The organism is Streptomyces sp. SM10 (assembly GCF_002910915.1).
In the GTDB taxonomy this organism is placed as follows: domain Bacteria; phylum Actinomycetota; class Actinomycetes; order Streptomycetales; family Streptomycetaceae; genus Streptomyces.
Genome location: NZ_NEUF01000092.1, coordinates 113,619 through 158,809, shown reverse-complemented (window position 1 = coordinate 158,809; position 45,191 = coordinate 113,619). Strand labels below are relative to the sequence as shown.

42 protein-coding genes, 1 tRNA gene and 1 pseudogene are annotated in these 45,191 nt (G+C 70.9%); 13 read left to right on the top strand and 31 right to left on the bottom strand.

Features of this window, described 5'->3' with window-relative positions; all coding sequences use genetic code 11:
• Positions 1 to 393, top strand: a pseudogene (locus B9S57_RS13670) (NUDIX hydrolase); the annotation flags it as partial.
• A gap of 77 nt (positions 394 to 470) precedes the next feature.
• Here the strand turns inward: B9S57_RS13670 and B9S57_RS13665 are convergent.
• Positions 471 to 1,754, bottom strand: coding sequence for an adenylosuccinate synthase (locus B9S57_RS13665; RefSeq protein WP_103515832.1), 1,284 nt, complete (start codon positions 1,752 to 1,754; stop codon positions 471 to 473).
• Positions 1,755 to 1,940: 186 nt separating this feature from the next.
• Between B9S57_RS13665 and B9S57_RS13660 the strand changes: the two genes are divergently transcribed.
• On the top strand, positions 1,941 to 2,780 hold the full coding sequence (locus tag B9S57_RS13660; RefSeq protein ID WP_103515831.1) for a diacylglycerol kinase: 840 nt from the start codon (positions 1,941 to 1,943) through the stop codon (positions 2,778 to 2,780).
• Between the two features lie 84 nt (positions 2,781 to 2,864).
• Here B9S57_RS13660 and B9S57_RS13655 read toward each other — a convergent pair whose 3' ends face one another.
• Positions 2,865 to 3,377 carry a GbsR/MarR family transcriptional regulator gene (locus B9S57_RS13655; RefSeq protein WP_103515842.1) on the bottom strand — a complete coding sequence of 171 codons (513 nt, stop codon included), beginning with the start codon at positions 3,375 to 3,377 and terminating at the stop codon, positions 2,865 to 2,867.
• A 92-nt stretch (positions 3,378 to 3,469) separates the two neighbouring features.
• Between B9S57_RS13655 and B9S57_RS13650 the strand changes: the two genes are divergently transcribed.
• Genes B9S57_RS13650 through B9S57_RS34455 form a run of 3 tightly spaced genes read left to right on the top strand, consistent with a single transcriptional unit; the run spans position 3,470 to position 6,507 of the window.
• Entirely contained in the window at positions 3,470 to 4,420 is a 951-nt protein-coding gene (locus B9S57_RS13650) for an ABC transporter ATP-binding protein (protein ID WP_103515830.1), read from the top strand.
• Positions 4,417 to 6,075: an ABC transporter permease gene (locus B9S57_RS13645; protein ID WP_103515829.1), complete on the top strand. Its 1,659-nt coding sequence runs from the start codon at positions 4,417 to 4,419 to the stop codon at positions 6,073 to 6,075. The genes B9S57_RS13650 and B9S57_RS13645 overlap by 4 nt, the downstream gene beginning before the upstream one ends.
• 36 nt (positions 6,076 to 6,111) lie before the next feature.
• On the top strand, positions 6,112 to 6,507 hold the full coding sequence (locus tag B9S57_RS34455) for a hypothetical protein (RefSeq protein ID WP_181011335.1): 396 nt from the start codon (positions 6,112 to 6,114) through the stop codon (positions 6,505 to 6,507).
• Here B9S57_RS34455 and B9S57_RS13635 read toward each other — a convergent pair.
• The 16 genes from B9S57_RS13635 to B9S57_RS13560 form a co-directional block, all read right to left on the bottom strand.
• Positions 6,490 to 7,695, bottom strand: coding sequence for a cytochrome P450 (locus B9S57_RS13635; protein WP_103515828.1), 1,206 nt, complete (start codon positions 7,693 to 7,695; stop codon positions 6,490 to 6,492). The two genes, B9S57_RS34455 and B9S57_RS13635, sit on opposite strands and share 18 nt — an antisense overlap.
• 9 nt (positions 7,696 to 7,704) lie before the next feature.
• The gene (locus B9S57_RS13630; protein WP_103515827.1) at positions 7,705 to 8,373 is read right to left on the bottom strand and encodes a response regulator transcription factor; all 669 of its coding nucleotides are present in this window, start codon (positions 8,371 to 8,373) and stop codon (positions 7,705 to 7,707) included.
• Entirely contained in the window at positions 8,370 to 9,674 is a 1,305-nt protein-coding gene (locus B9S57_RS13625; RefSeq protein WP_103515826.1) for a sensor histidine kinase, read from the bottom strand. The genes B9S57_RS13630 and B9S57_RS13625 overlap by 4 nt, the downstream gene beginning before the upstream one ends.
• 73 nt (positions 9,675 to 9,747) lie before the next feature.
• Positions 9,748 to 10,623, bottom strand: a complete 876-nt coding sequence (locus B9S57_RS13620) for an alpha/beta hydrolase (RefSeq protein ID WP_103515825.1) — start codon at positions 10,621 to 10,623, stop codon at positions 9,748 to 9,750.
• A gap of 116 nt (positions 10,624 to 10,739) precedes the next feature.
• Positions 10,740 to 11,936: a kynureninase gene (kynU, locus tag B9S57_RS13615; protein WP_103515824.1), complete on the bottom strand. Its 1,197-nt coding sequence runs from the start codon at positions 11,934 to 11,936 to the stop codon at positions 10,740 to 10,742.
• On the bottom strand, positions 11,929 to 12,777 hold the full coding sequence (locus B9S57_RS13610; RefSeq protein WP_103515823.1) for a tryptophan 2,3-dioxygenase family protein: 849 nt from the start codon (positions 12,775 to 12,777) through the stop codon (positions 11,929 to 11,931). The genes kynU and B9S57_RS13610 overlap by 8 nt, the downstream gene beginning before the upstream one ends.
• A gap of 153 nt (positions 12,778 to 12,930) precedes the next feature.
• Positions 12,931 to 13,344: a DUF3151 domain-containing protein gene (locus B9S57_RS13605; protein ID WP_103515822.1), complete on the bottom strand. Its 414-nt coding sequence runs from the start codon at positions 13,342 to 13,344 to the stop codon at positions 12,931 to 12,933.
• Between the two features lie 3 nt (positions 13,345 to 13,347).
• Entirely contained in the window at positions 13,348 to 14,856 is a 1,509-nt protein-coding gene (locus tag B9S57_RS13600; protein ID WP_103515821.1) for a DHA2 family efflux MFS transporter permease subunit, read from the bottom strand.
• 61 nt (positions 14,857 to 14,917) lie between these two features.
• Positions 14,918 to 16,078, bottom strand: coding sequence for a MalY/PatB family protein (locus B9S57_RS13595; protein WP_103515820.1), 1,161 nt, complete (start codon positions 16,076 to 16,078; stop codon positions 14,918 to 14,920).
• An 82-nt stretch (positions 16,079 to 16,160) separates the two neighbouring features.
• Positions 16,161 to 17,192, bottom strand: coding sequence for a class II fructose-bisphosphate aldolase (fbaA, locus tag B9S57_RS13590; RefSeq protein WP_103515819.1), 1,032 nt, complete (start codon positions 17,190 to 17,192; stop codon positions 16,161 to 16,163).
• Between the two features lie 179 nt (positions 17,193 to 17,371).
• Entirely contained in the window at positions 17,372 to 17,911 is a 540-nt protein-coding gene (gene pyrE / locus B9S57_RS13585) for an orotate phosphoribosyltransferase (RefSeq protein ID WP_103515818.1), read from the bottom strand.
• 30 nt (positions 17,912 to 17,941) lie between these two features.
• A complete protein-coding gene (locus B9S57_RS13580) occupies positions 17,942 to 18,736 on the bottom strand; it encodes an aldose epimerase (protein ID WP_103515817.1) in 795 nt (264 codons plus the stop codon).
• A gap of 31 nt (positions 18,737 to 18,767) precedes the next feature.
• Positions 18,768 to 19,706, bottom strand: coding sequence for a carbon monoxide dehydrogenase (locus tag B9S57_RS13575; protein WP_103515816.1), 939 nt, complete (start codon positions 19,704 to 19,706; stop codon positions 18,768 to 18,770).
• 84 nt (positions 19,707 to 19,790) lie between these two features.
• Positions 19,791 to 21,389, bottom strand: a complete 1,599-nt coding sequence (locus B9S57_RS13570) for a polyamine aminopropyltransferase (RefSeq protein ID WP_103515815.1) — start codon at positions 21,387 to 21,389, stop codon at positions 19,791 to 19,793.
• Positions 21,390 to 21,509: 120 nt separating this feature from the next.
• Positions 21,510 to 22,031, bottom strand: a complete 522-nt coding sequence (locus tag B9S57_RS13565; RefSeq protein WP_103515814.1) for a DUF2617 family protein — start codon at positions 22,029 to 22,031, stop codon at positions 21,510 to 21,512.
• A gap of 308 nt (positions 22,032 to 22,339) precedes the next feature.
• Entirely contained in the window at positions 22,340 to 22,603 is a 264-nt protein-coding gene (locus B9S57_RS13560; RefSeq protein ID WP_103515813.1) for a hypothetical protein, read from the bottom strand.
• A gap of 124 nt (positions 22,604 to 22,727) precedes the next feature.
• Here B9S57_RS13560 and B9S57_RS13555 point away from each other — a divergent pair, with 124 nt between their 5' ends.
• Positions 22,728 to 23,891, top strand: a complete 1,164-nt coding sequence (locus tag B9S57_RS13555) for a pyridoxal phosphate-dependent aminotransferase (RefSeq protein ID WP_103515812.1) — start codon at positions 22,728 to 22,730, stop codon at positions 23,889 to 23,891.
• A gap of 76 nt (positions 23,892 to 23,967) precedes the next feature.
• Here B9S57_RS13555 and B9S57_RS13550 read toward each other — a convergent pair whose 3' ends face one another.
• From B9S57_RS13550 to clpB, 4 genes are all read right to left on the bottom strand, one after another.
• Positions 23,968 to 24,747, bottom strand: coding sequence for an alpha/beta fold hydrolase (locus B9S57_RS13550; protein ID WP_103515811.1), 780 nt, complete (start codon positions 24,745 to 24,747; stop codon positions 23,968 to 23,970).
• Positions 24,748 to 24,914: 167 nt separating this feature from the next.
• Positions 24,915 to 25,472: a YbjN domain-containing protein gene (locus tag B9S57_RS13545; protein WP_103515810.1), complete on the bottom strand. Its 558-nt coding sequence runs from the start codon at positions 25,470 to 25,472 to the stop codon at positions 24,915 to 24,917.
• Positions 25,473 to 25,543: 71 nt separating this feature from the next.
• Complete coding sequence (locus B9S57_RS13540) at positions 25,544 to 26,812, bottom strand: MFS transporter (protein ID WP_103515809.1); 1,269 nt, start codon at positions 26,810 to 26,812, stop codon at positions 25,544 to 25,546.
• Between the two features lie 334 nt (positions 26,813 to 27,146).
• Complete coding sequence (gene clpB, locus B9S57_RS13535) at positions 27,147 to 29,747, bottom strand: ATP-dependent chaperone ClpB (protein ID WP_103515808.1); 2,601 nt, start codon at positions 29,745 to 29,747, stop codon at positions 27,147 to 27,149.
• Positions 29,748 to 29,883: 136 nt separating this feature from the next.
• On the opposite strand from clpB, the gene B9S57_RS13530 reads away from it, so the two are divergent.
• Positions 29,884 to 30,285, top strand: coding sequence for a pyridoxamine 5'-phosphate oxidase family protein (locus B9S57_RS13530; protein WP_103515807.1), 402 nt, complete (start codon positions 29,884 to 29,886; stop codon positions 30,283 to 30,285).
• A 109-nt stretch (positions 30,286 to 30,394) separates the two neighbouring features.
• Here the strand turns inward: B9S57_RS13530 and B9S57_RS13525 are convergent, their stop codons facing one another.
• Positions 30,395 to 30,715, bottom strand: coding sequence for a (2Fe-2S)-binding protein (locus B9S57_RS13525; RefSeq protein ID WP_099173435.1), 321 nt, complete (start codon positions 30,713 to 30,715; stop codon positions 30,395 to 30,397).
• Positions 30,712 to 31,161: a hypothetical protein gene (locus B9S57_RS34450; RefSeq protein ID WP_181011333.1), complete on the bottom strand. Its 450-nt coding sequence runs from the start codon at positions 31,159 to 31,161 to the stop codon at positions 30,712 to 30,714. The genes B9S57_RS13525 and B9S57_RS34450 overlap by 4 nt, the downstream gene beginning before the upstream one ends.
• A gap of 101 nt (positions 31,162 to 31,262) precedes the next feature.
• Between B9S57_RS34450 and B9S57_RS13515 the strand changes: the two genes are divergently transcribed.
• Entirely contained in the window at positions 31,263 to 32,270 is a 1,008-nt protein-coding gene (locus B9S57_RS13515; RefSeq protein WP_181011332.1) for a helix-turn-helix transcriptional regulator, read from the top strand.
• Positions 32,271 to 32,428: 158 nt separating this feature from the next.
• Entirely contained in the window at positions 32,429 to 33,433 is a 1,005-nt protein-coding gene (locus tag B9S57_RS13510) for a LuxR C-terminal-related transcriptional regulator (RefSeq protein WP_103515806.1), read from the top strand.
• Positions 33,434 to 33,469: 36 nt separating this feature from the next.
• Here the strand turns inward: B9S57_RS13510 and B9S57_RS13505 are convergent, their stop codons facing one another.
• The 4 genes from B9S57_RS13505 to dnaK all read right to left on the bottom strand — a co-directional run bounded on the left by B9S57_RS13505 (position 33,470) and on the right by dnaK (position 37,705).
• Entirely contained in the window at positions 33,470 to 33,916 is a 447-nt protein-coding gene (locus tag B9S57_RS13505) for a heat shock protein transcriptional repressor HspR (protein WP_103515805.1), read from the bottom strand.
• A 1-nt stretch (position 33,917) separates the two neighbouring features.
• On the bottom strand, positions 33,918 to 35,111 hold the full coding sequence (dnaJ, locus tag B9S57_RS13500; RefSeq protein WP_103515804.1) for a molecular chaperone DnaJ: 1,194 nt from the start codon (positions 35,109 to 35,111) through the stop codon (positions 33,918 to 33,920).
• Between the two features lie 93 nt (positions 35,112 to 35,204).
• A complete protein-coding gene (gene grpE / locus B9S57_RS13495; protein ID WP_103515803.1) occupies positions 35,205 to 35,855 on the bottom strand; it encodes a nucleotide exchange factor GrpE in 651 nt (216 codons plus the stop codon).
• Positions 35,852 to 37,705 (bottom strand): molecular chaperone DnaK, encoded by a 1,854-nt coding sequence (gene dnaK / locus B9S57_RS13490; protein ID WP_103515802.1) that lies wholly within the window; start codon positions 37,703 to 37,705, stop codon positions 35,852 to 35,854. Before dnaK ends, grpE begins: the two co-directional genes overlap by 4 nt.
• A gap of 306 nt (positions 37,706 to 38,011) precedes the next feature.
• Here dnaK and B9S57_RS13485 point away from each other — a divergent pair, with 306 nt between their 5' ends.
• The 3 genes from B9S57_RS13485 to B9S57_RS13475 all read left to right on the top strand — a co-directional run bounded on the left by B9S57_RS13485 (position 38,012) and on the right by B9S57_RS13475 (position 42,159).
• A complete protein-coding gene (locus B9S57_RS13485) occupies positions 38,012 to 38,680 on the top strand; it encodes a sugar transferase (protein ID WP_103515801.1) in 669 nt (222 codons plus the stop codon).
• A 92-nt stretch (positions 38,681 to 38,772) separates the two neighbouring features.
• Positions 38,773 to 41,040 carry a (Fe-S)-binding protein gene (locus tag B9S57_RS13480; RefSeq protein ID WP_103515800.1) on the top strand — a complete coding sequence of 756 codons (2,268 nt, stop codon included), beginning with the start codon at positions 38,773 to 38,775 and terminating at the stop codon, positions 41,038 to 41,040.
• Between the two features lie 192 nt (positions 41,041 to 41,232).
• Positions 41,233 to 42,159 carry a Yip1 family protein gene (locus tag B9S57_RS13475; protein WP_103515799.1) on the top strand — a complete coding sequence of 309 codons (927 nt, stop codon included), beginning with the start codon at positions 41,233 to 41,235 and terminating at the stop codon, positions 42,157 to 42,159.
• Positions 42,160 to 42,228: 69 nt separating this feature from the next.
• Here the strand turns inward: B9S57_RS13475 and B9S57_RS13470 are convergent, their stop codons facing one another.
• Together B9S57_RS13470 and dcd are read right to left on the bottom strand one after the other, a co-directional pair.
• On the bottom strand, positions 42,229 to 42,729 hold the full coding sequence (locus tag B9S57_RS13470) for a phosphoribosyltransferase (RefSeq protein WP_103515798.1): 501 nt from the start codon (positions 42,727 to 42,729) through the stop codon (positions 42,229 to 42,231).
• A 6-nt stretch (positions 42,730 to 42,735) separates the two neighbouring features.
• A complete protein-coding gene (dcd, locus tag B9S57_RS13465) occupies positions 42,736 to 43,311 on the bottom strand; it encodes a dCTP deaminase (RefSeq protein ID WP_103515797.1) in 576 nt (191 codons plus the stop codon).
• A 477-nt stretch (positions 43,312 to 43,788) separates the two neighbouring features.
• Between dcd and B9S57_RS13460 the strand changes: the two genes are divergently transcribed.
• Positions 43,789 to 43,862, top strand: a tRNA-Gly gene (locus tag B9S57_RS13460).
• 51 nt (positions 43,863 to 43,913) lie between these two features.
• Here B9S57_RS13460 and B9S57_RS13455 read toward each other — a convergent pair.
• The gene (locus tag B9S57_RS13455) at positions 43,914 to 44,897 is read right to left on the bottom strand and encodes an IS481 family transposase (RefSeq protein WP_103515796.1); all 984 of its coding nucleotides are present in this window, start codon (positions 44,895 to 44,897) and stop codon (positions 43,914 to 43,916) included.
• Between the last annotated feature and the right edge of the window lie 294 nt (positions 44,898 to 45,191).

Genomic DNA, 45,191 nt, shown 5'->3' with positions numbered 1-45,191 from the left:
CGCGCGGGCACGGGGGCGCCCCGGCCGGGAGCGGTGCGGGTGGCCGCCCATGCCGGAGCGACGGTGCTGCTGGGCGCGCTCTCCCTCGTCCTGACCGCGGTGCTCCTGCTCACCGCGGTCCGGGGGCTGTTCTACGGGTTCGTGGACGGCGGCCCCTACGACAACGCCTGGGGCGGCCCGAGCCCGGCGGGCGCGTGGCTCACCCACTTCGCGGTCGCCGTCCCCTGCTCCCTCGCCGCGCTCGCGGCGCTGTACGGCGTCACCCGTCTGCACGAGCGGATGACGGAGCCCTTGCGCGGAGGCCACAGGCCCGGCTGGGTGGTGCCCGTGGTGCTCGTCTGCTCGGCGGCCGGGGCGCTGTTCGTGGTCGCCTTCCTCCGGCAGCTCCCCTGACGGCGCCGCCCGCACCCGGAAACGCGACGGCGGCCGGACCTTCCTCGAGGAAGGTCCGGCCGCCGTCGTACGGTCCCCTAGAGGAAGGAGTTGATCTCGATGGTCTCGGTCCGGCCGGGGCCGACGCCGATCGCGGAGATCGGGGCGCCGGACATCTCCTCCAGCGCCTTCACGTACGCCTGCGCGTTCTTCGGCAGGTCGCCGAAGGTCTTGGCCTTCGTGATGTCCTCGGACCAGCCCGGCAGCATCTCGTAGATCGGCTTCGCGTGGTGGAAGTCGGTCTGGTTGTACGGGAGCTCCTCGACGCGCTTGCCGTCGATCTCGTACGCCACGCACACCGGGATCTGCTCCCAGCCGGTCAGCACGTCCAGCTTGGTGAGGAAGAAGTCGGTGAGACCGTTGACCCGGGTCGCGTACCGCGCGATGGGGGCGTCGAACCAGCCGCAGCGGCGGTCACGGCCGGTGGTGACACCACGCTCGCCGCCGATCCGGCGCAGCGCCTCGCCGTCCTCGTCGAGAAGTTCCGTCGGGAAGGGGCCGGCACCGACGCGGGTGGTGTAGGCCTTGAGGATGCCGATGACCCGGCTGATCTTCGTCGGGCCCACGCCGGCACCGGTGCAGGCGCCGCCCGCGGTCGGGTTCGACGAGGTGACGAAGGGGTAGGTGCCGTGGTCGACGTCCAGGAGCGTGCCCTGGCCGCCCTCGAAGAGGACGACCTTGCCCTCGTCGATGGCGTTGTTCAGGATCAGCGTCGTGTCGGCGACGAACGGCTTGATCTGCTCCGCGTACTGGAGCATGTCCTCGATGACCTTGTCGGCCTCGATCGCGCGCCGGTTGAAGACCTTGGCCAGGAGCTGGTTCTTCTGCTCCAGCGCCGCTTCGACCTTCTGCTCCAGGATCGACTCGTCGTAGAGGTCCTGGACGCGGATGCCGACACGGTTGATCTTGTCGGCGTAGGTCGGGCCGATACCGCGCCCGGTCGTGCCGATCTTCCGCTTGCCGAGGAAGCGTTCCGTCACCTTGTCGACGGTGACGTTGTACGGAGTGATCAAATGAGCGTTGCCGCTGATCAGGAGCTTGGACGTGTCGACGCCTCGCTCGTTCAGACCGCTCAGCTCGGAGAGCAGGACCGCCGGGTCGACGACGACACCGTTACCGATGACCGGGGTACACCCCGGCGACAGGATTCCGGAGGGGAGGAGATGCAGTGCGTACTTCTGGTCGCCCACGACGACCGTGTGGCCGGCATTGTTGCCGCCCTGGTATCGCACCACATAGTCAACGGATCCACCGAGGAGGTCGGTGGCCTTCCCCTTGCCCTCGTCACCCCACTGAGCACCGAGCAGCACAAGTGCGGGCACAGGCGTACACCCCTTCCGGGCGGGGCATGTCCAAGGTCAGGGGGCGTACGTAAAGGTCGTACCTGCCGCACGACGATGTACGGCAAAGCCTGAGCCGTCGAACCGGGTGCCCCGGAATAGACGAAGCCCCTGGCGCAATAGCGCAAGGGGCTCTTGCACCAAGATGCTACCCGAGGAAGGACCGAGGTGTCGGCTGCAGAGCCCCCCGGCGACGGCGACCACCAGCTACTCGTGCTCATCGACCCCCTTGCCCGCCGCTACGACGGCGAGTCCGTGCGCATCGCGAAGGACGTCCTGAGCGCGGGCGCGCACGCCAAGATCTGTCTCCCGGACGGTCCCGACGAATTCGCCAGGGCCCTGTCACGGAGGGGGTCGAGGCGTCCGGTCGTCGTCGGCGACGACCACGCGCTGCTGCGCGCGGTGTCCCAGCTCCACCGGGAGCGCGAGCTCTCGGACAGCTCGCTCTCCCTGATCCCGGTGGGCGCCGCCCACTCACTGGAACTCGCCCACGCCCTCGGCGTGCCCCGGGGAGCGGTCGCGGCCGCGCGCACGGCGCTCGACGGGACCGCGCGCCGGCTGGACCTGCTCGTCGACGACAGCGACGGTGTGGTCCTGGGAGAGCTGCGCATACCCGCGGCCAGACCCTCGCCCGGCCCGTCCCACACGGTCTGGGACACCTGCCGCAGCCTCGTGGCCTCCCTGGTCCGGCCCGCCCCGCCCTCGCCCTCCGGCCCCTCCGGCACCCACCGGCTGCGGGTCGAGGCGGACGGCGTCCTCCTGAACGACCTGGACCGGCCGGTGGAGGACGTCTCGGTCTCCGCCCAGGGCGACGGCGGCCTGGCGGACGTGGTGATCCACACGACGTCCGGCGAGACGCACACGGCCGAGGCCAAGGCGGTCACGGTGGCCGGACCCGACTTCCGCTACCGCGCGGACATACAGGTCGGGGGTCCGGTCAGGACCCGCACCTGGACCGTCCGCGCGGGTGCCTGGGGGCTGGTGCTCCCCGGGGAGGCGGGGCGCTGACGGGGTGGTGGGCGGCCCCGGCAGGCCGCCGGCCGCACGGGCCGGGCCTGCGCGCCCACGGCGTCCGCCCGACCCCACTCCGCCTCACTCCGGGGCCTTGCGGCTCTCCCGCCACCGGTCGAGGATGCCGAGCAGTTCCGCCTGCAGGAAGGTGAAGAACTCCGCCGTCTCCACGAGCCGGGCGCCCGCCGGGGTGTCCTCACCGAGCGAGCGGGCGCCCTCCCGCAGCGTGCGCTCCCAGCGGGTCAGCACCTGGTCGCGGCTGGCGAAGGTGGCGTACCAGATCTCGTTGTGCAGGCGGTAGCGGTCGCGGCGTGAGCCGGGGTCGCGTTCGCGGCCGACCATGCTGACCTGGGTGAGGTAGTTGACCGCGCCGGAGACCGCCGCCGGGCTGATCCGCAGCTGGCGGCCGAGCTCCGCCGAGGTCATGGAACCGTCGTCGTCGGCGAGGAGCGCGGCGAAGACGCGTGAGGCCATCCGCTGCATCCCCGCCTCCGTCATCTCGGCCGCGAAGCGCTCGACGAACAGTGACACCGCGTCCTCGTCACGCTCCGCGCCGTCCCCCGCCGCTCCGGGTCCCTCGGTCCCGCCGGCCATCGCGTCCACCACTTCCCCTGCTCCGCTCACGCCACAACTTTATACGCTTCCTTAACTTCACAACTTTGTGAAATCAGCGTACTTTCAGAAACATGACGAAGGCAATCACCGTCGCCGGACTGCACAAGTCGTTCGGGCGGACGCACGCACTGGACGGCCTCGACCTCGCCGTCGAAACAGGTGAGGTCCACGGCTTCCTCGGACCAAACGGAGCCGGGAAGTCCACCACCATCCGAGTCCTGCTGGGGCTGCTGCGCGCCGATTCGGGAGCGGCCCTGCTGCTCGGGAAGGACCCCTGGCACGACGCCGTCGCACTGCACCGGCGCCTGGCCTACGTGCCCGGCGACGTCGAGCTGTGGCCGAACCTCACCGGCGGCGAGGCCGTCGACCTGCTCTCCCGCCTGCGCGGCGGTTCCGACAAGCGGCGCCGCGACGAGCTGATGGAGCGCTTCGACCTCGACCCGACGAAGAAGGGCCGGGCCTACTCCAAGGGCAACCGCCAGAAGGTGGCCATCGTCGCCGCCCTGGCCTCCGACGCGGAACTGCTCCTCCTGGACGAACCGACCGCCGGGCTCGACCCCCTCATGGAGGTGGTCTTCCAGGACGTCATCCTGGAGGCGAAGGCCGCGGGCAGGACCGTGCTGCTCTCCAGCCACATCCTGGCCCAGGTCGAGAAGCTGGCCGACCGGGTCAGCATCATCCGGCTCGGCAGGACGGTGCAGTCAGGGTCGCTCAGCGAGATGCGGCATCTGACGCGTACGACGATCGAGGCCGAGACGGAACGGCCCGCCACCGGCCTCGACGCCCTGCCGGGCGTGCACGCGGTGGAGGTCACCGACGCCGGGGCCGGACAGGGGACCGGAGTGCGGTTCGCCGTGGACGGCGGCCACCTCGACGCAGCGGTGCGCGCGCTCGCCGGGTTCGGTGTACGCGGTCTGATCAGCCATCCGCCCACCCTGGAGGAGCTCATGCTCCGCCACTACGGCGACGAGCTCGCCGCCAACGGCCACACCCCCGCGGCCTCACCCGGGAACGCGCGATGAGCGCCACGACGGCCGCCCGCACGCCCGCGGCAGCGCGGACCCTCTCCACCCCCGGAGCACTGGCGGGGACCCGCACACTGGTCCGGTTCAACCTGCGCAGGGACCGCGTCCGGCTGCCGGTGTGGGTCCTCGCGCTGTTCCTGTCCACGCTCGCCACGGCCGACAAGTTCACGACGCTGTACGCCGCACCCGAGGACCGTGCCTCCCTCCTCGCCACCATGGACAGCCCCGCCGGGCTCGCCATGACCGGGCCCCGGCACTATCTGGACGACTACACCTTCGGCTCGATGCTGGGTCACCAGATGCTCGGCTTCCTGGCGGTGCTGGTCGGCCTCATGAGCGTCCTGATCGTCACCCGTCACACCCGCGACGAGGAGGAGACCAACCGCGCCGAGCTGGTCCGCTCCACCGTCGTCGGACGCCACGCCCACCTGGCCGCCGCGCTCTGGGTCGCGGTGATCGCCGACCTCTCGCTCGCCGTCCTGCTGGCCGCCGGGCTCGGGGCCATGGACCTGGGGCCGGACGGCGCCGCGGGGGCGCTGGTCTACGGCCTCGCGCACGCGGCCGTCGGCCTCGTCTTCGCGGGTGTCGCCGCGATCACCACGCAGATCACCGCCCACACCCGGGGCGCGTCCGGCATGGCGCTGGCCGTCATCGGGCTCGCCTACGTCCTGCGCGCCGCGGGTGACGCGGGCGGCGACGACGCGCTCTCCTGGCTCTCGCCGATCGGCTGGATCCAGCGCACCTACCCCTACGTGGACAACCACTGGTGGCCGCTGCTGCTCTGCGCGGCGCTCGCCGTCCTCTGCGCCGGCACCGGATTCGTCCTGTCGACACGGCGTGACGTGGGGGCGGGGCTCCGCGCCGGCCGGCCGGGCTCCCCGACGGCGTCCCGGGCGCTGCTGGGGCCGCTGGGGTTCGCGCTGCGGCTGCACCGCTCCGTGCTGGCCGGATTCGTCGCCGGGCTGTTCGTGATGGGCGCCATGTACGGATCCATCCTCGGCGAGGTCGAGGACATGCTCGGGAGCATCGACCAGATCCAGGAGGCGCTCCGGAGGATCGGCGGCGCCACCATGGCCGAGTCGTTCGCCTCGATGATCATGGTGATCCTCGCCGTCGTGGCCTCCGTGTACGTCGTCATGGCGTCTCTGCGGCCCCTGGCCGAGGAGCACGCGGGCCGCGCCGAACCGCTCCTGGCGACCGGCCTGTCCCGCGCCCGCTGGGCGGGCAGCCATCTGGCCGTCGCGCTCGCGGGCGGCACGGCGCTCCTGCTCGCCGGCGGACTGGGCATCGGTGTCCTGGGGGCGGCCTCCACCGATGATCCCGGGCTGGTGCTGTCCCTGACCGGTGCGGCGCTCGCCTACGCCCCCGCGCTGTGGGTGACCGCAGGGGTGGCCTCGGTCCTCTTCGGCTGGCTCCCCCGCGCGGCCCGGGCCGCGTGGACGGTCCCGGTGTACGCCTTCGTGACCGGCTACCTGGGCCAACTCCTCCGCTTCCCCGACTGGACGAACGACCTGTCCCCCTTCGGACACGTCCCGAAGCTGCCTGCGGCCCCCATGGAGTGGACCCCCCTGGCCGTCCTCACCGTGATCGCCGCGGCCCTGGTCCTGTTCGGTCTGGAGGGCTTCCGGCGGCGGGACCTGCAGACCACGTAGGGAACCGCCCGCCGGCGGGCCGCGTCCTGAGCACACATGAGGCAACGGGACGCGGCCGGGTACGGCGGGTGTGCGACGGCGGTGCTCGGGGCGGTCACCGCCCTGTCCGTCTGGGGTTCGTCCCGCCGCACCCGCGTACACATGGGCGGCGGCTTCGAGGGGCAGGGCGGCGACCTCTCCGTCCTGTGGACGGAGCTGCCCCTCGTCGTGCTCGCCGGGGCCCTGGTCCCCCCGGCCGCCTGGCTGCTGACCCTGCGTCTGCTGCGCGGGCACAGGGCGCTCCGGTTCCGTGTGCTGGCCGCGGCCGTGGGCGCGGCGGGCGTCCTCGCCCTGTCCGCGTGGGCGCTGCACGGCTGGGCGAACCCGCAGGGCCCGGACCGCGCACGGCTGTCCGGGGCCCTCGCCCCGGACACCTCAGATCTCGACCTGTAGCTCCCGCAGCCCCCGGATCACATAGCCCGGATTCCACTCGGGTTCCGCCACCAGCCGCATCCGCGGCGCCTTGCGGAGCAGTTCCCCGAACGAGGCGGCCATCTCCACGCGGGCCAGCGGAGCACCCAGGCAGTAGTGGATGCCCGCCCCGAAGGAGATGTGCGGGTTGTCCTGACGGGACAGGTCGAGCGTCTCCGCGTCGGCGAAGCGCTCCGGGTCCCGGTTGGCCGACGCGAAGAGCAGGGCGACCTGCGAACCGCGCGGGATGACCGTGCCGTCGATCTCGATGTCGTCCAGGACCCAGCGTGCGAACAGCGGCACCGGGGTGTCGTAGCGCAGGAGTTCCTCCACGGCGGTCGGCAGCAGAGCGTGATCGCCGCGCAGGGAGGCCAGCTGCTCGGGGTGCCGGAAGAGCATCCACCAACTGTTCGCGGTGGCGTTGACCGTCGCCTCGTGGCCGGCGTTGAGCAGCAGCACGCAGGTGGAGACGATCTCCTGCTCGGTCAGCCGGTCCTCGTCGTCATGGGCGGCGATGAGCCCGGAGATCAGGTCGGTTCCGGGGTCCGCGCGCCGTGCGGTGATCAGTCCCCGCAGATAGGCGGAGAATTCGACCGACGCCTGTACGGCGGCGCGCGCGGTCTCCTCCGGCGGATTCAGCTCGAACATCCCGCAGATCGCCGCCGACCACGGCCTCAGGAGCCCCCGGTCGGACTCCGGCACGCCCAGCATCTCGGCGATGACGGCCACCGGGAGCGGCTCCGCGACCGCGCTCAGCAGGTCGCCCCCTCCCGCCCGGACGAAGTCGTCGACGAGCCCGGCGGCCAGCCGCTCCACGGTAGGGACGAGCGCCTCGACCCTGCGGGGCGTGAACGCCTTCGAGACCAGCCGCCGGATCCGGGTGTGGTCGGGTGCCTCCAGATCGAGGATCCCGTGCCCGTTGAGCGTGTGGAAGGGCTCGTGGGCCTCCGGCGGCGCGGTGACGCCGAACTCGTCGTGGCCGAAGCGGTGCAGGTAGGTCCGCCCCAGCCGCCGGTCGCGCAGCAGCCCGGACACGTCGGAGTAGTGCGGGACGAGCCACTGCCGCGTCGGCTCGAAGTAGTGCGCCCGGCCGGTGGCGCGCAGCGCGGCGTAGGCGGGGTAGGGGTCGGCGACGAACGCCGGGGACCAGGGGTCGAAGGACACGTGCATGAGCCGACGCTATCCGGGCGTGACCAGCCGTGCCTCGTAGGCGAACACGGCCGCCTGGGTCCGGTCCCGCAGCCCCAGCTTCACCAGGACGCGGCTGACGTGCGTCTTGATCGTCGACTCGGCGACCACGAGGTGCGAGGCGATCTCCAGGTTCGACAGCCCCTGGGCGATCAGCACGAGGACCTCCGTCTCCCGCTCGGTGAGGTCGCCGATCCTCGCCATGGCGGGCGGCCGCGGCGCTTCGGCGATCTTCGAGAACTCGGTGATCAGCCGCCGGGTCACCGTCGGGGCGAGCAGCGCCTCTCCGGACGCCACCACCCGCACGCCCTCGGCGAGCTGCCGCGCCGAGGCGTCCTTCAGGAGGAAGCCCGAGGCTCCCGCCCGCAGTGCCTGGTACACGTACTCGTCGAGGTCGAAGGTGGTCAGGACGAGCACCTTGGCGTCCGCGTCGGCGGCGACGATCTCCCGGGTCGCCTCGATGCCGTTGAGCTCCGGCATCCGGATGTCCATCAGCACCACGTCGGGCCGCAGGGCGGCGACCTGGGAGACGGCCTGCCGCCCGTCGACGGCCTCGCCGACGACCTCGATGCCGGGCATCGCGTTGAGCAGCACGGAGAACCCCTCGCGGACCATCATCTGGTCGTCGACGATCAGCACCCGGATCGGCGATTCGTTCACGCGGCGTCACCGCCGTCGCGCTGGACGGGCACCGGCAGGAACACGGCGACCTCGTACCCGCCGTCCCCGCTCGCCCCCGCGGTCATCTCCCCGTTCAGCATCGCGACCCGCTCCCGCATCCCCGTGATCCCGTGGCCGGCCCCCGGCGACGGCTTCACCAGCCCCCGGGCGGGACCGTTGACGACGCGCACCCCGAGCCCGCCGAGCACATAGCCGATCTCCACCTTGGCGGTGGCGCCCGGTGCGTGCCGGAGCGTGTTGCTCAGCGCCTCCTGGACGATCCGGTACGCCGAGAGCTCCACGCCCTGCGGCAGCTCCCGCACCGCGCCGGTGACGGTCTTCTCCGTCTCCAGACCCGTCTCCCGGACGTTGTCCAGCAGCCGGTCGATCTCGGCGAGCGTGGGCTGCGGGGCGTCCGGCGCCTCGTGGTCCTCCGCCCGGACGACGCCCAGGACGCGGCGCAGCTCGGTGAGGGCCGCGACGGCGTTCTCCCGGATGGTGACGAAGGCCTGTTCCAGCTCGGGCGGCGGATTCTCCACCCGGTACGGGGCCGCCTCGGCCTGGATGGCGACGACGGACATGTGATGGGCGACGACGTCGTGCAGCTCACGGGCGATGGTGGTGCGCTCCTCCAGGAGCGTGCGCCGGTCGCGTTCCACGGCGGTGACGGTGCGCTGCACGGTCACCTCGCGACGCGCCTCGCGGCGCACCTGCACCAGGGCGACGAGGAGCAGGGCGAACGCGGAGGCCACCGCCATCGGCGCGGTGTTGGAGAAGCCTGGGCCCATGTTCCCGAGGAAGCTCCCGACGAGCAGGGTGATCAGCCACATCCAGGCGGCCGTACGGGGCCGTGTCCGTGCCGCGACCACGATCAGCACCCCCAGGTGGCAGGCGAACGCGCTCGGCTGCCAGGGCCAGTCGCCGCTCCCGACTATCGCCACCACCGGGGTCGACACGATCGACACCCAGAACGCGAGGACGGGCCGTACCAGCGTCATCAGCAGCGTGCAGGCGGGCAGGAACCCGGTGATGACGGTCGCGAAGCCGAACGGGGAGTAGGTGTTCGCGGAGAAGACGCCCTCCATCAGCGAGATCAGCGCGACCATGCCCACGACCGCGTGCGGGAACCAGACGGCACCCGCGCGGAACGGCTTCGGGAGGCGTCGGACGATCGGCCCGTCCGTGCCCAGGGGGCCCAGCGGACGGTAGTCGAACGCGTTGTGGAACAGGTCCTGCCGCAGGCCGTCCGTCGCCCCTGCGGCCAGCCGGAACTCCGGGCTTCTGGTCTTGGTCTCGGTCACGCTTCCACGGTAGGGCCCGCGCCTGCCCCGGTCGTCAGCAGTGATGCGGATCCTTCGCCGTCCGTCGTAAGTACTACCAGGCCAGCTGGGCGATCTCCTCGGCCACCACCGCGCAGGCGTCCGCCGAGGGGTCGATCAGCGGGAAGTGCCCGACCTCGTCCAGCAGCGTGAGCCCCACCATCTCGCCGGCCTTCGCCGCCGCGTCCACGAACGCCTCGGTGACCGCCTGCGGCACGGTGAGGTCCTCCACCCCCTGGACGACGGCCGTCGCGATGCCGGTCGGCAGCAGCAGCGCCGGATCGACGTGGGCGCCCCGTGCCTCGAAGGTGTACTCGCCCCCCAGGAGCTGGCGCACCGCGCCCGAGCAGACGTCCAGCTCCACCGCGCGCGCGAAGTCCCCGATCGGCGCCAGCGCGACCACCCCGCGCAGCGGCGGCGCGGCGGGCAGCCGCCAGGGCGATCCCTCCGGGAGCACATGGCGCGCGGCGGCCCACAGGGCGAGCTGCCCGCCGGCCGAGTGTCCGGTGACCACGGTCTTGCGCAGATCGGCTCCCGGAAGCTCCCGGGCCGCCAGTGCCGGCAGGGCGTCCATCGCCGCCGCCACGTCGTCGAACGTCTCGGGCCAGCGCCCCGCGACCGGACCGGCCCCATCCTGCTGCGGGATCTCACCGCCCCGCCGGTACTCGACGCTGGCCACGGCGAATCCGCGCCGCGCCAGGAAGTCCGCGAACGGCGAGACGTGCTGCCGGTCGTACGGCGCCCGCCAGGCACCGCCGTGCAGGAGCACGACGAGCGGAGCGCCGGTGCGGCCGTCCCGGGGCGCGAAGAAGTCGATCACCTGGTCGGGGTGGCTCCCATAGGCCGCGGACCCGTCGGGGGCGACCACCGGATGGGCGAACGCCGACTCGGTCTCGGCGGCTTCGCGATCACGCGCGGCAGAATCCGACATGCTGCTCCAACCGTCCTGTGCCCGTGCCCAACTGGACTGACCTGCGGGGACGGTACCAGTACGGCGGAGTGCCGCCGTACGGGCCCGGATCATGGACCCGCACGGCGGCGGCACGCTCAGGCCGCCAGGACCTCCGCGAGGATCCGCGCCGCCCGCTCCGCGTCGGCGAAACCGACGTACAGCGGCGTGAAACCGAAGCGCAGGACGTCGGGGCGGCGCAGATCGCCGACCACACCGCGCTCGATGAGCACGCGCATCACCTCTGCTGTCCCGTCCGCGTTCTCGCACCGCAGCGAGACCTGGCTCCCGCGCTCCGCGTGGGAGACCGGGGTCACGGGCGCGACCCGGCCCTCGGGGGCGTAGGCGGCGACGCACTCCAGGAAGAAGTCCGTCAGCGCCAGGGACTTGGCCCGTACGGCCTCCACCGATACGCCGTCCCACACGTCCAGGGCCGACTCCAGGGCCAGCATGGACAGGATGTCCGGGGTGCCGACCCTGCCCCGCACGGAACCGTCCGCGGGGGCGTAGCCGGGCGTCATCGCGAACGGATCGGCGTGCGAGGTCCACCCGGGCAGGGGGGAGTCGAAGGCCTCCTGGTGGCGCTCGGCGACGTACAGGTAGGCCGGCGAACCGGGGCCGCCGTTGAGGTACTTGTACGTGCAGCCGACGGCCAGGTCGACCCCGTGCGCGTCCAGGCCCACCGGCAGGGCGCCCGCGCTGTGGCACAGGTCCCAGACGGCGAGCGCGCCCGCCTCGTGGGCGGCGGCGGTCAGGCCGGGCAGGTCGTGGAGCCTGCCCGTGCGGTAGTCGACGTGGTTCAGGAGGACCGCGGCCGTACGCGGCCCGAGGGCGGCCGGTACGTCGGACGGGGCGACCGGGACGACACGGTGGCCCGTCATGCGGGCCGCCGAGCCGGCGATGTACCCGTCCGTGGGGAAGGTCGACGCGTCGACGAGGATCTCGTCGCGCCCCTCACCCGCGAGCCGGGTGGCGGCGACGACGGCCTTGAAGACGTTCACGCTGGTGGAGTCGCCCACCACGATCTGCCCGGCGGCGGCCCCGACGAGCGGGGCGATCCGGTCACCGATCCGCTCGGGCGCCGTCCACCAGCCGCTCTCGCCCCAGGACCGGATGCGCAGCGCGCCCCACTCGCGGGTCAGGACCTCCTGCATGCGCGCGGGCACGTGACGGGGCAGCGCGCCGAGCGAGTTGCCGTCGAGGTAGACGGTGTCGTCGAGGGTGAACAGCTCGCGCAGGGGGGCCAGTTCGTCGGCGGTGTCGAGCGCCTCGGCGCGCTCCTTGAAATCAGACATGGCTACGCGCCGTCCACAGCTCGGGGAACACGCTCTTGGTGGCCCGCTTCTCCAGCCAGGCGACCCCGGCCGACCCGCCGGTGCCGGTCTTCGACCCCATCGCCCGCCGGGTGGCGGTCAGGTGGTCGTTGCGCCAGCGCCACACCAGCTCGCCGACGTCGGTCAGCACCTCGCCGAGCCGCACGAGCTCGTCGTTCTGGTCCGGGGCGCCGTAGATCTCCGCCCAGACGGCCTCGACCGCGGGGGACGGCTCGTACCTCTGCGACAGATCGCGTTCGAGCACCGACCGGGGTACGGGGTATCCGCGCCGGGCCAGCAGCGCCAGCGTCTCGTCGTAGAGACCGGGCTCGTGGAGCGCCTTCTCCAGCTCGGCGTGGACGCGGGGCGCGCCCCGGTGCGGGACGAGCATGGACGCGGACTTGTCGCCCAGCAGGAATTCCATCCGGCGGTACATCGCCGACTGGAAGCCGGACCCCTCGCCGAGCGATGCCCGGTAGGAGTTGAACTGGGCGGGTGTGAGGCCCGCCAGCGGCTTCCAGGAGGCGTTCAGCGCCTCCAGCTCCCGCAGCGAGCGCTTCAGGGCGTCCCTGGCGACCGGTATGCGGTCCTCGCGCAGGGCGTGGGCGGCGGTCTCCCACTCATGGACGATGACGGTGAACCACAGCTCCATGACCTGGGTGGTGACCAGGAAGACCATCTCGCCGGGGTCGTCCGAACGAAGGTGCTGGAGGTGGGTCAGGACGTCCGCCTGGACATAGTCCTCGTACGGCGTCGTTCCCGCGAAGTCCAGGTGCGGGGTGTCCGCACCGGTGGCTTCGGGGTCGGGGTGGTTCGTCGACATTTCTGTCTCCTCGACACGAGCTTCCGGGTAGCGGTCCGCCCCTTCCTCTGAGGTGGTGGAGCTCCGGTCCCCTGCTCGGCATCCTAACGGCCTTCCCGAGGACACGTCGGGCCCCGCGGGCTGCGCCCGCGGGGCTCGGAAGGCGGGATCGGCTCAGCCCAGGGTGTCGGCGGCGGTCTGCGAGGAGTCCCGCAGGAAGGACGAGCAGCGCTCGTACTCCTCCTGCTCACCGATCGACTGCGCGGCGCGCGCGAGGGCGTGCAGGGCCCGCAGGAAGCCGCGGTTCGGTTCGTGCTCGAACGGGACGGGGCCGTGGCCCTTCCAGCCCGCACGGCGCAGGGCGTCGAGACCGCGGTGGTAGCCGGTGCGCGCGTAGGCGTAGGACTCGATCACCCGGCCGCCCTCGTACGCCTCGTCGGCGAGCTGCGCCCAGGCCAGCGAGGACGTGGGGTACTTCGCGGCGACGTCGGCGGGCGCCGTGCCGGCGGCGAGCAGCTCGCGCGGCTCCGGGTCGTCGGGCAGGTGGGTCGGGGCGGGGCCCCCGAGCAGGTTCTCGTGGATGGACATGGCTCAAGTGTGCCTGGATCCCGGCTCCGGCTCCAAGGGCGGGGCCGTGACGCCACAGTGCGTCGCACACTCCGGCCGCGGCCCACGACCCGCCTCGGCGGGCTTGCGTACGGCCAGGAAGGCGATCACCGAACCCGCCGCGAGCAGCCCCGCGCACATCGGCATCGCCCGCCGGAACGTCGAGGCGAACTCGCCCGCGTCGCGGTACGCCTCCGGGCCCATCCCCGCCAGCAGCGGGAGCGCGGCCACCGCGAGCAGTCCGGCGGCCCGCGCCGCCGCGTTGTTGATGCCGCTGGCGAGCCCGGCCCGGCCGGTGTCCACGGCGGCCAGGACGGTCGCGGTGAGCGGGGCCACCAGGGTGACCATGCCGAGGCCGAGCACCAGCACGGCGGGCAGGACGTCCGTCAGGTAGGACGCGCCGGGGCCGACCCGCAGCATCAGGAGCATCCCGGCCGCCGCCAGCAGCGGGCCGGCGGTGAGCGGGATGCGGGGCCCGATCCGCCGCCCGAGGTCGCCGGCGGACGCGGAGAAGAGCAGCATCAGCACCGTCGTGGGCAGGAGCGCGGTGCCCGCGCCGAGCGCCGAGTATCCGGCGACCACCTGGAGCTGGATCGCGGACAGGAAGAAGAACCCGCCGAGGGCCGCGTACACACAGAACGTCACGATGTTGACGGCCGTGAACTGCCGCGACGCGAAGATCGACGGCGGCACCATGGGGTCGGCCCGGCTCCGCTCCACCCGTACGAACGCCGCCCCCAGGACCACACCGCCGAGGGCCGCGCCGATCACCAGGACGGACGCGCCCTGCTCCGGCACCTCGATCAGCGCGTAGGTGACCAGGGCGAGCGCCAGCGCGGCGAGCGCGGCACCCAGCACGTCGAACCGGCCGTGGGTGTCCGGGTCCCTCGACTCCGGTACGTGGCGCAGGGCCACGGGCACGCAGACCGCGGCGAGCGGCAGGTTGAGCAGGAAGACCCACCGCCAGCCGGGCCCGTCCACCAGCCATCCGCCGAGGAACGGTCCGACCGCCGCCCCCACCCCGCCGAGGCCGGACCAGAGGCCCACGGCGCGGGCCCGGTCGTCGGGGTGGAAACTCGCCTGGATGATCGCCAGCGATCCAGGGGTGAGCAGTGCGCCCCCGGCCCCCTGCAACGCCCGCGCGGCGATCAGCACCTCGGCGTTCGGCGCGATCCCGCACAGCAGGGAGGCCACTGCGAACCAGACCACTCCGACGACGAACACCCGCCGCCGCCCGAACCGGTCCCCGAGCGCACCGCCGAGCAGGATCAGCCCGGCCAGCGTGAGCATGTAGGCGTTGACGGTCCACTGCAGAGCGGCCAGATCGGTGCCGAAGTCCCGGCCGATGCGCGGCAGGGCCACGTTGATGACCGTGGAGTCGAGCAGGGCCATGCTCGACCCGAGCACGGTGGTCAGGACGACCCAGCGCCCCACGGGCGAGGCGACCCGGATCCCGTCGCCGTCCGCACCGGCCGCGCCGTCCGCGTGAGTCATAGGAGCAGCATCACCGCTGCCCGGCCGGAAGGCCATTCCTGCGCGCCTGTTCCCGCCCTGATCAGGCCACGGCCCGCACCGCCCGCACCAGCGCCGACACCCCCGCCTCCGCCTTGCCCCGCGCACACCCCACGTTCAGCCGCAGGAACCCGGGCGCCCCGTAGACCGCCCCCGGCATGATGGCGACCTTCTCCCGCTCGATCAGCGCCTGCTGCAACGCCTCGTCGTCCACACCCAGGGGACGCAGGTCGATCCACGCCAGATAGCCGGCCTCCGGCGGCTCCCACCCCAGCTCGGGGAAGGCCGCGTCCAGCCGCTCACCGACCAGCGCCAGATTCCCCGCGGTGTACGCACGGACCTCGTCGAGCCAGGCCCCGCCCTCGCGGTAGGCCGCGATGTGCGCGGTCAGCGACAGCACCGCGGGGGAGGCGAGCCCCTCCCCCGTCTCCATCCGGCGCAGGTACTCCGCCCGGTCCGCCGGGTCCCCGATGAGCCCGTAGGAACCGGTCAGCGCCGGGAAGTTGAAGGACTTCGAGGCGGAGGTGATGACCGCCCAGCGCTCGTCCCCGGCGATGCGCGCGTAGGGGACGTGGGTGTACCCGTCGTGCACGAAGTCCGCGTGGATCTCGTCGCTGATCACCGCCACGCCGTGGCGCCCGGCGAGCGTCCTCATCTCGCGCAGCTCGGCCTCCGTCCACACCCGGCCCGTCGGGTTGTGCGGCGAGCAGAGCACCAGGACCTTCGTGTCGGGGCGGGCCAGCTCCGCGTCGAGGGCGGCGGTGTCCCCCACCGGCACACCCCGCAGCTCGCGACCGAGCCCCAGGACCGCCTTGCGGAAGCCGTCGTACGTCGGGGTGTGGACGACCACGCCCTCGCCCTCGGCGGTCCACATCCGGAGCAGCTGCGAGAGCTGGCTGAGCACGGACGGGCCGTAGACGAGGCGGCCGGTGTCGATGCGGGTGGCGTAGCGGGTCTCGTACCAGTGCGCGACGGCCGACAGGAAGTCGTCCTGCTGCCAGGTGGTGTAGCCGAGAACCCCGTGGTCCAGGCGGGCGCGGAGCGCGGCCAGCACCTCGGGGGCGGTCTCGAAGTCCATGTCCGAGATGGTGAAGGGCAGCAGCCCGTCCACCCCGAAGCGGTCGGCGACCCCGTCCCACTGGACGCACCAGGTGCCCCGGCGGTCGATGACGGTGTCGAAGTCGTAGCGCGCGGGCGTACTCACAGCGGATCCTCACTCCTCGGACACGGGACGGGCCCGGTCCCCCGAGGGGGAGACCGGGCCCGCCGTCACGTCCGTGACGTACCTACTTGAGCTTGGTGCCTGCGGAACGCAGGTTGCCGCAGGCCTCCGTGACGCGCACGGCCATGCCGGCCTCGGCGGCCTTGCCCCAGGTGCGCGGGTCGTAGGTCTTCTTGTTGCCGACCTCGCCGTCGACCTTCAGGACACCGTCGTAGTTGCGGAACATGTGGTCCGCGACCGGGCGGGTGAAGGCGTACTGGGTGTCGGTGTCGAGGTTCATCTTCACGACGCCGTTCTCCAGCGCGGTGGCGATCTCCTCGGCGGTGGAGCCCGAGCCGCCGTGGAAGACGAAGTCGAACGGCTGGCTGCCGGCCGGCTTGCCGTACTTCGCGGAGACGCCCTGCTGGAGGTCCTTGAGGAGCTCGGGACGCAGGACGACGTTGCCCGGCTTGTAGACACCGTGGACGTTGCCGAAGGAGGCGGCCAGCAGGTAGCGGCCCTTCTCACCCAGGCCGAGCGCCTCGGCCGTACGCAGCGCGTCGTCGACGGTCGTGTACAGCTCGTCGTTGATCTCGTGCGTGACGCCGTCCTCCTCGCCACCCGTCGGGGTGATCTCGACCTCGAGGATGATCTTGGCGGCGGCCGCCTTGGCCAGCAGCTCCTGACCGATGGACAGGTTGTCGGCGAGGGTCTCGGCCGAACCGTCCCACATGTGCGACTGGAACAGCGGGTTCAGACCCTTGGCGACGCGCTCCGCGGAGACGTCGAGCAGCGGACGGACGTAGCTGTCCAGCTTGTCCTTGGGGCAGTGGTCGGTGTGCAGCGCGACCGTGATGTCGTACTTGGCGGCGACGATGTGCGCGAACTCGGCGAGGGCCACGGCGCCCGTCACCATGTCCTTGTTGTACTGGCCGCCCAGGAATTCGGCACCACCGGTGGAGATCTGGACGATGCCGTCGCTCTCCGCCTCCGCGAAGCCGCGCAGTGCAGCGTGCAGGGTCTGGGTCGACGTCACATTGATGGCCGGGTAGGCGAACTTGCCTGCCTTCGCCCGGTCGAGCATCTCGGCGTAGACCTCGGGGGTTGCGATGGGCATCTGTCCGCTCCTTGGGATGTGCGGGTGTGCAGTGCTTGGTCCCTGACCTGGGGGCGACGTCATCGTCGCCCTTATCTTCCCAGACTCTCGTCCCGGCTCGACGCTGCCCGTCGGGATAGCGCTCCCCGTTTCACGTGAAACGGGGAGCGCTATCCCGACGGGCAGCGTGGAGTCCCAGGTCAGGCCAGGTCGAGGTCGCCCACGGAGTAGACGTGGACGTAGGGCAGACCGGCCTCGGCGATCGCCGGAGCGGCACCTCGCTCCACGATCACGGCGACGGCCACGACCTCGCCGCCGGCCTCGCGCACCGCCTCGACCGCGGTCAGCGGCGAGCCGCCGGTCGTCGAGGTGTCCTCGACGACGAGGCAGCGACGGCCCTTGACGTCCGTGCCCTCGATGCGGCGCTGCATCCCGTGGGCCTTCTGCGCCTTACGGACCACGAACGCGTCCAGGCTCGTCCCGCGCGCCGCCGAGGCGTGCAGCATCGAGGTGGCGACCGGGTCGGCGCCCAGCGTCAGTCCGCCGACACAGTCGTAGTCCAGCTCGGCGGTGGCGTCGAGCATGACCTGGCCGACCAGCGGCGCGGCCTTGCCGTCCAGCGTGATCCGGCGCAGGTCGATGTACCAGTCGGCTTCCAGCCCCGAGGAGAGGGTCACCTTGCCGTGCACCACGGCCTTGTCCTTGATCTGCTGGAGCAGCTCAGCGCGTACGTCAGTCATGTCAACGAGGGTAAGCGCTGCCGCGGAGCGTCAGAGACGTACCCAGCTCCAGGTCGTCGTGATCTCCAGGGGCTCGATCGGGGTCACCAGCAGGGGTGCCGTGTTCAGCCCGTTGGGCGGACCGGACTGCGGCTCCACGCAGACAGCCTCGTCCTGCTCGTCGTAGACCACCACCCACTCGTCCCGGCTCCTGACCGTCAGCTCCAGCTGCCCGGGCCAGGTGAGCTTCACGTCGACGCCCTCCGGCATCCCGAAGCAGTCGTCCCACGGGCCGGGCAGCGGGTCGATCCGGCGACCGGTCGGCAGGTGGTTGTCGCCCCGCTCCTCCTGCCAGGCCGCGTCGAAGGCGATCCGTACGTCCTGACCCCCGAGGTTCCGGAGGAACCAGGGGTGCCACCCGGCCTGCGCGGGGAAGGAGTCCCCGTACGTCTCGATCCCGAGGCTCAGCGTCAGCGACTCCTCGGTCAGCTCGAACGACTGCGTCACCCGGCCCTCGTACGGCCAGGGGTCGGCCAGGTCGTAGAAGAAGGCGGCTTCCGCGTCGCCCTGCCGGGCGAGCTCCCAGGAGGTGTCGCGGCCGGTGCCGTGGATGGCGTGCGGCGGGGAGTTGAGCGGCATCTGATGCGGCTCGCCGCCGTTGCGGAACAGGCCGTTCTCGGTGCGGCCGCACCACGGCACCATGGGGAAGCAGCCGTACCGCTCGCCCTGGCGCAGCAGTTCGGTGCCCCCGATCACCAGGCTGCCGATCCGGCAGCCGTTCTCGGGGTCAACGGTCAATTCGACGTCGCCGGCGGTCAGCCGGGCGTTCTTCGCAACTCTGCTCACCCCCCCGACACTACTGGCGCGGGGCGCCCCGCTACGGCCTCCGGCGCCGCAGGGCCCTGCCCACCACCACGGCCGAGGCGATCGCCAGGGCGGCCGCCGGGGCGGCCCAGCGCAGCGTGATGCCCGCCGCACCCGCCTCGGGCGACGGCACGGGGGCGTAGCGGCCGCGCGGCGGGGCGTGGTCGACCTCCTCCGTGCTGCGGCCGATCATGGTGCGGCGCGCGTGCGCGGCCTCGGCGGGGGGTTCGTCCGGCACGGTGAATTCCAGTTCCGCCGACGGGTCGAGGGCGGGCGGCGGGACGGGCGCGTCGAACACCGACTCCTTGTCGGCCGAGGAGGAGTCCGCCGAGGAGGAGTCCTCGGCGGACGGCTCGGCGGGCGCCGCATCGGCGGAGGGGGACTCGGGAGACGGCGCCGGCTCCGCAGCGGGCACGTCGGCGCCCTGTCCGCCGGCACCGGACCCGTCAGACGCCTGCGCGCCGGTACCGGGCTCCTCGGCTCCCTGCGTGTCAGTGCCGGGTCCGTCGGCCGGTGCCGCCAGCGTCTCCGTCACCAGTTGCTGTGTGAAGCGGTCGAGCAGCCGCTGCGCCGCGGCGAGCGCCGCCGGCTCGTCCAGCTCCACGATGCGGCCGTCGCCGCTCACCGATCCGGTGAACCCGATGGTCGTCCCCCCGTCCGTCTCCCGGAGACCGACGGTCAGGGCCACCTTCGCCGAACCCGTGCCCCGCGCCTCCACGCCCTCCCCCGTCACGGAGAAGGAGTCACCCCCGGCCGAGGGCAGCAGCGTCAGCGCCCCGCGGTAGGTGATCGTGTGGCCGTCGGCCCGGAATCTCAGCCGGCCGGCCAGCGGGCCCGCCGACGCGTCGGCATCCTGCTGAAGCCCCGGCACGCAGCGCGCGACACGGACGGGATCACCGAGCGTCCGCCGCAGGGACGGGACCGGAACCGGAACGAACACCTCATGCTCCATACCGACCGAGCCTACTCAGCCCCGGCCGTCCCGTCAGCGCTTCCACACCCCGCGCACCGTGCGGGCCACACCGCACCGCCGTGCTCACGGTTCCTCCCGGTACCGGGGGTGGACCAGCGTCGACGGCAGAACCCCGTGCTGCCGGGCCCGCTCCACCGAGCGCAGGCCCGCCAGCAGTTCCCGCTCCTCCAGGGTCCGCGGCACGGGCGCCCCCGGGTCGATGCCGGGCCGGCCCACCGCGCGCCGGGCGGCCAGCACGAACCCCCAGTCCCGGGGTGCCTCCGTCCCGCCCGTGGCCCGGTCCGGGCCCGCCGCGAAGCCGGTGAGGCGCCCCTCGACGCGGTACGGCCGCGCCGCCAGGCCGCCCGCCCGTACCGACGCCTCCACCGTCCAGAACGTCGCGGGTCTGCTGCTCGGCGACCCCGCGTGCACCACCAGGCGGCCGCCCGGCTCCAGTGCCCCGGCGACCAGCCCGTAGAACTCCGCCGCGTAGAGCTTCGTGCTGGCCGTGATCCCCGGATCAGGGAGGTCCGAGACCACCACGTCGTAGCGGTCGTGGGTCTCCCGCAGCCAGGTGAAGGCGTCCGCGGAGACCGCTGTCAGCCGGGGGTCCTCGTACGCGTGGCCGTTCAGCGCGGAGAGTGCCGGGTCCGTGCGGGCCAGCCGGGTGACGGCAGGATCGAGCTCGACCACCACGACGCACTCCACGTCCGGATAGCGCAGCACCTCGCGGGCGGCCAGCCCGTCGCCCCCGCCCAGGATCAGCACCCGCCGGTGGGGCCCCTTCATCGCCGGGTGCACGAGCGCCTCGTGGTAACGGTGCTCGTCGCGGGAGCTGACCCGCAGCCGTCCGTCCAGGTAGAGGTCGAGCGAGCCGCGCCCCGGGCCCGTGAGGACGATCTCCTGCACCCCGGTCTGCACCGCGACCCGCACCTCCGAGCCGTACACCGCGCGCCGCGCGGCCCGCTCGAAGTCGTCCACCAGGACCGAGGCCGTGGCCAGCAGGAGGATCACCACGCCGTTGACGAGGATCAGCAGCCGGCGTGACCGGGGGTCCAGATCGCGCCGGAACACCCACAGCACCAGCGCCCCGCCCGCCGCCGCGTTGACCGTGCCCGTGAACAGCGCACCGGTCAGCTGCCCCAGCATCGGCAGGAGCAGGAACGGGAAGGCGAGTCCGCCGACCAGCGCGCCCACGTAGTCGGCGGCGAAGAGGTCCGCCACCGCCCCGCCCGCGTCCTGCCGGTCGACCCGCTGGATCAGCGTCATCAGCAGCGGGATCTCCGCGCCGATCAGGATCCCGATCGCCAGCGAGAAGCCCACCAGCGCGTAGCGCGACTCGCCGAGCCAGGCGAAGGAGGCGTACAGGGTGAGAGCGGAGGTGCCGCCGACCAGCGCGAGGGCGGCCTCGATCAGCCCGAACCCCACGGCGGCCCGGTCGCGTAAGCGTTTCGCGAGCAACGACCCGATGCCCATCGCGAACACCATCACGGAGAGCACCACGGAGGCCTGGGTGACCGAATCACCGATCAGGTACGAGGCCAGCGCGACCAGCTCCAGCTCGTACACCAGACCGCACGCGGCGCAGATGAACACCGCGGCCAGCACGAGGAACCGGCCGGTCCTCGGCCGCACGGGAAGCCGCGCCGCGCCCCCTCGCAGCGGCGTCTGCTGGTCGATCATGAAACGAACGCTACGTGACAGGAAGGTCGCGCCTTGTCACCCACACGGGTGTAAGTGACGCACGCCGGAAGCGCGACCCCACCACGCGCGCACCTCCCGGCAGGGACGGGCGCGCGCCCCTCAGGCGACGGGTGCGGGCACCCGCGCACCCACCCGCGTGCGGGTCACCACCAACTGGCCCTCCTGCGGATACGCGTGCCACGTCCGCCAGCGCACCTGCCCCTCGGTCCGCTGCGCGAGCATGGCCGTGAAGGCGTAGGGACTGCCGGGAAACGTCCCCGCCAGGCCGTGCGGATGGTCGGCCACCAGCGCGAGCAGCTCCTGCGCGCGCCCCGCGAACGAGCCCTCGGAGAGCGTCTCGACGCGCGCGGCGAACTCGTAGTCCCAGTCCCCCAGGCTCTCGGCGACCCCGAGCGGCAGCGGCGTGCTGCTGCCGGGCAGACAGGCGACGGTCTCGGAGCAGGTGCGGCGCTCCTGTTCCAGCAGTACCTGGTGGGAGGCGCCGAGCAGCCTCAACTGCACCTTGGCGCCCTCCAGCTCGAGGTCGAGCACGGCGAGGGCGGGCAGCGGCTCCCGCCCGAGCGCCCAGGCCAGATCTGCGGCTCGGGTATCGGAATAGGCGGTCTGAAGGGTCGTGAGCATGGATCGGCTCCGCAAAACGCACAGGGACACATGGACAGGAGGCACCCCCGTGCGGTGCACCGTGGGGGAGGGGAGCCCGATCCGGTCCAACTGGTGCCCGGGGGCTGAATGTTCTCTACATCGATGCAATCACGAAGTACGTCGCGCTCACAGCGCTTTTACCCAACTTGCCGTGGTTTCCATCCCTCAGGGGGCAGCACGGTTCATCTGTTCCCGAAGCTCCAACGAAAAGATGTCCGGCGGGAGTTCACCCCGCCGGACATCACGGGTCCGGCCGCCCCGCCCCCGTACGGGGCAGCCGGACCGTCTCAGTCGCCGCCGCCCCCGCCCCCGCCCCCGCAGGAATGCCCGCCGGAGTGACCGCCACCGCCACACGAGTGGCCGCCGCCGCTGTCACCGGCCCACCAGCTGCCTCCGTCGGACGAGCCTGACCCGCCGCCGCCCGAGCCGCGGCGCCCCTTGCGCCCCGCACGCCCCGCCAACGGCTTCTTCCGGCCGCCCGATCCCGAGGCGAGGGCGACGATCCCCACCACCACGGTCACCAGGAACACGATGAAGACGAACAACTCCATCGACCTCACATCCTTCTGTCCCCCGAAGCGAGGTCCGCTTCTCGACTGACCGGTGGATCCCCACGCCCCGCCGGGGCCAAAGCAGACTTGAGCAACTCCAGAGCTTCGGCACAGGATGGTCCGCATGACACAGGGACGACCGCTGCTCAACCGCCGCCTCGCCGAGTTCGGCACGACGATCTTCGCGGAGATGTCGGCACTGGCCGCGCGGACCGGATCGATCAATCTCGGCCAGGGCTTCCCCGACACGGACGGCCCCGAGTCCGTACGTGAGGCGGCGGTGCGCGCGCTGCGCGACGGCCGCGGCAACCAGTACCCCCCGGGGCCCGGAGTGCCCGAGCTCCGTACGGCCGTCGCCGCCCACCAGCAGCGCTTCCACGGCCTGACGTTCGACCCGGACACCGAGGTCCTCGTCACCGCGGGCGCCACGGAGGCCATCGCGGCCACGATGCTCGCCCTCCTGGAACCGGGCGACGAGGTCATCGCCTTCGAGCCGTACTACGACTCGTACGCCGCGGCCATCGCGATGGCCGGCGGCGCGCGCGTCCCGCTGCTCCTGCGCGCCCCCGACTTCCGCCCCGACCTCACGGCCCTGCGGGACGCGGTCACCGACCGCACCCGTCTGCTGCTCCTCAACTCACCGCACAACCCGACGGGCATGGTCCTCACCCGCGAGGAGCTCGCGGCGATCGCCGAGCTGGCGGTCGAGCGCGACCTGATCGTGGTGACCGACGAGGTGTACGAACACCTCGTCTTCGACGGCGAGCACATCCCGCTCGTCTCCCTGCCCGGCATGCGCGAGCGCACGGTCTCGATCTCCTCGGCCGGCAAGTCCTTCTCGTTCACGGGCTGGAAGGTCGGCTGGGTGACGGCCGCGGCCCCCCTCGTGACGGCCGTCCGCAGCGCCAAGCAGTATCTGACCTTCGTCTCGGCGGGCCCCTTCCAGTACGCGGTGGCCGAGGCCCTGCGCCTGCCGGACAGCTACTTCACCGGCTTCCGCGACGATCTGCGCGCCAAGCGCGACCTGCTCGCGGGCGGACTCGCGGAAGCGGGGTTCGAGGTGTACAGCCCCCAGGGGACCTACTTCGTCACCACGGACGTCGCCGCGCTCGGGGAGAAGGACGCCCTGGCCTTCTGCCGCGCGCTCCCCGGACGGTGCGGGGTCGTCGCCGTGCCCAACTCGGTCTTCTACGACGACCCGGAGGCAGGCCGCAGCCAGGTCCGCTTCGCCTTCTGCAAGCGCGAGAGCGTCCTGCGTGACGCGGTGGAGCGGCTGGGGCAGCTCTGAACCCGCAGCCCGCCCTCCGCCCGGCTGCGGCTCGGGGCGGGGGGCGGGCCGTCCGCTCCCCCGCACGGACTGCCGGCTACGGCTCCCCGTGGGCGGCGAGCGCCGCCGCGGTGGCGCGCGCGAAGCCCTCCGGGTTGTCCAGCATGACGGTGTGACCGCAGTCCGGGACCGGGACGACGGACACCCCTGCCCGGGTGAGCGCGTCGGCGCCCGGGAGCGGGCCGTCGGCCTCGGGCAGCAGGTAGGCGCGGGGGATCCCCAGGCCCCGCAGCAGTTCGCGCACGGTGGGATCGGTCCCGCGGACGAGGTGGGTGGCGCTGCGGTGGAGGGCTTCCCGGCCCGCGAGGCGCATGGTGGACCACCAGTGCGGGCCGACGCGGTCGCGGACCTCCTCCCAGCCGCCCGCCAGGAACTCCTGCTCGGAGTAGGCGGCGATGCCGCTGCTGCCGCCTGCGCCGGGCGTGGGCGGGACCGGGTCGAGGTTGGCGTCGACCAGGACCAGCCGGGAGACCAGGGAGGGGTGCCGGGCGGCCAGGACGACGGCCACCGAGCCGCCCATGCTGTGGGCGATCAGCTCGGCGCCGCTCACGCCCGCGGCCCCGAGAGCTGCCGCGAGCGCGTCGGCGTGCGACTCCAGGGTGTAGGAGAAGCCTGTCGGCCGGTCGCTGATGCCGTGGCCGAGCAGGTCGATCAGCAGCGAACGGTGACCGGCCAGCAGTGGGTGGACCGCGGCCTCGGCGAAGTAGGCGGGGGACGTCGCGCCCAGACCGTGCACGTAGGCGCGGGGAGGTTCCCGGCCCGGCAGCTCCACCCAGCGGATCCGGTCGCCCTCGGCCGTCACGGTGGCGCTGCGCACTGTCTGCTCCCTGCGGTCGAGATCGATGGCCGGACGAGGGTAGCCGCCGGACCGGCCACGACGACGACCCACCCCGGAAGCGCCGGCCACGACGAAGGGCCCGCCCCGGGGGCACCGGCCGCTGCGGCCGGACCCCGGACCGGGCCCTTCGTCGTTCGTCCGCCGGATCAGGCCTCGGGGGTCTGCTCCGTGCCGGCGTCACCCTCGGGCGCCTTCTCCTCGGGCGCCAGGCCGAGACGCTCCACGAGCCACTTGTCGAACTCGATCGAGGCCCGCACCCAGCTGACCGTCGAGGAGACGAAGTGCTCCAGGCTCACGCCGGTGCCGATGAGCATCTGCGCCTCACCGACCAGCCGCACGGAGGCGGCAGCGCCCTCCTCGCCCTCGTGGGCGTGGGTGTAGACCTTGGGCCACAGCGTGCGGCGGTTCCAGTCGTCGATCGCGTCGAGCAGGACGGGGCGCTGGTCCAGCGCGTGGGCGCGGTCGTAGAAGGTCCGGACCGAGAAGACCTGCTGCTCCTCCTCGCCGCGGAACATGAAGTACGTCCGGAAGTCTTCCCACGGCGCGGCGAGGTCGCCCTCGTCGTCGACGACGAACTTCAGCTCCATCTGCTCGAGAAGCTGCTTGACGAGGTCCTGGTCGGGGACCACGGGGCCCTCGGGTCCTGACGCCTGCGGTTCGGGCTGGCCCCCGAAGTTGGGAATCGAGGACGGGTCGATAGACATCGCTGGGTACTCCTGTGGATCGCACGTGGTTTTCCTGGCTTCGACCCTAGCCGCGATCGCGGCCGGTAGTCCTACGCGCTCAGGGGAATCGTTCCCCCGCTTGTTCCCCTGGCCCTCGACCAGGAAACCGCGACCAGGACGGCGCAGAGCGTGCCGACGAGTCCCGCCCCTCCGATCGCCCGGCCCGAGGACCCGAGGAGTTCGGCCGCCACGCCGCCCCCCGCGACACCGATCCCCTGCATGGCGGTCAGCCCGGACCTGGCCAGACCCAGTGTCTGACCTCGCTGGTCGGCCGGGGTGAGCAGGACGAAGGTCGCCCCCGCGGTGATCTGGTACGCGGAACAGATCCCCGACACCATCAGCACCAGTACGGCCACGCCCACGCCGGGGCCCGCCCAGTAGACGATCAGCGGAAGGTTGGCCCCCACCGCCAGCGGCCCGAGCAGTCGGCGGCGCCGCTCGACGTCGAATCCGGCGCGTCCCAGGAGCGCCGCGCCCAGGACCATTCCCGCCGGATGGGCGGCGAGCAGCAGCCCCACCGACGCGGCGCCTCCGCCGGCCTCCTCCGCGAAGGGGGCGGCCAGGCCCTCCGGCAGCACGATGAACCCCGCGAGCCAGCCGAGCGCGACCAGCGAACGGAGCCGCGGGTCCGCCCAGATGAGTGCGGCGGCCTTCCCCACCTGGGTGTGCATCCGCTTCGGCCGGGCGTCGGCGCCCTCCTCCACCGGCCGCGCCTTCACGCCCATCCTGATCAGGGCGGCGGAGACCAGGAAGGTCGCCGCGTTCAGTCCGAGCGAGACGTGGCTCCCCAGCCATACGACGAGGACCCCGCCGGCGCCGAAGCCGATCAGCTGTCCGGCCTGGTGCGTGATCATCATGACCCGCTGCCCCTGCTCGTACAGGCGCTCGCCCAGGACGGCGGGCATCAGGGCCCCCTGCGACGCCCCGAACGGCGCCTCCGCGAGCTGGGCCAGCACCAGCAGTCCGGCCAGCACCGGCAGGGGCGTCCCGGGCAGGGCCATCAGTCCGACGAGGACCGCGCGCACCAGGTCGCACCCGATCATGACCGTGCGGCGCGGGAAACGGTCGGCGAGTCCGGTGAGGAGCACCCCGGACAGCAGGGCCGGCAGGCTCGTCAGGGCGTAGGTCGCCGCCGTCCAGCCGGCCGAATCGGTGCGTTCGAAGACGAGGATCGACAGCGCGACCCGGGCCAGCTGATCACCCAGGACCGACTGCGCATAGGCCGTCCAGAGCGTACGAAATTCGCTCCGCCGGATAAGGCTGCCATTTCCGTAATCCTTCGGCTCCGCACTCGCCTCGCCGGGTATCCGATCCGTCATGCGCGTACCCTACCGGTCGGGAAATTCGGCACCACCATCCTTGCGGTCAAAAGAAAAGGGCCCGGAGTGTCCCGGTATTGCGTGGAACACGATCACTCGCACTTCCGCCGATCCGGCTCCGCCTGAGGGTGCAGATATGTATCGCCCCGGCACAAAGACGGTCCGGGCCGTATCACATCCGCCATTCAGCCACGGAACGGAAATTTTCGGCTCAATTTGGAGGGCGGCTCTCCCCGCGATGCGTGCCAGATGCACTCATCAAGGGGCGCACCTGCGCACACACCGGTGTCCCCGGCCGGGACGCGAGGTCTCGGCCGGGGACACGGAGGACGGGCTACAGGGTCTTCGCCGCCGTCGCGGCTCCCACGGTCAGGCCCTCTCCGGCCCGGTCGACGCGGACGGTGTCGCCGTCCCTGACCTCGCCCGCGAGGATCTCCTTCGCGAGCCGGTCACCGATCGCCGTCTGGATGAGCCGACGCAGCGGCCGGGCGCCGTAGGCCGGGTCGTTGCCCTCCTCGGCCAGCCAGGCCAGCGCCTCGGGGGTGACGTCGAGGCCGATCCGGCGGTCGGCCAGCCGGTCGGCCAGCCGGGCCACCTGGAGCCCCGCGATGTGGGCGAGCTCGTCGCCGGACAGCGCGGAGAAGACGACCAGGTCGTCGAGCCGGTTGAGGAACTCCGGCTTGAAGGAGGCCCGTACGACCTCCAGGACCCGTTCCTTCTTCGCCTCGGGCTCGGTCAGCGGATCGACCAGGTACTGGCTGCCGAGGTTCGACGTGAGGATCAGGATGGTGTTGCGGAAGTCCACCGTCCGGCCCTGTCCGTCGGTGAGCCGGCCGTCGTCGAGCACCTGGAGCAGGATGTCGAAGACCTCGGGGTGGGCCTTCTCGACCTCGTCCAGCAGCACGACGCTGTACGGGCGGCGGCGGACCGCCTCGGTGAGCTGGCCGCCCTCCTCGTAGCCGACGTAGCCGGGCGGGGCCCCGACGAGCCGGGCGACGCTGTGCTTCTCGCCGTACTCGCTCATGTCGATGCGGATCATGGCCCGCTCGTCGTCGAACAGGAAGTCCGCGAGCGCCTTGGCCAGCTCCGTCTTGCCGACACCGGTCGGACCGAGGAAGAGGAACGAGCCGGTGGGCCGGTCGGGGTCGGAGATACCGGCGCGTGTGCGGCGTACGGCGTCGGAGACGGCCCGCACGGCCTCGGTCTGGCCGATCAGCCGCCTCCCCAGCTCGGACTCCATGCGCAGCAGCTTCTGGGTCTCGCCCTCCAGGAGGCGCCCGGCCGGGATGCCGGTCCAGGCTCCGACGACGTCGGCGATGTCGTCGGGGCCGACCTCGTCCTTGACCATGGTGTCGGTGGAGGCCTCCTGCTCCGCCTCGTCCGCCTCGGCGAGCTCCCGCTCCAGGCCGGGGATCTCCCCGTACAGCAGCTGGGAGGCCGTGTCGAAGTCGCCGTCGCGCTGGGCGCGCTCGGCCTGGCCGCGCAGCTCGTCGAGGCGCTCCTTGAGCTCACCGACGCGGTTCAGGCCCTGCTTCTCCTTCTCCCAGCGCGCGGTGAGACCGCGCAGCTCCTCCTCCTTGTCCGCGAGGTCGCGGCGGATCTTCTCCAGACGCTGCTTGGAGCCCTCGTCGCTCTCGTTCCTCAGCGCCAGCTCCTCCATGTGCAGCCGGTCGACGGACCGCTGGAGCTCGTCGATCTCCAGCGGTGAGGAGTCGATCTCCATACGGAGCCGGGAGGCCGCCTCGTCGACCAGGTCGATCGCCTTGTCGGGGAGGAACCGGGAGGTGATGTAGCGATCGGAGAGCGTCGCCGCGGCCACCAGCGAGGAGTCGGCGATCTGGACCTTGTGGTGCGCCTCGTAGCGGCCCTTGAGGCCACGCAGGATGGCGATGGTGTCCTCGACGGACGGCTCCGCGACCATGACCTGCTGGAAGCGGCGCTCCAGGGCGGGATCCTTCTCGATCCGCTCGCGGTACTCGTCCAGCGTGGTGGCACCGACCATGCGGAGCTCACCGCGGGCGAGCATCGGCTTGAGCATGTTGCCCGCGTCCATCGCGGAGTCGCCGCCGGCGCCCGCGCCGACGACGGTGTGCAGCTCGTCGATGAAGGTGATGATCTGCCCGTCGCTCTCCTTGATCTCGGAGAGGACGGTCTTCAGACGCTCCTCGAACTCACCGCGGTACTTGGCCCCGGCGACCATGGCGCCGAGGTCGAGGGAGACGAGCCGCTTGTTCCGCAGGGACTCCGGGACGTCGCCCTTGACGATGCGCTGGGCGAGCCCCTCGACGACGGCCGTCTTGCCGACGCCGGGCTCACCGATGAGCACGGGGTTGTTCTTGGTGCGGCGCGAGAGCACCTGCACGACGCGGCGGATCTCCTGGTCACGGCCGATGACCGGGTCGAGCTTGCCCTCCCGGGCGGCCGCCGTGAAGTCGGTGCCGAACTTCTCCAGTGCCTTGTACTGACCCTCGGGGTCGGGAGTGGTCACCCGGCGCCCTCCCCTGCTCTTCTCGAATGCGTCCAGCAGCTCCTTCGCGCCGGCTCCCTGCCCGTCGAGGATCTCACCGGCGCGGCCGCCCTTCGCCGCGATGCCGATCAGCAGGTGCTCGGTGGAGAGGTAGTCGTCCCCGAGCTCCTTCGCCCGCTGCGCGGCGTCGGAGATCACGGCCAGCAGGTCGCGGTTCGGCTGCGGCGGGGCCACGGTCGACCCCGTGACACTGGGCAGCGAGGCGAGCAGCCTCTCGGCCCCGGCGCGTACGGCCACCTGGTCGGCGTCGACGGCGGCGAGCAGGTCGGTGATGTTCTCGTTGTCCTCGCCCGAGAGCAGCGCGAGCAGCAGATGCCCCGGGGTCAGATCGGGATGACCGTCCTTGACGGCCCTGCTGGTCGCCGCGTTGAGGGCGTCCCGGCTCCTGTTGGTCAGCTCGGCGTCCACGGGCGCTGTCTCCTCCTCGTGCTGGTACTTCAGGGAAGTTTGACTCGAACAACGGATACAAAGTTGAGTCTATTCCACTCAAGGCTGATCCGGGGCCTCCGGGTTGCCCCGATCCCCCTCCGTCTAGCCTGACCCCATGCCCGACGTACGCAACCCAGGCCCCGGCTACCTCGCCTTCTGGCGGGAGCGCCACGTGTGCACCCTGACCACGCTCCGCCCTGACGGCACACCGCACGTGGTGCCCGTCGGCGTGACGTACGACCCGGAGACACGGATCGCCCGCGTCATCACGGGCCGGAACACGAGGAAGGCTGCCCACGTCCTGGCAGCGGGCCCGGAGGGCGCGCGGGTCGCGGTCTGCCAGATGGAGGGGCGCCGCTGGGCCACCCTGGAGGGCCGGGCGGTGGTGCGCGCGGAGCCCGAGGAGGTCCGGGACGCGGTGCGCCGCTACGCGGTGCGCTACGAGCGCACCCCGCGGCCCAATCCCGAGCGCATCGTCATCGAGATCGCCGTGGACAGGGCCCTCGGAAACGCCTGAGGAATTCGAGTGAATTCCGGACAGCACAACGGCGCCACCGTGTTCAGGTCACGGTGGCGCCGCTGTGTGGGGGAAGTGCCGGAACGATATGGAATATCGGGGGAATCGTTCAGGCACTGCGGGGGGTGGCGGAAATGGCTTCTTGTTCGAACAGCTCATGGTCACGCTGATCGAGATTAACGAAAATCATGCCGTACCTCACGGCGCAGCGAACAGGCTGCGGAGCTCCGCGCGGCCGGCGCAGACAGCGATAGGCGCGGATGTCGTCATCCGTTTCCATCACCACGAGGATCGGTTCTCCGAACAGGGTGACCATCAACGAATCGCCCTGGCGGGTAAGTGCCGTGAGCAGATCGATGAAATGCCACCCTGAGCGGTACGCCGTGGCCATCTCCCGTCGGAAGGTGCGGTCGTCCGGTGGGGTGGTCATGCGCCGGCGCGGGTCGGAGTGGACCATGCGATGTCACCCGGCGCGGCCTCGGCGTTCCAGGCGATGTCACCGGGCACGGACGCGGCCCGCACACCCCAGGCGATGTCACCCGGAGCAGGAGCGGCCTCGACGTTCCAGGCGATGTCACCGGGCACGGACGCGGCCCGCACACCCCAGGCGATGTCACCCGGAGCAGGAGCGGCCTCGACGTTCCAGGCGATGTCGTCCGGCACACTCTTCGCGCCCCACGCGATGTCACCGGGCACAGAAGCGGCCCGCACACCCCAGGCGATGTCACCCGACGCGGCCTCGACGTTCCAGGCGATGTCACCCGGTACCGCAGCAGCGTCCCCACCCCAGGCGATGTCGCCTCCGCCCGCCAGTCCAATGCCCAGGGCTGCAACGAACGAGGCGGCAAGCGCCGAGCGAAGCATTCGCTTATACATGGTCGGCTTCGTCCTCACTTGTGGATTGTTCTCCCCCGCACCAAAGACGATGTCCCACCCGGGCACTCGAACACCACTGAGTCGATGCATCATGTTCCTGCATGTTCAGGAACCTGGGGGGTGGAGATATGACCGCAAGCCATACAAAGCCGACACATCCTCACGGGATTACCGAACTATGTGAAGAAGGGGGGCTCTTGTACGCCGGCGCGCTGCGCTCCGGACGCATCGCACGCTCCGAGGTGGCGACCGCTCCCTGCCTGATCGACTTCGCCCTGCTGCACCCCGATCCCGACGACCCCGACTGGCTCCGGCCCGTACCGCCGTCGGCCGCGCTGGCGAAGCACCTGCACCCGCTCGAACGCGAGATCCTCGAACGCAGGCGGCGCTCCGTGCTGCTGGCGGAGTCCTTCGAACCGTTCATGGACATCAGCGCCCAGGACCCGCCGACCACCCACGCCATCACCGTCCTCGAAGGCGCCAACCGGATCAACGCGGCCCTGGACCTCGCCACGGCCGAGTGCCGCACCGAGGTACTCACCGTCCAGCCGGGCGGCGGCCGGAGCGAGGACCGCCTCAGCGAAGCCCTGGAGCGGGGCCTGGCCGTCGTGGACCGCGGGGTGCGTCTGCGCACGCTCTACCAGCACACCGTGCGGCACAGCCCCAGCACGCTGGCCTACGCCGAACTCATAGCGGACGAGAACGTGGAGATCCGCACGCTCGAAGAACTCATCGAGCGACTCATCATCTTCGACCGCACGGTCGCCTTCATCCCCGCCACGAACGACCGCCAGATCGCCCTGGAGCTGCGCCACACAGGGCTGGTCGAGTATCTCGCCACGGTGTTCGAGCAGCTCTGGAACAGGGCCGCTCCCCTGCTGGAAGAGGTCAAGTACACATCGACCCCACGCGGGATCACCGGTGTTCAGCGCTCGATCGCCCAACTCCTCGTCGAGGGACACGTCGATGACTCCATCGCCCGTCGCCTAGGTATGAACGTACGCACCTGCCGCGCGCACGTGGCCAAGCTGAACGCCACGCTGGGCAGCAACAGCCGCGCCCAACTCGGCTACCTCATAGCTCAGTCGGGGATCCTGGACCAGCAGTGATCCGGAAGCTCCCGGACAGGGACGCGCTGACGGCAGGCACCACCGCATCCGGGTTGCGCCGGACCGCGTCCCCGACAGGTCCAGCCTCTCTCCGCCGTTAGGCTTTTGGCCACCGTCATCTTGTTGCAGTGCACGAAGCGGGGGGTTCCCAAACCGACATGGACGAAGCCAAAAGAGCCCATTCTCACGGCACCCGTGAGCTGTGCGAGCCGGCCGTCCGCCTGTACGAGGAGGCCCTGCGCGAGGGGCGCCTGCCCCGCACCGCACTCGCCTCGGCGCCCTGCCTGCTCGAGATGGCCCTCGTCGAACCCGACCCGCGTGACGGTGGCTGGCTCCGTCCGGTCCAGCCGTCCGCCGCCCTGGCCCGCCTGCTGCAGCCCATCACCCGCGAGATCAGCGATCGGATCCGGCTGACCTCCACGCTCGCCGCGGCGCTGGCGCCCCTCGCGGCGGTCTCCGACGAGGACCCCAACCTCGCCATCACCGTGCTGGAGGGCCGTTCCCACATCATCTCGGCGCTCAAGGAGGCGTCCGGCCGCGCCACCGAGGAGGTCCTGACCGCGCAGCCGGGCGGCAACCGCCTCGCGCACAACCTGGAACAGGGCCTGGTCAACGCCCGCTCCGCGATCGCCTCGGGCGCCCGGCTGAGACACCTCTACCAGCACCCCGCCCGCTACAGTCCCGGGCTCAGGGACTACGTGGCGCAGATACCGGCCGCCCACCTCCAGGTGAGGACCGTCGAGCAGACCGTCGACCGCCTCATCGTGTTCGACCGCGCCGTGGCCTACATCCCGGCCGCCCCCGGGGACGAAGTGGCCCTGGAGATCCGCCATCCGGCCCTCGTCCGCTATCTGACCCGGGTCTTCGAGGTCCTCTGGGCGCAGGCGACCCCCTACAGCGAGCAGTTGCCCACCGCGGCCCCCGGGGCGCCCGTCACGGCCGTCCAGCAGACCATCGCCCGTCTGCTCGTCGAGGGCCACGTCGACGACGTCGTCGCCCGCGAGCTCGGCATCAGTGTCCGGACCTGCCGCTCCCACATCTCCAAGCTGATGCAGACGCTCGACGCCCACAGCCGCACCCATCTGGGAGCGCTCCTCGTGCGTTCCGGCATCGCGGACCAGGAACCCGGAACGACGGCGAAGGGGCCCGCCCCCGGAGTGTGAAACCCCGGAGCGGGCCCCTACGGCCTGCGGCGCGCCTCAGTCCTTCGCCCTCTTCGGCCGCCAGACCACCAGCGCGCTCGTCTGCTGCACGTCCTGGTACGGCACCAGATCACGCCGGTAGGAGGCGTGCACCTGGGCCTCGCGCTGCTGCATGGCCACCGCCGCGCCGTCCACCGCCGCCGAGAGCTCGGCGACGCGCTGCTGGAGCGCGGCGACCTGGTTCTCCAGCTCGATGATGCGCTTGATGCCCGCGAGGTTGATGCCCTCGTCCTGCGACAACTGCTGCACGGTGCGCAGCAGTTCGATGTCACGGGCCGAGTAGCGCCGGCCGCGCCCGGCCGTACGGTCGGGCGAGACCAGGCCGAGCCGGTCGTACTGACGCAGTGTCTGCGGGTGCAGGCCCGAGAGCTGGGCCGCGATCGAGATCACGTAGACCGGTGATTCGTCGGTCAGCTGGTACGGATTACGCCGACGGCCGTCCATCTCAAGCTCCCTTCGCAGCCTGGAACAGCTCCGCCCGCGGGTCCTCCCCCGCGGTCGCCTTCCGATAGGCCTCCAGCGCGTCCTGAGCGTCCGCACCGAGGTCCGTGGGCACGGACACCTCGACGGTGACCAGGAGGTCGCCCCGGGTGCCGTCCTTGCGCACGGCGCCCTTGCCCCGGGCCCGCATGGTACGTCCGTTGGGGGTACCGGCCGGGAGTTTCAGGGTGACCGGAGGCCCCCCGAGCGTAGGTACCTTCACCTCGCCGCCGAGGGCCGCCTCGGGGAAGGTGACGGGCACGGTGACGGTGAGGTTGTCGCCCTTGCGGCCGAAGACCGGGTGGGCGTCGACATGGACGACGACGTAGAGGTCGCCGGCCGGTCCGCCGCGCTCGCCCGGGCTGCCCTTGCCGCGCAGCCGGATCCGCTGGCCGTCCAGCACCCCCGCGGGGATCCTGACCTGCATCGTGCGGGCCGACTTCGCCCGGCCGCTGCCCTTGCAGACGTCACAGGGGTCCTGGGCGATGAGGCCCCGGCCCTTGCAGTCCACGCAGGGGTCGGTCAGCGAGAATCCGCCGCCGGTACCGCGCGACACCTGTCCGGTGCCCACACAGGTCGGGCAGACCCTCGGGGTGCCGTTCTTGTCGCCGGTGCCCGAACACGCCTTGCAGGGGGCCTGGCTGGACATCCGCAACGGGACCGTGGCCCCGTCGACCGCCTCGGTGAAGCTGAGCGTCACCTCGGACTCGATGTCCTGGCCGCGCCTGGGCTGGACACGTGTGCCCGCACCGCCGCGGTTGAACAGTCCGCCGAAGACATCGCCCAGGCCGCCGCCACCGCCGCCGCCGAACCCGCCGGCACCGGCGGTCTGGCCGCCGCCCGGGGCTCCTCCGAAGAGGTCCCCCAGGTCGAAGTTGAAGTTGCCGCCCGCACCGCCGGGACCCGCGCGGAAGCCTCCGTTGCCGAAGAGGGCGCGCGCCTCGTCGTACTCCTTGCGCTTCTTGGGGTCACCGAGGACGTCGTTCGCCTCGGAGATCTCCTTGAAGCGCTCCTCGGCCTTGGCGTCACCCTTGTTGGCGTCCGGGTGGTACTCGCGGGCGAGCTTCCGGTACGCCTTCTTGACCTCGGCGTCGGTGGCGTCCTTGGGGACGCCGAGAACCTTGTAGTAGTCCTTCTCGACGAAGTCCTTCGTGCTCATCGACGTCCCTCCTCCCGGACGATCGGCCGTGCGGCCGGCCCCGTGGCCGGCCGCACGCCCCGTCGGTGTTCACCGCAGTGGTCGGACGGAATGTCAGACCTCTTCGGTGCCACCGCTCTCCTCGTCGTCTGCCTTCTCTTCCTTCGCCGCCGAGGGCGTGGCGCCCGGCTGCGGTTCGGCCACCGCCACCCGCGCGGGGCGGATGGTGCGCTCCCCGATGCGATACCCGGGCTGCAGGATCGCCACGCAGGTCGTCTCGGTGACGTCCGGCGCGTACGAGTGCATCAGGGCCTCGTGGATGGTCGGGTCGAAGGGCTCGCCCTCCTTGCCGAACTGGTGGAGTCCCAGCTTCGCGACGACCGTCTCCAGGGATTCGGCCACCGACTTGAAGCCACCCACGAGCTCGCCGTGCTCGCGGGCCCTGCCGACGTCGTCGAGCACGGGCAGCAGCTCGGTCAGGAGGCCGGCCACGGCCACCTCCTTGACCTGCACCCGGTCCCGCTCGACGCGGCGGCGGTAGTTCTGGTACTCGGCCTGGAGCCGCTGGAGGTCGGCCGTCCGCTCGTTGAGTGCGGTACGGACCTGGTCCAGCTGGGCCGTCAGGGCCGCTGTCTGCTGTACGTCCCCGGCCGGGGCCGCCGCCTCCTCCTCGGAGGGGGTGGCGGCCTTCGGCTCGACGTCGTCGGGGTTGGCGCCGGAGGGGACGTCAGGCTTCTCGTCGAAGCCCGGAGTCTCCTCGGTCACGCCGCACCGCCCTTGGTGTCCTTCTCGTCGTCCACGATCTCGGCGTCGACGACGTCGTCGTCGGCCTTGGCCTGACCGTCGCCCGGCGCCTCGGCGCCCGGCGTCGCACCCTCGGACTGGGCGTTGGCGTACATCGCCTGGCCCAGCTTCTGGGAGACGGCCGCGACCTTCTCCGTGGCGGTGCGGATCTCGGCGGTGTCCTCGCCCTTGAGCTTCTCCTTCAGCTCGGTGAGCGCGGTCTCCACCTCCGTCTTCACGTCGCCGGGGACCTTGTCCGCGTTGTCCGCGAGGAACTTCTCCGTCTGGTAGACGAGCTGCTCGCCCTGGTTGCGGGACTCGGCGGCCTCACGACGACGGTGGTCCTCGTCGGCGTACTGCTCGGCCTCTTCGCGCATCCGGTTGACCTCGTCCTTCGGCAGCGAGGAGCCACCGGTGACGGTCATCTTCTGCTCCTTGCCGGTGCCGAGGTCCTTGGCGGCGACGTGCATGATGCCGTTGGCGTCGATGTCGAAGGCGACCTCGATCTGCGGCACACCGCGCGGGGCCGGCGGCAGACCGGTCAGCTCGAACATCCCGAGCTTCTTGTTGTACGCCGCGATCTCGCGCTCGCCCTGGTAGACCTGGATCTGCACGGACGGCTGGTTGTCCTCGGCCGTCGTGAAGATCTCGGAGCGCTTGGTCGGGATCGTGGTGTTGCGCTCGATGAGCTTCGTCATGATCCCTCCCTTGGTCTCGATACCGAGGGAGAGCGGGGTCACGTCGAGGAGCAGGACGTCCTTGACCTCACCCTTGAGGACACCGGCCTGGAGCGAGGCGCCGATCGCGACGACCTCGTCCGGGTTCACGCCCTTGTTGGCGTCCTGGCCGCCCGTGAGCTCCTTGACGAGCTCGGCGACGGCCGGCATACGGGTCGAGCCACCGACGAGAACGACGTGGTCGATCTCGGAGAGCTGGATGCCCGCGTCCTTGATGACGTTGTGGAACGGGTTCTTGCAGCGGTCCAGGAGGTCCGCGGTCAGCTGCTGGAACTGCGAGCGCGTGAGCTTCTCGTCCAGGTGCAGCGGGCCCTCGGCGGACGCCGTGATGTAGGGCAGGTTGATCGTGGTCTCGGTCGAGGACGAGAGCTCGATCTTCGCCTTCTCCGCGGCCTCGCGGAGACGCTGGAGAGCCATCTTGTCCTTGGACAGGTCCACGCCGTGCCCGTTGGCGAACTGCTTCACCAGGTAGTCGACGACACGCTGGTCCCAGTCGTCACCACCGAGGTGGTTGTCACCGTTGGTGGCCTTCACCTCGACGACGCCGTCGCCGATCTCCAGGAGGGACACGTCGAAGGTGCCGCCACCGAGGTCGAAGACGAGGATCGTCTGGTCGTCCTTGTCGAGGCCGTACGCCAGGGCGGCGGCGGTCGGCTCGTTGACGATGCGCAGGACGTTCAGGCCCGCGATCTCGCCGGCCTCCTTCGTCGCCTGGCGCTCGGAGTCGTTGAAGTACGCCGGAACGGTGATCACCGCGTCGGCGACCTTCTCGCCCAGGTAGGACTCGGCGTCGCGCTTCAGCTTCTGCAGGATGAAGGCGCTCATCTGCTGCGGGTTGAAGTTCTTGCCGTCGATCTCGATCTTCCAGTCAGTGCCCATGTGGCGCTTGACCGAACGGATCGTCCTGTCGACGTTGGTGACCGCCTGGCGCTTGGCGACCTCGCCGACGAGCACCTCGCCGTTCTTGGCGAAGGCGACGACGGACGGCGTGGTCCTGGCGCCCTCGGCGTTGGTGATGACGGTGGGCTCGCCGCCTTCGAGAACGCTGACGACGGAGTTAGTCGTGCCCAGGTCGATGCCGACCGCACGTGCCATTTCAATTCCTCCAACTGACTACTTGAGTGGATCTGACTCAAGGATGCATGACACCCACCCCGGAGTCAAAGGACCTGAGCCACTTACGCTCAACTTATGTGCTCACCACGCGATTGACCAGGGACTTTGCCCTGCGGGGGCACCACAAACCCCCGCCGGCACCTCACCGGGAAGGACTCTCGCCCGCGACACCCGGCATGCGCTCCACGTCACACACCCCCACCCACCATCGCACCGTGGGATCGTTCTGTCACAAAATGCATCGAGTCGGTCATAACGCCACTCGCCAATCCCGGGGCAGGTGCAATGCGGAACGCGAAGCAGACTGCGGCACGAAGGACACGACGCCTCACCGAACCGGTGGTGGCCAGGGCCACGACGGCCTGTGACCGCATCGCCGGGGCACTGGGGGCGGTGACCGCCAAGCGGACCCTGGACCTCGCGCTCGGCTCGGCCCTCCTGCTCCTGGCGGCACCCGCACTGGCCCTCGCCGCCCTGGCCCTCACCCTCCGGCTGCCCCGCACCGGGGGAGGCACACTGCGGCGCGAGACCCGGATCGGCCTCGGCGGCCGCCCCTTCGAACTGCGCTCGCTGCGCACCCGCCGGCTCCGGCTCGACCTGCTGTCCCGACTGCCCCACGTCGTACGGGGGGAGCTCTCCCTGGTGGGCCCCCCGCCCCTCACCTCCGACGAGGCAGCCCTCCTCTGCCCTGGGGCCCGGCGCCGGCGGCAGGCGCTGCGCCCCGGCCTGACCGGCCTGGCCCAGGTCCGCGCCCGGTCCGGGATGCCCTGGGACGAACCCGCCCTCCTCGACGCGCACTACGCAGAGCATCATGGGACGGGGCTCGACCTGGCGATCCTGGCGGAATCCGTACGCATCCCTGCGTATGCGGCACTCCGCCGGCTACGCCTTCCGGGGAAGGCTCACCTGAGCGACACAGATCACCGCCTGCCCGGCTACAGCGTGGCGGAATAAGTGGATAGTGTCAGCACAGACTGATTAAGTTACTGCTTAGTAATCGCTTGTACGCACTGGATCCCACCCTCGCAGGCCCGAGGAGCCCCCAAATGCAACTCGCCGCGATCATCGTGTCGCTGGTTCTGATCGTGGTCGGCGTGGCACTTTTCGCCCGCGCCCTCCTGCAGATCTACACCTTCATGCGGCTCGGCCAGAACGTGCCCGCAGGCACCCGTACCGACGAACCCGTACAGCGCACCGTCACCGTGGCCAAGGAGTTCCTCGGCCACACCCGGATGAACCGCTGGGGCGTCGTCGGTGTCGCGCACTGGTTCGTGGCGGTGGGCTTCTTCTCGCTGCTGCTGACGATCGTCAACGCCATCGGCCAGCTGTTCCAGGCCGACTGGCTGCTGCCGATCGTCGGCGAGTGGGCGCCGTACAACATCTTCGTCGAGTTCATCGGCACGATGACGGTGCTCGGCATCGCGGTCCTGATCGTGATCCGCCAGCTCAGCAGGCCGGGCAAGCCGGGCCGCAAGTCCCGCTTCGCCGGCTCCAACTTCGGCCAGGCGTACTTCGTCGAGGCCGTCATCCTCATCGTCGGCGTCTGCATCTTCATGCTCCACGCCCTCGAAGGCGCCCAGCACCACGTCACCAGCTACGAGTCGTCGTTCTTCATCTCGTACCCGGTGGTCTCCTGGCTCGAGGGCATGGACATCTCCACGCTCCAGAACCTCACCTACTTCTTCGCCGGCCTGAAGATCGCGACCTCCTTCATCTGGATGATCACGGTCGCCCTGAAGACCGACATGGGTGTCGCCTGGCACCGCTTCCTGGCCTTCCCGAACATCTGGTTCAAGCGGAACGCCGACGGCGACGTCTCGCTCGGCGCACTGCTGCCGATGACCAGCGGCGGCAAGGAGATCGACTGGGAGGACCCGGGCGAGGACGACACCTTCGGTGTCTCCCAGGTCGAGCAGTTCTCCTGGAAGGGCCTCCTCGACTTCTCGACCTGCACCGAGTGCGGCCGCTGCCAGTCGCAGTGCCCCGCCTGGAACACCGGGAAGCCTCTCTCCCCCAAGCTCCTGATCATGTCCCTGCGCGACCACGCGCACGCCAAGGCCCCGTATCTGCTGGCCGGCGGCGGCAAGGACATGGAGGGCAACGAGAAGGCCACCGAGGAGCAGCTCAAGGACGTCCCCGCGGCCGCCCTCGCCGAGGCGGAGCGCCCTCTCATCGGCACCGCCGAGGAGAACGGCGTCATCGACCCGGACGTGCTGTGGTCCTGCACCACCTGCGGCGCCTGCGTCGAGCAGTGCCCGGTCGACATCGAGCACATCGACCACATCGTCGACATGCGCCGCTACCAGGTGATGATCGAGTCCGCGTTCCCGTCCGAGGCGGGCACGATGCTCAAGAACCTGGAGAAGAAGGGCAACCCCTGGGGGCTCGCCAAGAAGCAGCGCGTCGAGTGGACCAAGGAGGTCGACTTCGAGGTCCCGATCGTCGGCAAGGACATCGAGGACCTCAGCGAGATCGACTACCTGTACTGGGTCGGCTGCGCCGGCGCCCTCGAGGACCGCGCCAAGAAGACGACGAAGGCCTTCGCGGAGCTCCTCCACATCGCGGGCGTCAAGTTCGCGATCATGGGCGGCGACGAGAAGTGCACGGGTGACTCCGCCCGCCGCCTGGGCAACGAGCCGCTGTTCCAGCAGCTCGGCCAGGAGAACGTCGCCATGCTGAACATGGCGTTCGGCGAGGATGACGACGACGACTCGACCAAGAAGGCGAAGGCGACGAAGAAGATCGTCGCGACCTGCCCGCACTGCTTCAACACCATCGCGAACGAGTACCCGCAGCTCGGCGGCGAGTACGAGGTCATCCACCACACCCAGCTGCTCCAGCACCTGGTGGACGAGGGCAAGCTCATTCCGGTGACGCCGGTCGAGGGTCTGATCACGTACCACGACCCCTGCTACCTGGGCCGTCACAACAAGATCTACACGCCTCCGCGCGAGATCATCGCCAAGGTGCCGGGTCTGCGGAACGAGGAGATGCACCGCCACAAGGAACGCGGCTTCTGCTGCGGCGCCGGTGGTGCCCGGATGTGGATGGAGGAGCGGATCGGCAAGCGCGTCAACAACGAGCGCGTCGACGAAGCCCTCTCGCTCAACCCGGACATCGTCTCCACCGCGTGCCCGTTCTGCCTCGTCATGCTGACCGACTCGGTCAACGGCAAGAAGAACGACGGGCAGGCGAAGGAGTCGGTGCAGGTGGTCGACGTCTCGCAGCTGCTCCTGGAGTCGGTGAAGACACCTGCCGACCCGGCGGACGACGCGGATACGGCCGACCAGCCGGAACCGGAGCCCGTCAAGTAGCCGTCTCCACCCACGGAAGCGGCCGGACCTGCCTCGGGGGCAGGACCGGCCGCTTCCGTATGTCCGGCCCTGCTCAGGGGGTACGGCAGGCCCCCCGGGGTTCCCCTAGGGGATGTCACAGCTAGGCAGCAATGGCACCCGTGTTCCCCCGGCCCACCCACCGCACCCGCGCGGACCAGGTACGTTCGATGTGTGGCTGGATTCAGGATCGGACGCGGCCGGGACAACCGCACACCGCAACAACACCCGCAGCAGCAACAGCCGTACGGAGCGCAGGCATCACCGCCGCCGTACGGCGGGCAGTCGTGGCCCCCGGCAGGAGGCAACGGCGCAGCGTACGGCGGCCCCCAGGGCGCCCCGTACAGCGGCGGGCACGGCGGCAACGGACACGGGGGTGGGAACGGGCACACAGGCGGGCACGGCGAACCGGAGTACTTCGGCGAACCGCACCACCAGCCGTCGCAGCGGGACCCGTACGCCAACGCCCCGGGGCACACCCAGGCGTTCAGCATCGACGAGGACCCGTACGGCGACGGAAGCACCTACCAGGCCGGCCAGGCCCCGTCGCACCCCTCCGGGCCGCGGCTGCACTGGAAGCAGCTGCTTAGCGGCATCGTGATGCGGCCGGGACCGACGTTCTGGCAGATGCGCGACTACCCCGTCTGGGGCCCCGCGATCGTCGTCACGTTCGTCTACGGCCTGCTGGCCCTCTTCGGATTCGACCAGGCACGCGACGAGGCGATCCACGCGGAGGTCTCCACGGCCGCCCCGTACGTGATCTTCACGGGCCTCGGCTTCATCGTCGGCGGCCTCGTCCTCGGTGCGGTCACCCACACCCTGGCCCGCCAGCTCGGCGGCACGGGCTCCTGGCAGCCGACCGTCGGCCTGTCGATGCTCATCATGTCGATCACGGACGCGCCCCGGCTGGTCTTCGCCCTGTTCCTCGGCGGCGAGAACTCCCTGGTGCAGATCCTCGGCTGGGTCACCTGGCTGGCCGCCGGAGCACTGTTCACCTCGATGGTGAGCAAGTCCCACGACCTGCCGTGGCCGAAGGCCCTGGGCGCCTCGGCGATCCAGCTGATCGCCCTGCTCTCGATCATCAAGCTCGGCACGATCTGATCCCGTACGCGGAAGAAGGGGCCCCGGTGCACGGCACCGGGGCCCCTCCTGTGTCTCTCGCGCGTGTGCCTACGAGTCGAGGACCTGGCCCTCACGCCGCACGACGGGCTTCTCGACGCTCCACGGGAAGTTGATCCACTGGTCGGTCTTCTTCCACACGTACTCGCATTTCACGAGCGAATGCGACTTCTCGTAGATGACCGCGCTGCGCACCTCGGCCACGTGGTCGATGCAGAAATCACGGACCAGCTTCAGCGTCTTTCCGGTGTCGGCGACGTCATCGGCGATGAGGACCTTCTTCCGCGAGAAGTCGATGGTGTTCGGAACGGGCGCCAGCATGACCGGCATCTCCAGCGTGGTCCCGACCCCGGTGTAGAACTCGACGTTCACCAGATGGATGTTCTTGCAGTCCAGGGCGTACGCCAGACCGCCGGCGACGAAGACGCCGCCGCGCGCGATGCTCAGCACGACATCCGGCTCGTAGCCGTCGTCGGCGACCGTCTGCGCCAGCTCCCGTACGGCGTGCCCGAAGGCCTCGTACGTCAGATTCTCCCGCGCTTCACCAGCCATGCCGCATCACACCTGAGTCCGATGGAAATTCATGTAGGAACGCGAGGCTGTGGGCCCTCGCTGGCCCTGGTAGCGCGAGCCGTAACGCTCGGATCCGTACGGGAACTCGGAGGAGGACGTCAGCCGGAACATACACAGCTGCCCGATCTTCATTCCCGGCCAGAGCTTTATCGGAAGGGTCGCCAGATTCGACAGCTCAAGGGTCACATGGCCCGAGAAGCCGGGGTCGATGAACCCCGCGGTCGAATGCGTCACCAGACCGAGCCGCCCCAGCGAGCTCTTGCCCTCCAGGCGCGACGCGAGGTCGTCGGGGAGCGAGATGACCTCGTAGGTCGAGGCCAGGACGAACTCCCCGGGGTGGAGGATGAACGCCTCGTCGCCCTCCGGCTCGACCTGACGGGTCAGGTCGACCTGCTCGACGGCGGGATCGATATGCGGATAGCGGTGGTTCTCGAACACCCGGAAGTAGCGGTCCAGCCGCACGTCGATGCTCGAGGGCTGCACCATCGAAGCGTCGAACGGGTCAATGCGAACCCGCCCGGCATCGATCTCGGCCCGGAGGTCCTTATCTGAGAGAAGCACGCACCGAGGATACGCAGAACGCGCGAGCCGCCCCCAACCGGACCGTCCCGCGCGCCTGCCTCACCCCTCTAGCGCTCCTCGAACACCACAGGAACCGCCTGCCTCAGCCGCGCACAGCGCGGACAGCGGATGAGCCGCCCGGGACCGATCCGCTCGGACCCGAGCTGCTGCATCGGGAACGACGAGGTAGCAAAAACGTGCCCTTCGGCACAGCGGACGACGGTGCGCTCCATCGACTCCATCAAGTCCCTTCCCCAACCAGCCTTGGACGAGACCGCCACATTAGGGGATGAACAGGACGCCACTCCAGGCGGCACTCCGACCACCCACGCTACGCCTTCAACTCCCCCCGCCCACACCCGCATCCACACCCGCATCCACACCCCGGAACGACACGCGGGCCCCACGGCGGAGACGCCGGGGGCCTGCGATGGGGTAGAGTGTGCGACGATGCACCGCCGATCATCGGCGTGCCTCGCGGGTGTAGTTTAATGGTAGAACATGAGCTTCCCAAGCTCAGAGCGCGAGTTCGATTCTCGTCACCCGCTCCATGAAAAAGCCCCAGGCCAGCGGCCGGGGGCTTCTTTGTTGTCTGGACCGGTCTAGGTGTATTGACCCTCAGCGTTGTTGACTCGGCTGATCGGTGGCTTGCCGTCGAGTGCGGTGTGGCAGCGGTGGTGGTTGTAGCTGTGGAGGAAGTCTGCCAGGGCAGCCGTGCGCTCGTCGTTGGAGGTGTAGGGCCGCAGGTAGGCCCACTCCTCCTGGAGGGTGCGGTTGAAGCGTTCGACCTTGCCGTTGGTCTGTGGCCGGTAGGGGCGGATGCGCCTGTGGGCGATGCCATCCGCGGTTAGGGCCTGGGTGAAGAGTGTGGACTTGTAGCAGGAGCCGTTGTCGGTCAGAACCCGTTCGACAGTGACGCCGTGTCGCGTGAAGAACGCGTGAGCCCGCTGCCAGAACCCGATCGCGGTGTGCTGGCGTTCGTCGGCCAGGACCTCGCTGTAGGCGAGGCGGGAGTGGTCGTCGACGGCGGAGTGGATGTAGCTGTAGCCGATCACCGGTTTGCAGCTCTTGCGCAGGTCAGTGGTGTTCTGCCGGTTCTGGTTACCGGTTGTTCTACCGACCGCGCGCCAGCCCCCGCCGTCAGGGATGTTGCCGGGCTTCTTGATGTCGACGTGCACCAGCTCGCCGGGACGGCTGCGTTCGTAGCGGCGTATCGGCTCGCCGGAGGGCCGGTCGAGCCAGGCCAGACGGTTCAGGCCGTGACGGGTCAGGATCCGGTGCACCGTGGAGGCGGGCAGACCGAGGATCGGGCCGATCCGGGCCGGGCCGAGCTTGCGGGCCTTCCGCAGATCGCAGACAGCCGCTTCCGTGCCAGGGGCCGTGCGGTGCGGGGTCGTGCGCGGTCGGCTCGAGCGGTCGAACAGCCCCGGGTCGCCCTCGGCCTGCCACCGTCGCACCCACTTGTGGGCGGTCGCCCGCGAGATTCCCATCTCTGCGGCCACATGAGCGACCGGACGGCCGGAACAGACACGTTGGATCAACAGCCGCCGGCCATGAACAGTCAGCCGGGCATTACGGTGGGACACGAAGACCTCCGTGTGGTGCAGTCCTAGACAGCTCCACCACACCGGAGGTCTTCGCCTTTGATCAAGACCCCCGTGTCAACAACGCTCGTGATCAATACATCTAGGCGTCGTGCACCGGATCCGCACCAGCAAGCTTCTCCTCGGCCTTCTCGCTGACGGTGAGCCGCAGGTCGACCAGTCGCTCGCGACCTCCTGCAGCCACTCAAGGTCGGCGCGGTGGAGGCTGTCGAGGTCCGGGGCGTGGTGGGCGATGGCGACGAACTCGCCTGCCGGCCCAGCTCTCGCGGGAGTACG

Bases quoted from the DNA above. Each gene is read 5' to 3' on its own strand.
- B9S57_RS13540 (WP_103515809.1), bottom strand. From the start codon at position 26,812: ATGACGGATCGGATACCCGGCGAGGCGAGTGCGGAGCCGAAGGATTAC.
- B9S57_RS13530 (WP_103515807.1), top strand. From the start codon at position 29,884: ATGCCCGACGTACGCAACCCAGGCCCCGGCTACCTCGCCTTCTGGCGG.
- B9S57_RS13650 (WP_103515830.1), top strand. From the start codon at position 3,470: ATGACGAAGGCAATCACCGTCGCCGGACTGCACAAGTCGTTCGGGCGG.
- dnaJ (WP_103515804.1), bottom strand. From the start codon at position 35,111: ATGAGCACGAAGGACTTCGTCGAGAAGGACTACTACAAGGTTCTCGGC.
- B9S57_RS13560 (WP_103515813.1), bottom strand. From the start codon at position 22,603: ATGGAGTTGTTCGTCTTCATCGTGTTCCTGGTGACCGTGGTGGTGGGG.
- B9S57_RS13620 (WP_103515825.1), bottom strand. From the start codon at position 10,623: ATGTCGGATTCTGCCGCGCGTGATCGCGAAGCCGCCGAGACCGAGTCG.
- B9S57_RS13655 (WP_103515842.1), bottom strand. From the start codon at position 3,377: ATGGCCGGCGGGACCGAGGGACCCGGAGCGGCGGGGGACGGCGCGGAG.
- B9S57_RS13575 (WP_103515816.1), bottom strand. From the start codon at position 19,706: ATGGAGCATGAGGTGTTCGTTCCGGTTCCGGTCCCGTCCCTGCGGCGG.
- pyrE (WP_103515818.1), bottom strand. From the start codon at position 17,911: ATGACTGACGTACGCGCTGAGCTGCTCCAGCAGATCAAGGACAAGGCC.
- B9S57_RS13570 (WP_103515815.1), bottom strand. From the start codon at position 21,389: ATGATCGACCAGCAGACGCCGCTGCGAGGGGGCGCGGCGCGGCTTCCC.
- B9S57_RS13485 (WP_103515801.1), top strand. From the start codon at position 38,012: ATGCGGAACGCGAAGCAGACTGCGGCACGAAGGACACGACGCCTCACC.
- B9S57_RS13605 (WP_103515822.1), bottom strand. From the start codon at position 13,344: ATGTCCATCCACGAGAACCTGCTCGGGGGCCCCGCCCCGACCCACCTG.
- B9S57_RS13600 (WP_103515821.1), bottom strand. From the start codon at position 14,856: ATGACTCACGCGGACGGCGCGGCCGGTGCGGACGGCGACGGGATCCGG.
- B9S57_RS13515 (WP_181011332.1), top strand. From the start codon at position 31,263: ATGTTCAGGAACCTGGGGGGTGGAGATATGACCGCAAGCCATACAAAG.
- B9S57_RS13610 (WP_103515823.1), bottom strand. From the start codon at position 12,777: ATGTCGACGAACCACCCCGACCCCGAAGCCACCGGTGCGGACACCCCG.
- B9S57_RS13645 (WP_103515829.1), top strand. From the start codon at position 4,417: ATGAGCGCCACGACGGCCGCCCGCACGCCCGCGGCAGCGCGGACCCTC.
- B9S57_RS13525 (WP_099173435.1), bottom strand. From the start codon at position 30,715: ATGACCACCCCACCGGACGACCGCACCTTCCGACGGGAGATGGCCACG.
- fbaA (WP_103515819.1), bottom strand. From the start codon at position 17,192: ATGCCCATCGCAACCCCCGAGGTCTACGCCGAGATGCTCGACCGGGCG.
- B9S57_RS13505 (WP_103515805.1), bottom strand. From the start codon at position 33,916: ATGGACGGCCGTCGGCGTAATCCGTACCAGCTGACCGACGAATCACCG.
- B9S57_RS13565 (WP_103515814.1), bottom strand. From the start codon at position 22,031: ATGCTCACGACCCTTCAGACCGCCTATTCCGATACCCGAGCCGCAGAT.
- B9S57_RS13470 (WP_103515798.1), bottom strand. From the start codon at position 42,729: ATGGCTGGTGAAGCGCGGGAGAATCTGACGTACGAGGCCTTCGGGCAC.
- B9S57_RS13510 (WP_103515806.1), top strand. From the start codon at position 32,429: ATGGACGAAGCCAAAAGAGCCCATTCTCACGGCACCCGTGAGCTGTGC.
- B9S57_RS13545 (WP_103515810.1), bottom strand. From the start codon at position 25,472: ATGTCTATCGACCCGTCCTCGATTCCCAACTTCGGGGGCCAGCCCGAA.
- B9S57_RS13555 (WP_103515812.1), top strand. From the start codon at position 22,728: ATGACACAGGGACGACCGCTGCTCAACCGCCGCCTCGCCGAGTTCGGC.
- B9S57_RS34450 (WP_181011333.1), bottom strand. From the start codon at position 31,161: ATGTATAAGCGAATGCTTCGCTCGGCGCTTGCCGCCTCGTTCGTTGCA.
- B9S57_RS34455 (WP_181011335.1), top strand. From the start codon at position 6,112: ATGAGGCAACGGGACGCGGCCGGGTACGGCGGGTGTGCGACGGCGGTG.
- kynU (WP_103515824.1), bottom strand. From the start codon at position 11,936: ATGTCTGATTTCAAGGAGCGCGCCGAGGCGCTCGACACCGCCGACGAA.
- B9S57_RS13635 (WP_103515828.1), bottom strand. From the start codon at position 7,695: ATGCACGTGTCCTTCGACCCCTGGTCCCCGGCGTTCGTCGCCGACCCC.
- dnaK (WP_103515802.1), bottom strand. From the start codon at position 37,705: ATGGCACGTGCGGTCGGCATCGACCTGGGCACGACTAACTCCGTCGTC.
- B9S57_RS13480 (WP_103515800.1), top strand. From the start codon at position 38,773: ATGCAACTCGCCGCGATCATCGTGTCGCTGGTTCTGATCGTGGTCGGC.